Raw genomic sequence first — 57,671 nt, 5'->3', positions numbered from 1 at the left:
ATTATTCACCTAAAATTCCTGGGCCTATGCAGCAAAAGTTTAATGCAATAAGCGACATTGCATCTAAACATGGGATTGATATTAAAACAGCTGCACTGCAATTCGCAGAGGCGCCTTCAACGGTATCCTCAATTATTCCTGGCGCACGCACGGCAGATCAGATTAAAGCTAATGTAGCCTCGATGAAAGTTACCATACCAAGCGAATTTTGGAGTGAATTGAAATCTAAACAGCTTATTGCTGAAAACGCGCCCATACCTGCATAACAAAATAGGTGTGCCATTTGCTTGGCACACCTCGTTATAGCTAATGAGGTTGATTTTCAAGCAACGCTTAGTAGTAAGTATATTGATTGTTGGGCATTTGTATAAGCGCAGCTTGCTGGCGTTTAAAACGTAGTTTTTAAAATTAGTTTTTAGGTAGTTAGAAGCATTATTACGTGCCTATTACATATTACGCGTATCGGTATCATGCTGCGCTTCATCCTAGTGGTGAGAGCGTGTGGAACATATTGAAAGGGCTAAATATATAAAGCAAAAAGTTACTGTAAACCCCCATTACAGTTAGCCGGTAAATAGTACAAATAGTAAATTAGCACTACTTAGTCAATTGAGCAGTGCTAAAAAAGCCACATTTACCGTTATTTATTGCCATTGCGCTTTTGCCAAAACGATCTCAATACTCCACAACGTTGCTTTTATAAACTTAAAAATATCAAGCACATTGCGATTTATTAACCCATCTTTTGTAAGGTTGGTACTTATCGTACAACACATTAAAAATATACGTGTATATGAGTATAAAAACTAAAAAGCCAGCTTCTAGTGCTGTAGCGGCTAGCCATGTAATATTTAAATACCAAGCAAGTATTGGCAGCGTTATTACTAACATACCCAGCTCAAAGCCACATGCATGCGTAATGCGGGTTACTAAACCTCGCTCGATTCGGTTATGCCCAACTATTTTATCAAACACTATGTTGTAAATGTAATTCCAAAGCATGGCGAAGATTGATAAACCAATACCTACTATTGCCATTTTTCCTGTTGCAAACCCACCAAAATAAACTGATGCAGGTACAATAAAAGATAATGCTATCATCTCAAATATTAGCGCCTGAAAAATACGTTCTGCTGTGTTCATATATAAATAACTTCTTAAGTTGATGACGATGGCTGTATTTTCATTCATTATAAAGATATGTGTTAGTTACTTAGTATCGGGAAAAGCGATATGTTTAGTATTGAACAGCTTCAAGCATTTGTGGCTACCGTTGAAGCTGGATCGTTTTCAGCTGCTGCGCGCGGTTTAAGTAAAGCGCAGTCGGTAATAAGCCAGCATATTATTAATTTAGAAATAGACTGTAATGCGACATTATTTGAGCGCACAGGGCGCTATCCACAATTAACCGAAGCCGGTAAACAGTTACTACCCCAGGCTAAGGCCGTGCTCAATCAACACCAGCGATTAACAAACTCTGCATTAGCACTAAACGAAAAAACACCAACCGAAATCACTATCGCACTTGACGAAGGGATCCCGTTTAAAACTATCGCGAGTATTATTAGCAAGCTGCAAAGTAAGTATCCTTACGTATCGCTTGAGTTTTTAAGTGCATCCAGCCATGACATAATTGACATGCTAAACAGCGAAAAGCCTATAACGGGTATTATTTTTAGTGAATTAAATATACCGAGTTACTTAGACTATGAATGTATTGGATCGGTAAAATTTGATTTATATGTTGCTAAGTCGCACCCTTTAGCGGGGATCAGATGTGAAAATATGGATGGCCTTCGGCTATATCGACAACTTCTTCTTCGTTCGCGCAATACACAAACAAGCAGCTTTCAGCTAAAAATTAGCCCAGAGATTTGGTATGCCGATAATTACTTTGTATTACTCGAGCTAGCAATACAAGGTAACGGGTGGTGCTTATTACCAAACCATGTAGCTCTAGATGCAGTACAAAGTGGTGAGCTGGTTAAACTTCCTCTTGAGTTTGAAGAAATGGGTTGGTTGGCTAATGTTGATGTATTACAGCATCAGCAACACAGTAATCAAGAGGTGTTTAAAGTACTAAGAAATTTACTACGGAATTTTTTAAAAATTTAGCTTTTTATATAATGCCTGTTAGGCGGTTTACTTTTTATTACGCTAAATCCCAGTAAGGTGTATCGCCATAAAAGTCACTTGCAAAATCAACAAAAGCACGTACTTTACTCGGTAAAAACTGCCTATTAGCGTACACCATATACAGTCCCATTGGGTCGGGTTCGTAGTCTTGTAAAATGCGCACTACTTTACTTTGAGCCAGTGCTTCGCCTGCAATAAATGTGGGCTGCATAGCAATACCACCTCCCGCAATGGCTGTATTTAGTAGCAAATCACCATTGTTAGCCACAAAGTTACTTTCAAGCTTTAGCTCGCTTTTTAACTCATTAACTCCAAATAATCGTTTTGTGGGCTCGCTGTGGGAATAGCGTAAATAATTATGTGATTGTAAATCTAGCAGTGTTTGTGGCGTGCCATGGCGTTCTAAATAGTCGGGTGACGCAAACACCGCTAAACGTATAGGGGCAATTTTTTTAGCTATCAACGTTGAGTTTTTTAATACGCCAATGCGCAGAGCAATATCAATACCCTGCTCTACTATATCTACATATTGGTCGGTGAGCCGTAAATCTAACTTTAAATTTGGATACTGCTTTTGAAAATCAACCAACAAGCCTGCTAAATGCTTTGTACCAAACGACATAGGTGCACTAATACTAAGCACACCCGATACACTTTCGCTTAAGTTGTTTAGTGAGTTTTCCATGTCTTCAATATCAATAATCACCTGCTGACAACGCTGATAATACTGATTTCCAGCCTCTGTAACACTTACTTTTCGCGTTGTACGGTGTAATAAACGCGTGCGTAGATTATCTTCCAGCGCAGAAATATATTTGCTGACTAACTGCGGCGAAATATCGAGTTTATCGGCCGCTTTTGAAAACGATCCTTCTTGCACAACGGCTAAAAAGGTCTTCATGGTGGTGAGCTTATCCATTTTTTAACAATGCTTTGTTGATAATGTATAAATAAGTATCATATTTATCGTCAAAATAGAAACTTATATAGTGTTTATAACGCATCTACTTGTTTAAGGTTTTAGTATGACTCAGCCTGCTTTATTTATATCTCACGGCTCGCCAATGATGGCTGTTCAGCAATCGGCTACGTCAGATTTTCTTGCATCATTAGGTCAAACGCTTAGTAAGCCTCGTGCTATTGTGGTGTTTTCTGCCCACTTTGATGAAGCGCACGATATAGTTATTACATCCGGAGATGCGCCGCATACTATTCACGACTTTTATAACTTTCCCAAGCCCCTGTATGAAATTCAATACCCAGCACCAGGGGACCCTAAGCTTGCTAATACTATTAGTGAGTACTTTTACAAAGCGGGTATTAAAACGGTGAAAAGTGCAGATCAAGGGTGGGATCATGGTGTGTGGATCCCGCTGCGCTTAATGTACCCAGCAGCTAATACTCCCATTGTTCAGGTGTCTATTAACACGCGTTTAGGCGCTCAGGCGATGTATAAATACGGACAGTTACTTGCACCACTGCGCAGCGATAACGTATTAATTATTGGCTCAGGCGGTATTAGTCACAATCTACGTGAAATATTTAAAAGCCCTGCTACACCTAATCGTGTTCAAATGGTTAATGAGTTTACTTATTGGGTTGAGCAAAAATTAATAGCGCAAAACACCCAGGCGTTACTTAGCTATTTAAATGAAGCACCCCATGCTTTATTTAATCACCCTACCCAGGAGCACTTTTTACCTCTTTTTGCAGCGCTTGGAAGTAGTGACGGTAAAGCCGAAAAAATACATGAAGATATAGAAATGGATATTTTAGCACTCGATGCTTATAAATTTTATTAATTTGAGCGTTCGTTCAAATTAAGTTAAGCTGTAAGCAAGTACTCTAAGACCAACTTAATTTATTTTATTGCGGAGCAAACATGGCAACTACACTTGCATTTGACGTATACGGTACGCTAATAAACACTCACGGCGTACTGTCTTTACTCGACGACATGATTGGCGATAACGCCCAAGCATTTTCAAATACATGGCGCGAAAAGCAATTAGAGTATTCATTTAGACGTGGATTAATGCAAAATTATATTCCTTTCTCGCTATGTACAAAACACGCACTCGATTACGCCTGCTTAGCGCACAAAACCGAGCTAAGTGAAGATCAAAAGGGGCAACTGCTAGAGCTTTATAAAACGCTTCCTGCGTTCGATGATGTAAAAGCAGGCCTTGAGCAATTAAAAGCGAAGGATTACCGTTTGTTTGCATTTTCAAACGGAGCTGCCGACGCAGTTCATACCTTATTAGAAACCGCTGGCATTAGTGAGCTTTTTGAAGGGGTAGTAAGTGCCGACGACGTTAAAACCTTTAAACCAAACCCAGGGGTTTATAGCCACTTTTTACGCGAAACCAATTCAACAGGCGCAAACACGTGGCTTGTATCAAGTAACCCGTTTGATGTAACCGGTGCCATATCGCATGGTATGCGCGCAGCGTGGATTCAACGATCTAAAGATTCAATTTTCGATCCGTGGGAAATACAGCCAAATACTATTGCAACCGATTTACTCGATTTAAAAGCAAAATTAGAAAGCGTTAACTAATTTTCTATTCCCCCTTTTGCTTATGGTATTAAGTGCCGTGGGTGTAAAGGGGGTTTACGTTTTAACTATTTACTCCCGCCTTTATTAGCTCAATTACTGTATTCATACGTTTTGCCAACGGCCTATTTCGATGATGGCACACATAAATAGATTCACTAACCGGACATTCTAAATGATGCGTTTTAATAAGCGCGGGCTTATTGAATGCGCCAACAGCATGAGCAGGTAATACCGTAAAACCCAGTCCTAAGCTTACAGGTTCTAGTATTAAACTAATTTGGTTAGAAAATCCCGTACGTCTTATTTGGTCAATATGCTCAAACTCACTGTAGTTTTCGCTTAGTAGTAGCTGCGCATGATGGCTTGCATCGGGATGAGCAATAAACCCTAGCTCACACAGGGTTTGCCAATTAGGCATGTTTATACCTGCAGGCGTTACAAGTAGTAGTGGCTCTTGGCTTATTTTATGGCTGGTTAGTTCGCTAAATGTTGGAGCTTGAGTTAAAAACCCGATGTCGGCACTGTGGTTTGCTACAGCTTGTTCAACACTTACATTGGGCGCAAAGCGGTAATCAATAATCAGCTCTTTATGCTCAGATTGCAGTGCTAATAATTGATTATAAAACTTTAAACCACAACTGCCCGGAGATTGAATCTTTACCGCTCCGCTGTACGGCGAATCATCTTTTAATTGTTGTTCTAAAAACTGCCAATCTTTAAGAAGTAGGCTGCCCTGCTGATACAAGTTTTGGCCCTGAGGAGTAAGAGAAAACTGCTTACCATGGCGCTCAAGTAAAGCGCAGTTAACTTGTTGCTCTAGCTTTTTAATGTGCTGGCTTACACCAGATTGGGTCATATAAAGGCGCTCAGCTGTTTGGGTAAAATGATTTACCTCAACCAAAGTACAAAACGTATTTAACCATGTTGGATTTATCATTACAAAACGTACTCAAAATGATGATTAATGATAATTTTACTTAATGTTGGTCGATTCGTAAACTAACTCCATCAACTAGTCACAAGTTAAAGAGGAAGCATTATGAGTCATACATATCCACGTAGTTTTTCGCACATTGGTATTTCGGTTCCCGACGTTGAAAAAGCAGTCGAGTTTTACACTAAGGTTATGGGTTGGTACACCATAATGGAACCCACTTTAATTACCGAAGACAAAAGCCCAATTGGCGAAATGTGTACAGAAGTATTTGGCGAAAAGTGGGAAAAATTCAAAATAGCGCACCTATCTACAGGGGATCGTATTGGTGTCGAAATTTTCGAATTTAAAAACCAAGAAAACCCAAAAGACAATTTTGAATATTGGAAAACAGGCATCTTCCATTTTTGTGTTCAAGACCCTGATGTAGAAGGTTTAGCTGAGCGTATTGTAGAAGCTGGCGGTAAAAAACGTATGCAAGCCCCTCGTTATTACTACCCGGGTGAAAAGCCGTACCGCATGATCTACATGGAAGACCCGTTTGGTAACATCCTTGAGATTTACAGCCACAGCTACGAGCTTATTTACAGCGCAGGCGCTTACTAGGTAGCACTTAGCTAAAAACAAAGACCGCAGTATTTATTACTGCGGCCTTTTTGTTTCAGTTATAGAGTTTTTAAATACACTTCACCGTCTTCTTATTCTCTATAACTTGTTTTTGCTTAGCTTGTGCAGCATGTTTTGCCCTGAGTTGAAAATATTATCAACCTCCAGAAAAGCACTACCAATCGAACTGTGTCCTAGTGAATTTATGAACGACATAATGTATTTGTCAGGAACTTTTGCTCTTATCCATAAACAGGCTACATGTCAGTACCGCTGAGATTAAAAAACAAAACATTACGCTTAATGTAAATAATATAAAGTTTTCATTTTTTGATATAGCTACTCTTCTGAAGAGTATTTCGCCGCTATTAAGTGCATCTACTCCTACATAGATCATTAACGGAATTGCAAAAAATGCATTGCTGAGCTTAATAAGTAAGTTCTTTGATGAAAGACTTACTAATTGAGAAGCATCATGCTCTTCCTCGTCTCTATTTAATAGTTCGGCTTTTAATAGCTCAAAGCGTTCAGGGTACAAAGCCCTATCAATAGACGTGATAGCTTCTTGCAATTCAGTAATAGAATATTCTGAATAATTTGGTTCCATCTATTAAACCTTCTCCAGTGCCTAGCGCCTGTGTAAGCGTTAGTCTTTGATACTTATTAGAAAAATGATTTTAAAGTGTAGCCACATTGAACTAACTCTTTTGCTACTTGGTTTTTCCATGCACCAGGATCATCAATAGTGACATATAAAACACCACTTATATCATTTGGAGTTTCAAGAGCCCCTTTAACTAAAGGGCAGACATTTTCTCGACCAAGCTTCGCAATAAGGTAACCATGTTCAAACACTACATTTTGTCGTGCTCTATTTTTTGGAGGGTTTGGCTCTGTTATAGCTCTCCCTAAATCACATGGAGTATATAAAACAAGAGCAAAATCAGCATCATTTGAATAATGTTCAATTTTTTCGATAATTGTCATTCCTGCGTTAGCTTGCTCATGCAGGATAATAGCTTCTAAACCAAGTTGCTCGACAAAGCGACTTACTTCTTGTTTTACTTCGTTGTTATGTCCATGAACAATAAACACTTTCCGTTTGTTACGAGGAACTTCTTTAGCTGGAGGCACTGGTGTATTTGTAGTAGTTGGCATTACTCCCTGAGTTGGTTCCCCGAACTCCAATTGATCTAATATTTGTGTGAACTCACCAGATAAATACGTACGTCTTTCGACGTAACTACTAAATTTTGGCTGAATAAACCCCCAAAATGAATCTAAATTACGGTGCTGTCGTAACCACTGAGGAAGCATTGGTGCAAGATTAGAATTACTCAGCAATTCAGAGCGTAATGCTTCAAATTCACCTGAGTCAGATGCAAGTCCAGTTGCTCTTGCAGTGAGCAAATTCAAAAGGTAGCTAACCTTATCGAAATCCGTTTCTAAAAATTCAATACTCAATTAGATCTCCTATAATTCAATCTAGAACTTAAAAGCACAACAATTTTGCGTATATTCCTGCGGTTGTCACGCTCATTTTCTACTTTACACAGTTTTAACAAATTACCTAAGATATTGCTATCAAAAGCTATTTAATATCTACAAGCAAAGTTAAGGCATACAAATGCGCATTTCGCTCATTTCCTTGATTATGTAAGTAAGCAGCAGTTTGGCTGGCTTAATAGGTATTACAAGTATATGATATTGATAATTATTTGCATTAAAGGATTTTGAAGGTGTGTATGAAAAAGTCTATGTTAACTCTGGCGTTAGTTACGGGTTTGAGTGGTTGTAGCACAACAACTGTGCCGCCTGATAAAAGCTCATCGCTTTATTACACTGCGCTTTATAATGCACAAGCAAAGCCTGTTAGCTCTGTATTATTAGAGCCCAAGCTATTAAATGCCGATGTGGTTTTAGTAGGTGAATGGCATACGCACCCGGGTGTGCATTTATTTCAGGCTGAGTTATTTGAGCAATTAAGCAAAAGTAATAAACGCACTGCCCTTTCGCTTGAACAATTTAGCCGCGCGGTTCAGCCTATTTTAAACCAGTATGTTAAAGGTGAAATTGGTGAGCAATACTTAATTGATAACACCCAAGCGTGGCCAAATTACAAAAGTGATTACCGTGCGCTGGTAGAGCTGGCAAAAACGAACAATAGCGATGTAATAGCTGCAAATGCCCCTAAAAATATAGTCACCTGTATTGGCAGGCAAGGCATAAGTTATGTAAATAAACTTGATGAAACACATCAGAGCTATATTGCAGCCGCTATTGATACGTCCCCCAGTGATTATAAACAACGTTTTGTGCAATCAATGCACCATGGCACACCAACTCAAAACGAAAACTATTATGCTGCGCAAGTTACCTGGGATGAAACCATGGGGGAGTCTATCGTTAACTATTTAAATAATCATAAAGATGCGCAGGTAATGCATATAGCGGGCGATTTTCATGTGAAAAATGGCGAAGGTATAGCGCGCGTTATTAAGCGTTTAGCGCCAGAGCTAAATGTTGTGTGGATATCGCCGGTTACAAGTGTGCAAGCTAACCAAACAGGATATCAGTTGCAAGTTAACCCTTTGCCACCCCGTTATGTACAAAAAGAACATCAGCAAGCCGCTTTTAAAGCGTTAGCCAAACGAGGCGAGCAAACAGCTTGCTTATAAAATAACGACATAGTTAGTGAATCTCTTAACCAGGGCTCAGGTTAACTATGTCGTCATGTATTTAGTTTAGTTATTTCGGGCTTGGTTGGTTAGCTCAACCAGCGCTTTACGAACCTCTAACGGGCTGTTGCACTGGGTTTTAAAGTTAATAAAGTAATTACGCTTTTGGCTTTGTATATAAAAACCAGTGGGTAATAAGCCGCTCATTATTGGGGTGTTATCAGCTACGCTGTAGTGCTGCATTAATATGAGCGACATAGCATCTTTATGGTCGTCGTTCATATGACTTATCATGCTTTGCTGTTGGCTTTCGTCCCAGTTTTTTGCCTCATCCTGCCATTCGTTTTGCTCAAGCCAAAATATTTTGCCAAAGCCACCAATGTAACGCACACGAATTACGTCTAATTGCCATAATTGAAAGTCGTGCGCATTGCGATAGCTAGCGGCTTCGGGGTATAGGGCAATATAGTTATTAAGTAAAGTGTGTGCTTGCTCACTTGGCACAACAGAGCCATCGCCTACAAGCGTTACTCGCCCGTGCTCGTTTTGATCGCCGTAGTCGGCGGCGTCAAATACGGTAAGGCTCATACGTGAGTCGTGCTTTAGATTTTTAGTGTGCTGGGCTATATCGCTAATAAAAAAGTGAACACGGCCTTGTTCGTCGCACATATAGGGGGTTACTGAGCCAAACGGGTAGCCGCGTAAATTATTAGAAATAGTCGACATGACACCGGCATTGGTTTTGTAAACCAAGGTGCGTGCATCGTTTAATGCTTGCTCTCTCATAAAAACTCCTGACGTTGAGAAAAAACCATGGGTGCATCGTTATAAGGATGAGGATTTACGTGCAGTTTCATGGCGTACATTTGTTGTAAGTTTGGTTCTGTTAATACGGTGTTTATAGGCCCACTTTGCAACACTTTTTTGTTGTGCAGTAAAATAGCGTCGGTTGCATAAAGGCTGGCTAAATTTAGATCGTGTATTGCAATAATGGCGCTGTTGCCCTGCTCTACAAAGGTTTTAACGCAGCTGAGCAAAGCATGTTGGTGGCGCATATCAAGTGCTGATGTAGGCTCGTCGAGCAGCATTAGTTTTGGCTCAGCCGATTGTGTAAAGGCATCGAGCTGGGCTAAAGTACGCGCCATATGAACACGTTGTTGCTCTCCGCCCGAAAGGGCACTTACGCGGCGAGTTAAATACTGGTTTAAATCCATAATAGCGGCATATTTATGTACTTTTTCGCTTTGCATTTTTAATGACTCTACATACGGATAGCGACCCATTGCAATAAGCTCAAATACATTAAAATCAAACCCTACGTGGTTAGCTTGCATCATGACTGCGCGCTGTGTTGCAAGGCGTTTTTTAGCGTGAGAGGCCAGCGGCTTAGCATTAAAAAGTACACTGCCTGTAAAGGAGTGCATACCTGCTAAGGTATGCAGCAAGGTAGATTTACCTGCGCCATTTTCACCAAGTAGTGCTACAAGTTGCCCTTGTTTAACGCTGCCATTAATAGCGTTTAAAACGCTGTGATTATCAAAGCCAACGCTTAGGTTGTTAAACGTGATCATGACCAACCTCGCTTATTTTTCACTATTAAATAAATAAACAATGGCGCACCCAATAGCGCGGTAATAATGCCAATGGGTAGCTCTGATGGCATGATCACAATGCGTGCTAGCCAGTCAGAAAGTAGCAATACCACTACGCCAATTAGCATACAAAGCGGCAGCATATTACGTAAATGCGGCCCCACCATTAAGCGGGCAATATGCGGGACTACCAAGCCAACAAACCCTATTAAACCGGTAAGCGCTACAACCGCACCTACCCCTAATGCAACGAGTATAATGACATATAATTTAAGCTTATTGGTGTCTACTCCTAGGTACTGAGCTTGTGACTCGCCAATAAGGAGTAAGTTCATGGGATTTTTTAACCGCCACAGGCCAATTAGGCTGATAAACAGTAACGGCGCAGCTTGAATAATCGTGCTCCAGCTTGCTCCGCCTAATGAGCCCATGGTCCAATAATTTATTAATCGTAGCGCGCTATCGTCGGCAAAAAAACTCAGTAGCCCAATAACAGCGAATGCTAACGCGTTAATAGCGACTCCTACCAATATAAGTGTGGTGATATTAATTTGCCCCTGCTGCTTGGCAATAAAATATACCAGCGAGGTAACGCCAAGCGCCCCTAAAAACGACGCATAAGGTAAATACAACTGAGCGTTAAAATTAAACTGCGCGCTAAGTGCAATAAACGCCACTGCAACCATTGCCGCACCTGCACTAATGCCAATAATAGATGGGTCTGCCAGCGGGTTACGGCAAAGCGCTTGGGTTGCCGCCCCTGTTTGGGCAAGTACCAACCCTACTAATACAGCAAGCACAAAACGCGGCAAACGTATTTGCATTACTACATTAATTTGCAGCGCATCAAACTGATTAAAGTACTTGGGTGCAAGCCAGGCAATAGCTAAACGCCAATCCCATCCTGCAGGGCCATACCCAATGCTTAGTAGCGCCAAAGCAAAAATACAAACAGAGGCTAATAGCATCCATTTATGAGTTTGGCTAAGTGTTATAGGCACAAAGCGGCTCAATGTTAGGGTGTTCATAAGCGGGTTTTATACTCGTTAAGCTCATTAATTGCTGTGGCAATACGTGGCGACATGCCAAGCGAAAGCAGGCTATCCATTACAAGTAAGTTACAGCTTTGCGCAGCTTTTAATAAGCGTAGGTTCGGTTGCTTACAAAAAGCCTGCTTGCCGCCAATGCTTTGTACAACATGCTTTGGCGCAACTAAAAAGTCAGGCTGATTTACAGCAAGTACTTCGGTATTAATTACTTTAAAGCCTGAATGTGTAGCGCCTATATTAGTAATGCCCGCATAGCTAAATAATAAATTAGGGACGGTTTCTTGCCCTGCGGCAACAAGCCCGCGCTCATTAGCTGAGAGTAAAAATAGTGCACTGTGCGTTTGTTGTTTTGCTTTTTCAGGTAATGAGTCTGTAATGTGCGTAATAAGCGATTGCGCTTTTTGCTTGGCGTTTAAATCGGTACCAAGGCGTTTAATTAGCTCAAGTAGCTCATTAACTGAGGTGGGTTTTTTATAATGAATTAGTTTAATCCCAGTTGCCTCAATTTGTTTAAGTGCTTGGCTTCGCCCTGCGCCTTCAAGCGCTAACAAGGTGGTTGGGCGCATTGAAAGTACGCCTTCTGCCGCTAAATCGCGGTAATAACCCACTTGTGGTAATTGCGTAGCTTGCTGCGGGTACATACTAGATTGATCAACCGCTACAAGGGTACTTTGTTTGCCCAGCGCATAAATTATTTCTGTAAGGGTACCGCCAGCACTAATAACGCGCTCCTGTGCAAGTACAGGTTGAGTGACTAAAGCAAACAATATAAATAGGTATTTCATTACAAACTCCGGCTTTTATTTTTCGGCTATTATAACCAGTTAAATCTAAATGAAAATGATTATCATAATTAATTGATCTTAATTTGACTTAGTTGTAACATCCTCGCCATAAATAATAACTATTATCATTTGGAGTTAAAGTGAACCCCTCTACATTTAAATTTACTGCTATAGCAACCTTATTACTCGGATCGGACACTGCATTTGCCGAAAACATAATTGACGATCATATTGTTGTGAGTGGCTCGCGCTTTGAACAAAAGCTTAAAGATGTAACAGGCTCAGTAACGGTTATTACCGAGCAAGATATAGAGCGCCAGCTAGCTGTAGATTTACAAACCATGTTTAAATACGATTCAAGCATTGCAACCACAGGCAGTGGTGCAGGCGCGCAAACACTTACTGTACGTGGTGTTGGTGGTAACCGTGTTGTATTTATAAAAGATGGCCGACGCACCAACGATGGTTATGCAGGCGGAGGGGGCTATTTAGTTGGCCGCAATTACTTTGATGTAGCAGGCGTAAAACAAGTAGAAGTAGCCAAAGGTGCTGCATCGTCTTTATATGGCTCTGACGCACTCGGTGGCATTGTGGTTATAACCACGAAAGATCCAAGCGATTATCTAAAAGATAACAGCAGCTATGTAAAAATGGCACTGGGGTATCAAGGTCAAAGTAACCAAATTGCTGCTGATATTACCGGTGCAAAAGACTTAGGCGACTTTGCAGTAAGCGCAGTTTATAGCCATCGCGACAGCGAAGAAGTACAAAACTACGACGAAAACTTACCCGGTTATGATGCAAAGTCGGACGCTTTATTAGTTAAATTTGAACAACAGCTTGATGAAAAACGCACACTTAAATACACCCTTGATTATTTTAATCAAACGACTGAGCAAGTAATAACCCCCGCGGTTCAAGAAACCGAGGAAGACGACACTAGTTGGTCACTGGCGCTAGATTACCATTCAGAGGTAGCTACAGCTGCGTTTGATAAATGGTACGGGCAAGTGTCTTATAGTAGTTACGAGCAACAAAGTGATGCAATAAGTGCAGCAAGCACCTACACCGATTATAACGACTATCGCTTTGAGCAAAATATTTTAGGTTTAAAAGCGGTATTTAATAAAGGATTTAACGCAGAGAGTGCCGATCACGAAGTGGTATACGGGATTGATATCGATTTATACGACACCACTCGGCCACGTTTAAAAACGCGTGCTTTAGCTGATGGCACCGTTGATTTTACAGACCAAAAACAAAAAGCGTTTCCGGGTGCTGATACCTCTTTAATTGGCGCTTATGTGCAAGACAGTATTTCGTTTAAAAACAGCGCATGGTCGGTTATTGCAGGCGTGCGATATGATTACTACACCCTAGAAGCTAAAAGTGATGAGCTATATGCCGATGCGCAGCTTGATGATATTACCGAATCTGCTTTTTCGCCTAAGCTAGGTGTTATATATCAAGTGGATGATAACTTATCGTGGTATGGGCAATACGTACGAGGCTTTAAAATACCACCACACGACCAAGCCTATCAAAGCCACGGCGTTGAACCGTTTTATCAAATACTACCAAATGCCGATTTAGACCCAGAAAGCAGCGACTCATTTGAGCTTGGGCTTAGGTACGCAAGCAGCGATATTAGCGTAAATTTAAGTGCTTTTTATGCAGCATTCGATGACTTTATTGAAACCGCCGTAGTAGGTGTTGAGCCAACGTACATTCCTAATGTAAACAAAACTCTGTATCAGTATCAAAATATTAGCGAAACACAAATAAGCGGTGTAGAAGCAGGGATTGCCGTGTATGTTGCTGAAAATATTCTGCTTGAGGCAAATGTGGCCTACGTTGATGGTGAAAATAAAGAAACCGATCAGCCACTTACCAGCATTAGCCCGTTAAATGGCTCAATATTGTTAAGTACAGAGCTGGGTAATATTAACTGGACCGCTGCGTTGCGTTTAGCTAAATCGCAATCGGATGTAGTACTTGATGCAAACGATGATAAAACTACGCAAGGGTATGGCTACGGCGTTGTTGATTTATACGCAAACTACGAATGGCAAGCGTGGCAGCTAAATGTAGGTGTACTTAACTTGCTCGATAAAGAATATGTACCTTTTGAGTTGATTGCAGGTCAATCGCAAAGTGCTGATTTTAGCCAATACACCCAACCTGGGCGTAACTTTTCAGCAAGGGTAAGCTATCAGTTTTAATTAGGGCTAAACAAATGGCAATAAACGCTGCATGGGTATGCAGCGTTTGCCTGCCACATATTTACCCAAGTCAAATTACTTAATGGTGAGTATATTCAGGTACACCTCTACATACTTAATGCCCATTAACACTTAATATAAACAGCACTTTTAAAGCCAAAATCGCCGTTATTTATAAATTAATTAATCGCAAAGTCTTGGGTTTCTAAATAGCTGGGGGCGTTTTTAAAATATGCCGTTAGCTTACTTGCAAGCGTTGTATTTATTGCGCTGTCGCACTCTAATTACCCGTTATACTTCCCCCTAGTAAGCGGCACTAAGCTTAACGATTACTTTGTATTTTATGAATTACCAAGCCTTGTTGCTGCGTTAGTTTTACTAATGAAAATGCATTTTTTGTGTTTTATTTGTCGTTTGCTTTTCAACATATAACGGATTTTAAAAGGTTAGTTTGGTAGTAAAACTGCTTTGGGATTAGCGTATTTACCAAATTTTGTTATTGACGATTTAGGGCTTACAAAATAACTGTAAAGGGGGTTAACAGTCACTATAGCAAAGGCATAGCAATGATTTACAAGCCATCAAAAGCAGATGGCTGGCTTAATAAACTCATGCACTCTGTGTAAAGTATTTATCAATTTAAGGTAATACAGAGTATTACTTAACAAAGCTGTGGTTAGCTAATATCGGCCACTACGCATCGGTTACGACCATCCTCTTTAGCATGGTATAGCGCCTTATCGGCACATTTATATACTTGTGCAATATCAGTACTATGCTCAGGCCAGGTTGCAATACCTATAGAAATAGTGATTGTTCCAATGGTGTTTATTTCTGTCGATTCTACTGTTTTACGTAAACGCTCTGCTATTTTATAGGCACTTTGGCTGTTTTCATTTGGTAGCACAAGAACAAATTCTTCACCGCCGATTCTTGATACTATGTCGTCTCTTCTTGATAGTTTTTTAATTATATTTGTTAGCGAAACTAAAGTTTCGTCGCCTTTACCATGTCCAAAAGTATCGTTAACACGTTTAAAAAAGTCGATATCAATTTCTAATATAGCGAATGGGGTTTGCTTTAGCATAAGCTGGTTAAGTAGGCCGTTTAAGCTTCTTCTGTTATGCGTATCTGTTAAGGGATCTGTTTGTGAGTCATGGCGTAGCACACCTATTTGTGCTTGTAATAAAGTAACCTCTCTTAACATCGCTAACTTCAGTTTTTGACTTTCAAAATACCACGACTTCACGCTTTTAAGTTTTTCTAAGCTTTTTGGATCATCGAGTGTATTTGCGTTATCGGCTAATCGCTTTAGCGGCCTTGCTATAAAGTGTGCGAATAAACCAATAAAAATAAATGTGACTAATGCCATAGGTATTGTTTGTTCAATGACTTCAATAGTTAATGTATCTAGCGAAGAGAGCGTTGATTCTAATGGTCTTTGCGCCACTATTCCCCATTTAGATAAAGTAATGGGTGCGTAGCCTGCGAGCATCGGCTTATTTAAGCTATTAATAACCGTTGAAGTGCCTATTTCGCCACCTATAACAGCGTCAATCACAGCATTGTTAGCAATAACGTTGCCGATTCTGGCAGGTTCTGGGTGATATAAAATGCGCTTATTTGAGCTAACAACATAAAGGTACGAACCACCTTTGTAGTAATGTTGTTCTAAAAGCTCATTTAAAATATTTTTCTCTTTTAAATAAAGAGAGCCCCCAATATAACCTAAATACTTATCTTCAGAATCAAATAGCGGGTGCGATATAAAAACAATTAAATTATCAGCTGCCGATAAATAAGGCTCACTAATTAATGGGCGTTTTTCTTTTAGTGCTTCTATTGCTCCTGGAGACTGTATTTTTTGGCCTATTAAACTTTCAAAGTGAGGCGACGTCGCTGCAACTACGCCATGTAAATTAATCACAACAGAGTTAAAGCTATCCGTTTGATGATTTAAACGAATGGCTTCATCGTTTAATAATTTGGAGTTATTTGGTGATTGCTCAATAATTTTAGCTGAGTATTCAAGCTGCTGAAGCGCAGACTTTAAAAAGTTATCAGTTGCGGAGGCTAATTTTTGTGCATAGGCTAAATTACTTTTTAGCGTATATGATGTTAACTGCTCTTTTTGAACCTGATAGGTAGAATAAAAACTCCCTACCAATGTGCTCAGTGCTGCAGAGAATGCGAGTAGCAATATAAGAAATCTTAAATTTAAAGCGGGTAGTAATTTATATAGCAAAGCTGCATTCCAAAGCACTCAAATTCAGCGCGTATTATACGAAGTTAGGTATTATACCCGTTTAAGTGTTTTTAATTAAGTTGGTTTGTTCAATTTAGCGACTATGCGTTAGGGTATGGCGTGATAAATAATATATTCCAGCATTGCCATTTTTTATCCTTTAATCAGTAAAACTCTAGCCAACTAAGTGAACGCACCGAGGTTGTTTATTAAGCTTTAAGATATAAGTTGTTGATGTCGTATAAAAAGGCAATATGACTAATAGATAAGTCAAAGTGTATGGCCATGAAAAAGTTAATATGAGGTCAGGACTAAAAACATCACACTAAGTTTATAAAAAAGGCCAGAAGCAAAAGCTACTGGCCTTTCATTAAAGCCGTCATGTGTTTAGAGACGACGGGATGTTATTTAAACTTATTTACTAACGTTTTTACGACGTCTATTAAACCATACTAATGGAGTAAGTAATAAAGCTATAAAGCCAAAACTACCACCACCGCTAGATTTTGCTTCTGTTACAGGCACTGTTGCTACCGCTTCATTTTTTACCATTACAGTACTTTGTTGAGTCACAGTTGTTACACCATCACTTACGGCAACTTCAAAAACAAGCTCTTCATCTGCAGTAATAGCTGCAGGTGTGAAGCTCAAAGTTGCTGTATCAGTACCAGTGAGCGTAGCATCACTACCGCTAACCTGAGTCCAAGCATAAGTTAGTGTTTGACCATTGCGATCTGACGCTGTTGCTGTAATTGTTCCTGTAGCAGATTCAGTGATTTCCGCTGAAGCGCTTTCGACTAAAACAAGTGGAGCTGCGTTATCACATGCTAGTGAATCACCCGCTACAAGTTCTGAAAATACAGGAGATAAAACGTTAGACATAGTTAGGTTATCAATCCACCAACCTAAATCACTTACTGCGCCATCTGATGAAATTCTAAAGCGTACCTTTACTAAGTTGCCGTTTAGAGCATCACCAAAGTTGATAGTTTCATAATTACCATACGCGCCACTATCTTGTACGTTATTACCTGTGTATGTTTCACGTTCTTGAAGCTCTTGAGAATCGTTTTCGATTAGAACAGCGTCATAGCCAACATCAAATGTGCCGCCAATTTCAGTAGCATCAACCCAGTCACCACCATTAACACTAACTTCTACAACACCACCATCCCAGTTTTCCTCGATACTATAGAAATGCCAGAATGAAATTTCAAAGTCGCCAGAGTAACCGACTTCGAATGACTTACTCTCTACTGCTACATCCGATTGGAAGCCATTATTTACAAGGCGCATTGCTTGTGTGCCTAGCCCAAAGCCACCTTGTTCAAAGAATGCAATATTACTACTATTATCCATTACTTGAGTGCCAGCAGCTAAATCACCACCAAACATTACGTTTTCTTTTAAATCTAATAGTGATGAACTTGCTACTTCCATATCATCTGAAACTACAGCTCCAACAGGCGTTTCTGATTTAAAGCCCATATTTACTTCAAACGTAAGTGTTTGATCAAGCGCTTCAACGATATCATCATCCGTTTCAATTTCAGGGAATGTGACTTCAATTTCTAGTGTTTCAGCTGTACCCGCTTCGTTCAAAGTAACTTTAATATCGTTACTAGTTATTGCTTCGTACGGTTGAACTTCACCAAAAGTAAGTAGGCCATCATTTTCAAATGTTACATCATGATCGCTTATAACTGTCAGCTGTGCTGTTGTACCACTAAGTACTTCACTACCACGGTTAGTAATTGTTACGCTAACCGTACTCGTTTCGCCTTTATCTAAAATATTGTCGTTAGTACAAAAACCAAGCTCTGTACCATTGTACATATTGTTTAAGTCAGCACTTGCAAATGCATAGCTAGAAAGCTGTGTTTTATCTGATTCAACTACACCAGTAAGGTCTTCACTGAAACGATCTGGCGATACTGCGCCAAGACCCATACCACGTTTAGCAAATGCGCCTACCATTAATTTGTAATCAGCAGGGTCTACTGCATAGGCAGCAGCTAAAATAGCATCACGTGCTTCAGTGTAGGTTGGTGCTATAGGTGTTAATTTGTAACCTGCAACTAAGTAATCTGCCATTCGAGTTTGTGCTTCATTAAAGCCATGCTCGTTAATAAGCGTTACGTAGTTTTCCCATAATACAGTTGCCCAAATTTCGCCGGCAGCATGAGGAGAAGCCACGCTTGTTGGTGAAATACCAATATCAGCACCAGCATTTTCAGTAATATGTCGGAACGATAATGCATTTACATCTGTATCAGTTGAATAAGGAAGACGACGAATACCGAAGTAGAAGTCTTCTACAAATGTGCCGCTACCATATGCTTTTTGGAACTTATCGTTACCTGTGATATTTATATCGCTTTCTTTAGCGATAAACATTAATGAGTGGAAATCGCCCCAGCCTTCGCCCATTGCGCGGCCTTGGAAGTTAATAAGGCCTGATGAATTACCGACTAAGCGGTTACTAATGTAGTGACCCCATTCATGAGCAATAATACCATTATCAAACGTACCATCTTTTAATGTTGCTTTGGTAAACATGTTTACAGTAACAACTTCACGAGCATCAATTAGGTCATACATTGCATGACCATCAGCGTAATTTAAACCCATATTTGGAATAGTTACAGTATCGTCTTCACCGCCCATTGGTGCCGGTTCTGCTGTATCTGGGTCATTATTAACAACGATAGTTGCTATTGCACCTGCATCTTGTGCATTTTTTACTTTAATTGTAAATGAGCATGAGCCACGGTCTACAATTGCAATTTTACCCGCTAGTTCAGCTGCATTTATAGCAGGCTCACAACCATCATTCACGCTTGTTGAATCTACTGTATTTCCATCATCTAAACGAACAACTTCTGCAGCCACATCACTGAATTGGTATTTACCAAAGCCAGATTCTTTTGTTGAAGCTAAAAGGCCTAAAGAGTCATGTGAAGTTACTGTAATACCAAAATCTACACCAACAACGGCATCTTTACTGTTGTACAAGTACATTTGCATACGTGGACTAGCACCATCAGCTGGCGTAGACATATTTGCGTTATTACGACCTGAGTTATCTTGAGCTTGTGCTTCAATCGGGTCACCTTCTACGCCGCCACGACCAAAGTTAGATACTTGAGCTACATTTGACGTCTCATCAAAACCATGATCATAGAAAAAATCATGTAAAAAGTTATTCATATAAAACAAGTTAACAATAGCCGCTTTACGGTTTGCGTAGCTATTTGCAACTTCATCTACTTGATAAGGGTAGTCAAATGTGAAGTCTGCTGTTGTTTCAGCGGTAAAGTCACCTTCACTAAAATCTTGAGGTGCAACCACATCTGCGTAAGCAAATACGTTATTACCTGATGTTGTCGTTGCATCATCAGCTAACCATGGGTCCATTGTGCTTAGTTTACTGTAGTAAGATAGAGATACCATTGGCGCGTCTAAAATCTCAGTCTCGTCTACTTGCCCTGGGCCATCTGCAGGAATTACGTCACCGTGCGGGCTTTCCATTGGGTAGCCATCTTGGTTAGCGTAAACACGGTAATTAAAGTCAGCTGCATGAGATTTCAAATCTTTCGCAAAATATACTTTGCTGTTATTCGAATCTACTACATAACTAAAGTAGTCACTTTCTAAAGAGCCAACTTCTGCTACTTCTACTTCAATGTAGTAAGCAGATTTAAGCTCGCCTGCAACTTCAAAAAACACTTCTTTTGCACGTGGTGTACCTAAAACAATCTTAGAGTCATCTAATGATTTAGCCTCATATTTTGCATATCCACCTTCATTACCAATTTTACGAAGTGAGACATCAATATTTGCTAATTCACTAAATGCTTTTTTTATACTTTGCTCAGAGCTTACAAAACCCGTTAATGCAGCAAGTTTATTTTTAGATGACGACGTATCAGCAAAATAACCCGAGCTTGCTACTAGGTTGTACTCTTTATCCATTAACAAGTTGTATTCGCGGTTAAAAACTTCAACACCGTTTACTTGTTGCTTGTATTTTGCACTAATAGAACCGCGTTTTTGCTCTGATAAATCAACCATAACAGCAGAAGATGCTGTTGTTTTACGATTACTAATACCTGTTAAAGTTTCAATATAAAAGTCAGCAGCATATTGATTACGGTTATCAGCTGCGATTAAAGCCATGTCAGGCTTACGCTGACCTATTGCTTGCCATAAAAATGTTGCTTTACCCATTTGTGCATCGTAGATAGATTTTTGACCCGATACAGTGGCGCGTTCGGCTAAGGTTCTCTGCTGAACAGCAGCTAAAGAAGTACCCTGAGTAACTGCATTTGTAGCACTTACATCATAAAATCGGGTTTGTTCAGCGGCCGTTAGCTCACCTGCTGCTAATGTTGATGCTACAACTATGGCAATAGTTGTTAATTTAAATTGAGACATGTATCCACCTGTTTGTATTTATTATATTAAAGCACTTAATGTTTTTTAATTGATTATTTTATGTAAACGCATAGTTAAGTTGTTAATATACATACTTGAATGAAGCTGAATAGCTTTAAATTTAGAGAAAAGTAAACAAAGGTAAACGAATGCAAAAAATAATTTTTACAAGTTCAGTGCCAATAATTGCAGCTTTATTACTATCTGCATGTAATAACAGTGAAAAAACAGAGGTTAACAACTCTCAGGCGCTACCTAAAACAGCAGAAATCATTATAAAAGAACCATCTAAGAACCAGAAAACTGACACTATTTTCCCTAAAAAAGAAAGCAGTCAAGGTATTATGAAAAAAGCATCTAAAAGCATAAATTCATCGGGTGATAAGCTTATTTTTAACTCTGAGCAGTTATTTAAAGGCGACGTTATTTATAATCAGAACTTAAAGCAAAAAGGTGTAGTAACAGGTACTCTTACCATTACATTAAATACCGATACTTTGCCTGATGAGTTAAAAAATAATTATGAGTTAGTTAAGTCGACAGCTCACAATTACACATTACTTGTTGAAAAGGATGTTGATATTGCAGGATTATCTAAAGATCTAAACAATTATAGCTCAGTGAGCAATGTAGAAGTTGCAATTGATTACTCACCTATCGAAACACACTTTTAATCAGCAACAATGCACTTACAACTACCATATTATTAACATGGTAAAGTACTTTGTCAGCACATTTGTAAACTTGGTCTATTTCGTTACTATGCTCAGACCAAGTTGCAATGCCAATAGGAATTATTATAAATCCAATAGTTTACGTATTTATAGACTCAACGGCTTGACGTAATCGCTCTGCTATTTTGCGCACTTTGCTGTTCTTAGGTAAAAAAATACAAATTCTTCTCTACCTAAACGCGCCACAATATTGTCTTTTCAAGATGATTTTTAGTTGAATAGGCAGGTTATTGCATTGCTGATTCTAAAGAGTATAAGTTGTTGATGCTAGTTTATTAGCGTAGGCATAGTTATTTTTAGTGTACGTTTTTAACTGCTCCTTTTGTGCTTGGTAGGTAGAATAAAAGCGACTTACTAAATTACTAATAAAGGCTGTAATCGTTAAATGAAAAATAAGAAATCGAAGATTAAGGCTATTAATAATTCTTTCGAAAATGAATGCCATCCTAAGTATGAGGCATTCAATACTTGCACCTATAATTGAGCATAAAGCCTGCAATTACACCCTATTAAAAATTTATTACCTAATATCAATAAAGCCAGAAAAAATATAACTTTTCACTAAGTTCAAAACTATAATTTTTCTTCAATTTTTACAATACGTTAATGGTTTTTGTAAAGAAAACCTTCTTTTGCAGTTACTTTAAAAAGTAGTTAAGCTGCATACATTTATCTACTTTTTAGCCTTGGAGTGTGTTTTGCTAAATAAGTGTATTGTACCGTCTATCGTTTTTTTATCTGGGTGTTTAATGCCATTACAATCCTCGCTTGCTAAACCCGTGCTTTCTCTTGAACAACAACTTGGGCAAAAGTTAATACTCGACTTTCGCTACTTTTGCCAGCAAGGAGCAAGTAATAAATGCCGAACTCCAATGACCGAGTTACCTAATGAGCTTGCTACCGCTATTGCTAAATACGATATTGGTGGAATTATTTTATTTTCTGAAAATACCCAATCAATAGAACAAACCATTACGCTTAATAGCCAATTGCAAACAGCTGCAAGTAAATCCAGTAGTAAGCTGCCTCTATTTATATCAATAGATCAAGAAGGCGGACGTGTAGCGCGTTTACCACGCGATGTTGCCACCTCATTTACCGGTAATATGTCGATTGGCGCAACCTACAAAAAACACGGTATAAGCTTTGCGACAAAAACAGCAACTGTTATAGCTAAAGAACTAAGCTCGCTGGGTATCAATGTAAACTACGCGCCCACGGTTGATGTAAACATGAACCCCGATAACCCTGTTATTAACGTACGCTCGTTTGGTGAAAACCCTGCATTAGTGAGTAAATTAGGCGCCGCACAGGTTGCAGGATTTGAGAATAACGGCGTTATTACCTCGTTAAAGCACTTCCCGGGCCACGGCGATACAAACGTAGATAGCCATACAGGTTTGCCTAAAGTAAACCATGCAAAAGAAGTTATTTACGAGCAAGACCTAGCACCCTTTAAACACATTATCGCCAAGCAAAACCCAGGCATGATAATGACGGCGCATATTCAATACCCAGCGCTCGATAGCACAACGTTTATAAGTGTTAATGGCAAAACGATGATAAAACCGGCAACAATGTCGCGCGCAATCATTACTGATATTTTACGTGGTGAGCTTAATTACCAAGGTGTTGTAGTAACAGATGCGCTTGATATGGCTGGTATTAGTAACTTTTTTACACCAACTCAAGCGGTAATAAATACGTTTGCGGCTGGGGCTGACATTGCCCTAATGCCCGTTGAAATTAGAACGCCGGATGATTTAAACAAGCTCGATGATCTTATTAAAGAGCTTGTTGCAGCGGTTAAATCAAACCAACTTGATGAGCAAGAAATAGCACAATCAGCGATGCGTATAATTACGCTTAAAAATAAATTTAGGTTAAGCACTAATTTTGACCCTATTACCGCGCTCATAAATGCAAAGCAAACAATCGGCAGTGCAGCACATCGTGAAATAGAAGCGCAGCTTGCTGTAGAGGCAATAACGCAGGTTAAAAATAATAACAGTACTTTGCCACTTAATTTAAAAGCAGGAAGTAATGTTCATATTATTATGCCAGACACGCGTAAATGTATGGCAATGCAGCAAGCGATTGAAGCTATCAGCCAGAAAAAACTTAACTATAGCTGTAGCAGCCTACAAGGGTTTAACCCTGCACAAGCTAAAACACAAATACACGCTGCTGATGTAGTTATAGCCGGCAATGCAACGCCTAATCAAAGTGCGGTAGAAATTGGCGGTATGGATGATTTAAAAGACGATCCTAATTTTGCACTTAATAATGCAGAGCAACCAAAAGCACTTGAGTCATTATTAAAAGTGGCAAAAAAAGAAAACAAAAGCACTGTTTTTATAAGCCTAAGAGCACCTTACGACATTGCTAAATTTGGCGATTATGCAAATGCTGTACTTGCATCGTATGCATATAATATTGATGTAGATAAAAATGATATTGTATCTGGTCCTGCTTTTACCGCACTTGCAAAAGTGTTACTAGGAGAAGCAACGGCTAACGGCGTATTACCTGTCACAATAAAACCGCAAAAGGCGCACTAATATGAAACTCAATTGTGATTTAGGCGAAAGCTTTGGCGCATGGAAAATGGGGCTAGACGATGACGTAATGCCACATATTGATATGGCGAATATTGCGTGTGGGTTTCATGCAGGTGACGCCGACGTAATGGCAAACACTCTTGTACTTGCCAAGCGGCATAACGTACAAATTGGCGCTCATCCAAGTTACCCAGATAAGCAAGGCTTTGGTAGGCGCTCAATGGTACTTAGCGAAAAAGAGCTTACAAATTGCCTGCATTATCAAATAGCCGCTATTGAGGGCATGGCAAAAGTACAAGGTTTAACACTTAGCTATGTTAAACCGCATGGCGCACTTTATAACGACATGATGGCTGATGATAAAATATTACAAACCGTTATAAATGCAATTGCCAGGTACCCAATAGATTTGAAACTAATGGTTTTAGCGACTAAAAATGCCAATAAGCACATTCAAGTAGCTAAAAGCTCAGGAGTTGATCTAATACTCGAGGCATTTGCCGACAGGCAGTACACCGACGACGGGCATTTAGTGTCACGAACACTTGAGGGTAGTGTTCACAACAAAGCTGCATTACTAAAACAAGTAACTCAGCTTTTATCCGATGGCAGCGTGACAACACGAACTGGAAAAAAACTAACGCTCAACGCCGATAGCTTATGCGTACATGGCGACAACGCTGATGGCATAGCGCTTATAAAAGATATAAAAGCCCTGTGTAACTCAGCTAACTAAACTTTTATACAACCTCAAATAGAAGCTGTAAACCCCCTTTACAGCTTTAACTCATAGAGTTAAATAAGAGCTTCATCGCATCCTACTGTTAATTTAATAATCCCTAACATATAACTACTTAGAAAATTAAAAAAAGTAACAACAGGGATAAAAATGAAAAAGCTTTTAACACTTAGCCTCGTTTTAGGTTGTAGCAATTTAGCCTACGCTGAAACAAATACACTACAACTGCAAGATGTGTTTAATTTAGAATATGCCAATCAAATAGATATAACCGAAGACGGTAAAACTGTTTATTTTGTGCGTAACCGCATGGATATAAAAACCGACCGCAAAGTTGGTAATATTTGGTCTGTTGATTACAAAACTAAACAAATGCAGCCATTAACCTCTGGCGTGCATATGGACTATTCGCCAGTACTCTCTCCTGATGGTCAGCGCCTTGCGTTTATATCAACTCGCGATGGTAGCAGCCAAATATATATAAAATGGCTTAAAACAGGTGCTATGGCAAAAATTAGTAACTTAACGAGTAGTCCACGTTCGATTACATGGAACCCTGATTCTAACCAGCTAATATTTAGCATGTTTGTTCCAAGCGCTAATTCAGCGCCAGTGAGCTTACCAGGCAAACCAAAAGATGCAACGTGGGCAGAGCCCGCTAAATTCATCGATAATGTTTATTATCGTTCAGATGGTGGCGGTTACACACAAAAAGGTTTTAGCCAATTATTTTCCATAGACGCTAACGGTGGTAATGCCAAACAACTCACTCATGATGAATTTGATAGCGCAGGCGATGTAAGTTTTAGTAACGATGGTAAGTCGCTTTATTTTTCTGCGAACAGGCACACAAACAACCAGCTAAAACCCACGAACAGTGAAATCTATAAACTCGATTTAGCTTCGCAAAATATAACTAAAATTACTGACCGAAATGGTCCTGACGAGCAGCCTAAAGTATCGCCCGATGGTCGTTACTTAGCGTACACAGGTTACGATGATAAACGCACTAACTACGAAAACGCTCAGCTTTATATTCGTGATTTAAAAACAGGTAACACAACTAGCTTAACGCCAGATTTTGATCGTAGCGTAGGTCAAATAAAATGGAGTGCAAACTCCAAAGGCATATACTTTAGCTATGCAGATAAAGGTCAAACTGCCCTCGCCTATCAACCACGCAGCGGCAAGCGTAAAATTATAACAACCCAAATTGGCAGTGTTGCCTTTGGTCGCCCTTATTCTGGTGGCGACTTTGATGTAAGCGAAGATGGCGAAGTAGCCTTTACCCTTGCCGATACTCAGCGCCCTGCTGATATAGCAACAATTAAACGCGGTAAAGCGCAGCGTTTAACTACCCTTAATGCAGATGCATTGGGCGACAAAGCTTTGGCTAAAGTGGAAGAAATTTGGATTAAATCAAGTCACGATGAGCTGCCTATTCAAGGATGGATTGCTTACCCACCAGAATTTGACAGCAGCAAAAAATATCCGCTAATACTAGAAATACATGGCGGTCCAGTAGCTAATTACGGTCCACACTTTAGCGCTGAAATTCAGCTGTTTGCAGCCAAAGGAAATGTCGTTTTATACATGAACCCACGTGGTAGTGATTCATACGGTAAAGAGTTTGCACAAACTATTCATCATAATTATCCAAGTAACGATTTTGATGACTTAATGACTGGCGTTGATGCGCTAATAGCGAAAGGCTTTATTGACGAGTCTAAATTGTTTGTAACCGGTGGCTCTGGCGGTGGCGTACTAACAGCTTGGATTGTAGGTCATACCGATCGCTTTGCTGCGGCTGTAGTTGCTAAGCCTGTTATTAATTGGATCAGCTTTGTACTAACTGCCGATTTTTACCCGTTTTTTGCTGATTACTGGTTTCCGGGTAAACCGTGGGATCACATCGAGCATTACATGAAGCGCTCGCCTATTAGTTATGTTGGAAACGTTAAAACTCCTACTATGTTGCTCACTGGCGAATCTGACTACCGTACACCAATATCAGAAACTGAGCAGTTTTATCAGGCATTAAAACTACAAGGCGTTGATACTGCAATGGTGCGCATTCCTAATGCATCGCATGGTATTACAGCTCGCCCATCAAACTTAATGACTAAAGTAGCTTATATTCAATGGTGGTTTGATAAACACACTAAATAAACTCTGGGTAATAAATTTATAGCTCAAATAAAAGCCACTTCAAATAAGTGGCTTTTGTATTTACCGCCTTAGTATTCAAACTGTAAACCCCCTTTACACTTCTGTGACAGTTAAATATCGGACTTAGCTAAAACTTCAGTTAGTAAAATTTCGGTTTATAGCATTTTTTGTAACTTGAGTTGGTAAAAAATCGGTTTGAGTCACTGTTTATAGCCTATCAGTTAGTAAAATTTTGTTTTATAGCACAGAGAAGTTAGTAAAAAATCGGTTTATAAATTCGCTAAGTTTGCCTATTAAAGCAAAAATCAGTCACTTACCTGCCTTTTAAAGTTGTTGTAAACGCTTTTTACAGCAAAATCACCCCAAATATGCCGTTTTATGAAAGGTTAGTTAAACTCTGATCTGTAAATTCACTCAGGTAGTTAAATAGTGATCCAAAATTATTTGGCAAGGGCGTGTTGAACTTTGGTGGGTTAATTTGCAGCAGTATGTTTGGTTTTTAGGCAAGGCGGAGCTTATGTAGTGTGGTTATTCCCCATGAATAGGCGATAACGTAGCATAAATACCAAACATGCGCTGCCCTTTGGGTTCTTTCTAGGGGCGATAAACTCTTTGTTGCTCGGTTTTTACTTAGCCCACTAGGTTACAAACCTCGCGCCGCGATTTAATCGCCCCTAGATTGAACAAATTTCAATCCACAAAGATCAACACGCCCTAGTTAAAGTCTGATCTGTAATTATGCTTCAATGTTCTAACTTTACTTAAAGCAATAAAAAAGGGCCTATTGGCCCTTGAGTAACACTATCTAGTTAGGAATTAAAACTGGTTCATGGTGTTATCTTCACCACCGGCTTTTAGCGCGTTATCACCAGAGAAGTATTCTTTGTGTGTATCGCCCATGTTAGACCCTGCTAGGTCTTGGTGCTTAACAGAAGCTTGCTCGCGGCGAATTTCTTGGCGTTGTACATCACGTACATAAGCCAGCATACCCATATCGCCAAAATAACCTTCTGATAAAATATCAGTGCTCAGCGCAGCTGTATGGTACGTAGGCAGAGTAATTAAGTGATGGAAAATACCTGCTTCACGTGCGCCATCGCGCTGGAAGTTTTGCACTAGTAAATCGGCTGCTTGCGCAAGTTCTGTTGCATCCATTTCTGGTGCCATAAGGCCTTTATTGTCGCCAAAGCTTGGGTAAGCACTAAGGTCACGGCCTGCTTCTTCCCACTCTTGATATACTTGCTCACGAAACTTAAGCGTCCAGTTAAACGAAGGCGAGTTGTTGTATACCAGTTTTGCATTTGGCACGTGTTCTTTAACACGATTTACCAGTTCTGCAATTTGCTTAACATGAGGTTTTTCTGTTTCAATCCACAGTAAATCAGCGCCCGACTGCAAGCTCGTAATACAATCTAGTACTACGCGGTCTTTTTCAGTGCCTTCGCGGAATTGAAATAAACCGTTATCTAGGCGAGTTGGTTTACATAACTGGCCATTAATTTTCATTGCTGTGTCGCCTTCATTTAAGTCATCAACACCGTTAATTGGCGTCGTTTCTAAAAATGCATTGTATTGGCTTGCTAAGTCACCTGGTGTTTGCGACACAGGTACTTTTTGAGTAAGGCTTGCACCTAATGAATCTGTACGTGCCACAATAATACCGTTATCAATACCAAGTTCTAAAAAGGCGTAACGTACTGCGTTAATCTTTGCTAAAAAGTCTTCGTGTGGAACGGTAACTTTACCCGCTTGGTGACCACATTGTTTGGCGTCAGATACTTGGTTTTCTATTTGAATGGCACACGCACCGGCTTCAATCATTTTTTTAGCCAGTAAGTAAGTTGCTTCTTCGTTACCAAAACCTGCGTCAATATCAGCAATAATTGGCACAACATGAGTTTCAAAGTTGTCTATTTTATCAATAACAGCTTGAACATCGCCGCCATTCGCTTTTGCTGCATCTAGGTCGTTAAACAAGTGGTCTAGTTCACGTGCATCAGCTTGCTTTAAAAATGTGTAAATTTCTTCAATTAATGCAGGTACTGATGTTTTTTCGTGCATGCTTTGATCTGGCAGCGGACCAAATGCAGAGCGAAGTGCTGCAACCATCCAGCCACTTAAGTATACATAGCTGCGTTTAGTTGTTTTTTGATGGCGCTTAATAGCCATCATCATTTGTTGGGCAGTAAAGCCATGCCAACACCCTAAAGATTGGGTGTACAGGCTTGTGTCGGCGTCATATGCAGCCATATCTTCACGCATAACGTCTGCTGTGTATTGCGCAATTTCAATCCCTGTACGAAAACGGTTTTGTAAACGCATACGGCTTGCGTATTCAGGGTTAATAGCTTTCCATGCGCTGCCTTGTGATTGGCAAAGAGTAGAGAGTGTGTCTGTTTCGCGTTGATATGTTGTCATAATAAAATCCTTCGAACGAGTGTGTAATACCAACCGCATAAATCTTTGATCAATTTAACGAATTAAATTGCACTATAACGTCGTTAAAAATTTTTTATTTAGAATAACTAGATACAAAAATTTTTGCCTAGCTCTAGCGTAATTTTCTTAACGTTAAATAGACCCCATACATAAGCAGATTGGTATAAATTATTTTAATGTTGTGAGAGTGGCTAGGAGTGTGTGCTCCGTTTCGCTTGATTCAACATTAGGCTCCTTTTCTAGATTTAGTAAATTTATAGTTGTTATTGTGGCTATACATTTTGTGAATGGCTAAAAAGCACTCAACATTGCCTTTTTGAGTTATTGTTGCCTTAACGCACAAGCACACAACAACATCGCGACCGTTTAAGGAAGGCAATTATGTCCCACACTCTCACACATTCAGGACTCAGCGTAGACACACAACTCGCTGATTTTGTTAAAAATCAATTACTACCAGGCACTCACTTAAGTGAGCATCAATTTTGGCAAAGCTTTGCACATATCGTTCAAACACTTACCCCTACAAATAAGGCACTGCTTGAAAAGCGAGAATTGCTTCAACAGCAAATAGATGACTACCATCTTACTAATAAAACGTGGGATAGCGTTAAGTACCATGCCTTTTTGCAAGATATTGGCTATTTAGTTAAAGAGCCTGCCAACTTTGAAATTGAAACCCAAAATGTAGAACCCGAAGTAGCCCTTACAGCAGGCCCTCAGTTGGTTGTGCCTGTAAGTAACGCACGCTTTGCACTTAATGCCGCTAACGCACGTTGGGGTTCGTTATACGACGCTTTATACGGTACTGATGTGTTAAGCGAAGACGATGGAGCCGAAAAAGGCAATACCTACAATCCTGTTCGTGGTTTTAAGGTAATGGCCTACGCTCGCCAGTTCTTAGATAAAGCATTGCCGCTGACCAATGGCTCGCATATAGAAAGCACTAATTATTCAGTAGTAGATGGCGCACTTTTAATTACGTTGCGTGATAGCTCTCAAACCACATTAGCTAACCCATCTCAGCTTATTGGCTATCAAGGAGAAGCGCAAAACCCAACTGTAGTGTTATTAAAAAACAATGATTTACACATAGAGCTACATATCGATCACCACCACATTATTGGCCAAGCAGATAAAGCAGGCTTAAAAGATGTAGTGTTAGAGGCCGCTCTTACAACCATTATGGATTGTGAAGATTCTGTAGCTGCGGTAGATGCAGAAGATAAAGTACAAGTTTATAAAAATTGGCTTGGTTTGATGCAAGGTAACTTAGTTGAATCGTTTAAAAAAGGCGATAAAACTGTAGAGCGCACTCTGCAAAGTGATAAAACATACACCGCACTCGATGGCGGCACCGTTACTTTAAAAGGCCGTAGCATGATGTTTGTTAGAAACGTTGGCCATTTAATGACGAATCCTGCGATTACCGATGTGTACAATCAACCGGTATTTGAAGGCATTATGGATGCGATGTTTACTGCCACCGCTGCCCTGCACGACCTAAATAAAAAAACAGGTATTAAAAATACCAGCGCGCAAAGTATTAATATAGTAAAACCAAAAATGCATGGCCCTGAAGAGGTAGCGTTTACTAACACTTTATTTAGCTTAGTAGAGGAAGCGCTAAGCTTACCTAAAAACACGCTTAAAATGGGTATTATGGATGAAGAACGCCGTACTTCTGTAAACCTAAAAGCCTGTATTTATGCAGCTAAAGAGCGCGTTGTATTTATAAATACTGGATTTTTAGACAGAACAGGCGATGAAATTCATACCTCTATGCAAGCGGGCGTTGTGCTTCCAAAAGCACAGATTAAGCAGCAATCATGGATACAAGCTTATGAGGATCGCAACGTCGATATTGGCCTTGCTTGTGGCTTAAGTCATAAAGCACAAATAGGTAAAGGCATGTGGCCAATGCCAGATAAAATGGCATTAATGATGGAGCAAAAACAAGCTCACCCTAAATCAGGCGCTAATACAGCATGGGTGCCCTCCCCTACAGCCGCTACCCTGCATGCAATGCATTATCACGATATAAACGTATTTACTGAGCAGCAAAGTATAGCTAAACGTACTATTGCTAGCCTTAATGACCTGCTTACACCGCCGCTAATGACAGACCCTAAAACGCTTTCAAAAGAAGATATTCAAAGCGAGCTTGAAAACAACGCACAAGGCATTTTAGGCTACGTTGTACGTTGGATTGATCAAGGCGTTGGCTGCTCAAAAGTACCCGACATTAACCATATAGGGCTAATGGAAGACAGAGCAACACTGCGTATTTCAAGCCAGCATATGGCTAATTGGTTGCTAAATGGCGTGTGTTCACAGGCGCAAATAAAATCAACAATGGCTAAAATGGCCAAAGTAGTTGATGGTCAAAACGAGCACGACACTGCGTATACACCCATGGCAATAAACGAAGAAACCCTTAATAACAGCATTGCGTTTCAAGCTGCACTTGCACTGGTTTTGGAGGGTGTAACACAACCTAGTGGTTACACTGAACCACTACTACATAGCTACCGTATAAAATATAAAGCACAAAAAACGAATACGCTTTAACTGCTTAAGCAAAGTTCAGATTAAGTGCTAAACCAGCTTTTAAGCTGGTTTTTTATCGCCTAAAATTAGAATAACAGCACTTTTAAGGCATTTTAAAAATATATATTCAAATAAGCATAATACACATGAATATCTAACATTTATTCAAACGTAAAAAAGCGTGTTTTGCATACACAAAACACGCTTTTTAAATCTTTTAGCTAATTAAATCTAATTTTTTACAATAGCATTGTGATAAATATTTTGTACATCGTCACAATCTTCAAGCATATTTATAAACTTATCAAAGTTAGCAATAACTTCTTCGTCTTCAATTTCAATATTAACTTGAGGAATAAACGTAATTTCGTCTACTTCAAAGTTAATGCCTTCAAATGCGTCTTCAAGGGCTGTTTTAGCTTTAAAGTATTCTGTTGGCGGTGCAAATACCGATATTTTACCGTCCTCGGCTTCAACATCGCTAACATCAACATCAGCCATCATTAATGCTTCTAATACTATTTCGTCGTCATCACCTGCAAAGCCAAGTACCGCATAATGATCAAACATATGTGCTACGCAGCCAGGAGTACCAATTTTTGAGTCTGTTTTAGTAAACGGTAAGCGTACATCTTTGATAGTACGGTTCGGATTGTCAGTTAAACAGTCAACTATAACCATGCAATTACCAGGACCATAGCCTTCGTAACGGGCAACAGAGTAATCTTCCCCTGCGCCACCGGCTGCTTTTTCAATTGCTTTATCGATAACGTGTGCGGGTACTTGGTCTTTTTTAGCTTTTTCGATTAGCCGGCGTAGTGTTTGATTTACTTCGGGATCGGGATCGCCACTTTTTGCTGCAACGTAAATCTCTTTACCATACTTTGAGTTTACTTTTGTTTTTGCATTGGCTGTTTTGATCATAGAACTTTGACGAACTACAAATGCTCTGCCCATTTTGTGCCCCTAATGAATACGTTACGTTTTGCGGTATTTTACCAATTCAAAACGTATTGGGCTAGCTCCGCAATGGGCAAACTTGATTAATAAAAATTTTATAACTACATACTCATTTCAGAATAAATGAAATAGCACGCTATTTAACATAACTCTATTTTTTCAGAATAACTCTCAACTAATGTCACTAATTCAACAAAGTCATGTAAAACGTAATCTGCCTGATCGGCATAAGCAGGCGTTGACTCTGGAGCGTATAAACACGCGCGCATATTTGCATTGTGCGCAGCTTGAATGTCGTAAAGGTAATCGCCTACATAAAGTAAATTTCTGGCGTTAATGTTCCAAAGTGTAGCAATGGCATTTAAAGCGCTGGGATCTGGCTTTGCTGGGGCATCGCTTCGCGTTAAAACTGTGCTGATAGGGAGTGGATTATTTTGTAATTTAATTGCCGCTGCTTTATCAAAATTGCGAGTAACAATCGCCATCGGAATATTTTTAGACTTTAAAGCATGAATAGCTTCACTCACACCAGGTAATATACTGGCATGTTGTGCATCTATTAATTCGTGTTGGTGAACTATATTCATTGCCTCTTCACGCATATACGGTGAGGGCAACTGAGCAATGTAATCAAGTAAGTCTTGCTCGCAAGGGCAACCTATTTGGGCCTTTATTAATGCAAAATCTAATTCTGATGAAACCAATGTTCCATCTAAATCAAAAATCACTCCAAAAATAGCCTCAACCTGAGTAGTCATATCATTCCCTGAATTTAGTTATTACTAAATGAAATTTAAACATAAAATTCTCTACTGCTTATGCCCTAGGCCGGTAAATACAAAGGGATAAATGAAACTAACTATATTTAAATATTAATACGCACCATTATCAATCTATTGATAACAAAGTAATTTAAGTGCTTGATATATCATGCGCAAAAAAAGGTAAATATACAAATTCAACTCACAAATTTTACGTAAATTTACAAATAACAGATCAAACATGAACGCAGTTTAAACGTATGAAGAAAACGCGCACATAAACAACTGCTGTGCGCGTCGGTTGGGGAAGTTTTAAATATTAATTTTGCTCAAAGCGGGCTTCGAGCCAAGTATCATCTTGAGCAAAGTTTAAAGTTTTAATTTTACCTTTGCCCTCAACGTTTACCATATTTACCTGAGATGGCCATAAATCACGAAGTGCGCCATTACTCATTTTAATTCCTTCAATGTTTTCAGGAATTGGTGCTTCTTGGTAAACCCAAAAAAACTTACCATCAACTTGTGCTCCTACAAAGTTAAGTGGTAAAGGTTTACCACTTAGCGTTTGTAGAGCAACATGCGATTCAACATACTTAGCAAAACGTTGTTGGTCGGCTTTATTACTAATAATATCAATTTTGCCTTTAAACAATGTTCCTACGGCGTGTTCGGTATCATGTAAATAAAAGCGATGCATTAATTCAACATTATGCGTTCGTTTATTAAAAAGCACGGTTGTAACTGACGACTTTAGTTGATGCGCCATACTTGGCGCAGCAACTAAAAGGCAAACAATAATAAGCAAAAAGCGCATTATTGCTGCTCCTCACCGTCATCCTTTTCGTCTTTCTTCTCATCAGTTTTAAGCTCAGTTTTAATATCTTGCATGATATCGCGACTTACTTTAGCTTTACTCTTTTCCTTTTTAAACACTTCAATACGTGAAGGAATAATACGACGAGGGTAGTTATTGTTTTCAACATCTACGTCAGCTGTTTCCCAGCCTGGATCGACAGTAACTGATACAAGCGGTTTGTTTTTATCGGTAACAATCAGCTTTTGAACGTTTTTATAATTACGACGCCAAATTTCAGCAGGAATATAGCGCTCTTCTTTAGTGCCATCTTCATATGTTAGCTCTAATAAAATAGGCATTACCAAACCACCAAGGTTTGAAAATTCCATAACGTAATAGTTTTTATCTTCTTCTAAAGCACGCTTAAGCGTTTTACGCTCCCACGGCTCTAAGCCTTTTAAAAACTTATTGTACGAGTTACGTTCTTTATTGGTTACAGTAAAACGGTCGTTTTCGTCATAAAAATCGGTAACATCAGAGTTTTTCTCAACCCATGTTTTTTTACCTTGTGCGCGGTTACGCTCAACAAATAATGAAGTAGGTTTGTCTGCTTCAATATCACGTAAACGGCTGTAATCAATATCAGGGTTTTTAGTGTCTAAACGTAGTTGATATACTTTATCTAAAGAGATATCTACATGGTCTGTGGTGTAAAACCAGCCACGCCAAAACCAATCTAAATCAACACCAGAGGCTTCTTCCATTGTACGGAAAAAATCAGCTGGAGTAGGGCGCTTGTATTTCCAGCGCTGAGCATACTCTTTAAATGCGAAGTCGAATAAGTCACGGCCTAAAATTACTTCACGTAAAATATTAAGGGCTGCTGCAGGTTTAGTATAAGCATTAGGACCTAAGCGTAATACACTGTCTGACTGAGTCATAACAGGTACTTGGTTTTCAGACTTCATGTAGCTCACTATATCGCGAGGCTCAACACCCCAAGGAATAGTAGGATCCCATTCACGACCAGCAACGCCATCTAAAAAGCTATTTAAGCCTTCATCCATCCACGTCCATTGGCGCTCATCTGAGTTAACAATCATTGGAAAGTAAATATGACCCACTTCATGAATAACTACGCCAAGTAAAAAGCGCTTTTCAGCTTGAGAATAAGTACGTGTACCATCATCTTGTAACTTAGTACGTGGGCCGTTAAAGGTAATCATTGGGTATTCCATACCGCCAACAGGGCCATTTACCGATTGCGCAGTTGGGTATGGGTAGTCAAAAGAATACTTAGAGTACACTTCCATTGTGTGTACTACCGCTTCAGTTGAGTACTTCTCCCATAAGTCACCACCTTCTTTAGGGAAGAACGACATTGCCATAACTAAAGGCTGAACGTCACCACCTTGCTGATAACCCTTTGCATCCCACATAAACTTACGAGACGACGCCCAAGCAAAGTCACGTACGTTTTGCGCTTTAAAGTGCCACGTTTTAGTTTTGTCGGTGCCCTCTTTTTCGTTTTCTAGCGCTTCTTCTGCGTTAACAATAAACACAGGACGCTTAGATGTTTCGGCTTGCTTTAAACGTTTGCGCTGAGTACTTGTAAGTACTTTGCTCGCGTTATCAAGTTTACCTGTTGCCGATACAATGTGATCTGCCGGAACAGTAATCTCAACATCGTAATCACCAAACTCAAGCGTAAACTCACCAGAGCCTAAGAACGGCTTGTTTGTCCATGCTTCGTAATCGGTATAAGCCGCTAAACGAGGAAACCACTGAGCAATTAAGAATATGTCGTTGCCGTCTTCTTCAAAGTGCTCGTAACCAGAACGTGCACCCACTGCATCTTCTTCAACAATGTTGAAGGCAAAGTTCATGCTAAATTCTACTTCTTTACCTGGCTTTAATGGCTCGTTTAAATCGATGCGCATTAAGGTATCAACTACAGTTACGCGTAGCTCTTTACCATCGTCATCTTTTACGCCACTGATTGTATAACCCAGTTCGTTGTCGCTCATAAATTGCTGACGGCGTAAGTCGCCTAAACTTAATTTAGCGGGCTTTTGAGCTGGTAGGCTTTCTAAAGTGCTTTTAAACGTTTTAGTTGTTTCGGCAATAGAGTCACTTTTAAAAATATTTTGATCTAACTGTAACCATAAATATTTAAGCGTATGTGGTGAGTTATTTTTATATTCAATGCTTTGGCTACCGGTAATGCGGTGCTTTTTTTCATCTAGCTTCACATCAATATCGTAATTTACACGTTGCTGCCAGTATTTTTCACCGGGTTCGCCAGCGGCACTACGATAAACATTGGGTGTAGGAAGTGCTTCGTCTAATTGACGAAATTTATCAACAAAAGAACCTTTTGTTTGCTCAACCGAAGACGCCATAGCTGCACTCGATATTGCGAACGGCAATACAAAAGCACTTAGCGTAAGACCTATTTTTTTCATTGTTAGTCCTAATATAATTTTGTGAGCGTACTTTGACAAATATACCAGTTAGCTTCAATAAATTAGCGACCAAGTACCGTATTTTTAGGGTGATGTTCACTTAGTTTTTTAGATTGAAAAATACAATTATTTTGTAACAAAATACGAATAGATAAAAACTGTAAAGGGGGTTTACAAAATTGGGTTTTAATAATGGTTTTGATCGGTTAAATACAAAGTCCCAGAACTTAAAAAAATATCATTCATTTTATATATATTGCTAAAAAAGTATTGCTTTGGCATTACCAGGTAAACCATTAATCCTACGTATAAGTATTACTAATTCGCAACAAGTAAAATGGCCTAAAAGCCCTTTCTACTGAACAAAAACACAGTGAAACGAGTAAATAATTGGCTCAAATATTGCCGAACTTCATTAATATTCGCTATTTGTACGATAAATGACAAATAGTGTAATTTTAGGTTGATCTTTAGTGCTGTTTATATTTAAAATCGCCAACCTTTTTATTTGAGGCAAATAAATTCGTCACATTTATCCTCAAATTAATATCGATTACTAGCAAGAAATGCGGTGGGCTTATGGATTTTTACATCCTAAAAAAACAACAAGAACTAATTGCGATTCCAGCAAGTGAGAATAACTGTAAGCAGTATCTCGATTCGGGTTATTTTTATATCGATAAAGTAGCAGCGTGCAACGAAACTAACGCACTAAAGGCGCTACACGCAAAACAAACTAAAACGTTAAAAATTCCATTATTAATGGCACTTTTAGCATTACCGGTTGTTTTTTCAGCTTGGTACAGTTTAACCTAACGTAATGCATGCCTTAGGCTTGCATCTTTAACAGCCTTGGGTATATTGGCGCTCTTATGGTTTTATTAAGAGCGCGACATGAAAGTCCTCCACACCTCAGATTGGCACCTTGGCCAACAATTTTACGAACACGATCGCCGTGTTGAACATCAAGCTTTTTTTACATGGTTATTAGCCACTCTTGTTGAACAACAAATAGACTTACTTTTAGTTGCTGGCGACATTTATCATACAGCGACTCCAAGTGCTAGCGCTGAAAATCAGCTTTATCAATTTATTAAAGACGCCAAAAAAGCATGCCCACTATTACACGTAGTGATTATTGCGGGTAACCACGACTCTGCAAATCGTATTTTGGCAGCTCAGCCATTACTTGCACAGTTTGATACTCACGTAGTAGGGCGCTTTGATGTCGCAACACCCGATGAAACTGTTATTACCATAAATACCAATGGTAAACGCGCTGTAATCGTCGCTATGCCATTTTTACGCGCAAGTGATGTAAGTTTACTTAGCCAAACCGAAAACGGTCCTAGTTATGCTCAAGGCGTTTCAAAAGCTTACGAACTTGCACTAGAGCAAGCTACTAATATAAACGAGCAAAACTCACCATTAATAGTTATGGGGCATTTACACGCAAAGGGCGGGGACATCTCAAGTGATTCTGAGCGTAACTTAGTAATAGGTGGTGAAGAGTCTATTTCAGCCAATGTATTTGGTAAACAAGCCAACTACGTTGCCCTTGGGCACTTACACAAAGCGCAACAAGTCGCTAAAAGTGATGTTATTCGCTACAGCGGCACACCTATCCCTATGTCGTTTTCAGAACGTAACTACACGCACCAAGTAAATGTTGTTGAGTTTATTATTGATGAAAAACAACATATTAGTACAACTGTAAACCCCCTTTACATTCCGCGCTCTGCCGATGTAATTATTTTACCAAAAGGGGAGTGTGTACCATTAAGCGAACTATGCGAGCAAATTAAAGCGCTCGACACTGCACAAAATACAATAGCGCCTTATTTACGTGTAAAGCTTAAATCAAGCGATACCGACACAACATTCAGAGAACAAATAGAACAAGCACTTGAAGGTAAGCATATTAAATTTTGTGGTATTGAACGTGTACGTGAGCAATCAGCGCAAAATGACGACAACACCGTATTTGAAGATTTAAGCGAAGTTGAAATGCTCAATCCACTAAACCTATTAGAACAAGCGTTCGCAAACGATAAAGACATGGCAGGGCAAAGCGTACCCGATGAGCTAAAAGCACTTTTAAGTGACGTGATAAACGAGCTTACGGAGCAAGAACAACTATGAAAATAACCGCAGTTCGTATTCATAATTTAGCCTCAATAGTTGACGCTGAAATAGACTTTACTAAAGCCCCATTAAAAGATGCAGGATTGTTTGCGATAACAGGCGATACTGGCGCTGGTAAAAGTACCTTTTTAGATGCCATTTGTTTAGCCCTTTATACAAAAACATCGAGGCTGCGCGGTGATAAAGGTAACTTAATTGAGTTTAACGGCGACAGCATTAAGCTTAATGATGCGCGAAACTTGCTACGCAGAGGTACATGGGAAGGCTACGCCGAGGTCGACTTTTTAGGACAAGATAAACAGCTTTATCGTGCGCGCTATACAATTGCACGAACCCATAAAAAAGTAACAGGCAAACTTAAAGTAGCAGAGCACACTTTAGTAACCCTGCCAGACGAAACCCTTATAGCTGACAAAAGCCACACAATAAAAGAAGTCGAGAGCAAAATAGGGCTTAACTTTGAGCAGTTCTCCCGTGCCGTACTTTTAGCGCAACATGAGTTTGCTGCATTTTTAAAAGCCACTGGCGATGAGCGAGCGCAACTTTTAGAGTGCTTAACAGGCACCGATAAATTTAGCCGTATTGGCGTGCGTATTTTTGAACGCCATAAAGAGCAAGTAGCAAAGCTTGAAGCGCTTAAAGCTGGTCTTGAAAGCTATACTTTGTTAACCCCAGAAGAACTTGAGCTACAACAAACCAAGTTAACCGATTTAAAAGCGCAAACCGAACACACTAAAAAAGAGCTATCCAAAACCGAAAAAGCACTTAACTGGTATCAGCAAGCTACAGTACTTGAGCAAAACTTACTGCAAGCACAGCAAACCCAGCAACAAGCAAGCTCAGCGCTTGAAAGTATCGTTGAGCAAAGCGAGCAGGCAAAACAAGCTAAACAAGCGCTTGAAATAAAAGATAACCGCAGCCGTTTTACTTTGTTAACCGATCAAAATACGGCGCAAACTCAGCAAATAACGTCACTTAAAAACGTTGATCATTTAGCGGTAATTAACGAGCGTAATACCGCGCTTGCTAAGCATACCGAGCTGCTTAATAACGCCAATGAGCAAAAACAAAATGCAGCGCCCGTTATAGCTAAAGCGCGAGAGCTTGACAGCAGCATTGCGTTGCAAACTCAAGCTGTAAAAGGTACTGAGTCGCAAATAACCAAAGAGCAAACTCAGTTTGATGAGCTCACACAGCAGCTTAAACAAAGCAATAACGAGCTAGAAATTGTTAAAACCGACTCAACTAAAAGCCAGCAATGGCTTAATGAACATGCACAGCTGCACGTTTTAGCAAAAGACTGGAGCTACTATCAGCAAAGCTTTAATACTTACTTAAATGCACAGCAGCAATTAACCGCAAACCTTGCACAAAGCCAAACTCTTAATAGCGAGCTTGCAAGTCAGAGCGATCTTTTAAATGCGCAAAATAATAAAGTGCAGCAGTGCGAGGTGGCACTTAGTGGTGAGCAATCAACTTTACAGGCATTAAATACTCAGCTTAATGAATTTAATGCAGAGCACTGTGACGCTCAGCTAAAAAGTATTGATTACTTAAAAGAGCAGCGCGAGCGTTACGGGCAATTTAACGCAGAACTAAAACAAAGCACTCAACGCCAACAAGTGCTTAATCAGCAGTTAAATGAAAGCCAGCAAGCCCATGCTTTACTTAATCAGCATTTAATAACCAGCGAGCAAGCGCTTAAAGGCAACGAGTACGCACTTAACCAAGCGCGCTTAAGAGCCAGCGAAAACGTAGAACATTTACGCACTGAGCTTCGCCCTAATGAACCTTGTTTAGTGTGCGGTGCAACTGAGCACCCGTATGCGGTAAATCAAAATCAGCAATTAAATAACTTAATTACTGATTTTGAAAATGATTTTAATACTGCTAAAAAGCAATTTGACCATGCACAAAGCGAGCTGCATAAGCACCAAACTCAACATGCCGTATTAACCGCTGAGCACGGACAACTTGAGCAAATAATACAAACAGCACTCACCAAGCGGCTTGAAATTGTCAACACTATGCAGGCAGTCCGCACAGAATTTTTTAGTTTGCCTCCTGATCAGCTTGAAGCAACTTATAAGCAATTAACGCAGCAAAAAGCGCAATACTTTGAGCAGCAAAAACGCCAACGTACACTGCAAACTAAAGTAAATGAGCTACTAGCAGCACTTAAAGCAGAGCAGCAAGTACAGCAGCAACTTAGTAATAAACACCTTGAGCTTACACATCAGCAAAACCAAATAACGAGTAAGCATAGCGAACTAAGTGCGCAAATTAACGAGCTCGGTACAACGCTTAATAGCCAATTTGAAAACAGTGATTTTTGGCAGCAACTACAAGCCAATACGCTTGAACTTAGCGAGCTGCACGAGCAGGTTACGCAGTATCAGCAAACTCAAACGCAACTTGAGCAAAGCCAAAAACGTCAAGACACAGCTAATGAGCAAATAAAGCAGCTCACACCGCTTATAAGTAACAACGAGCAATCGTTAAAAGCACTCAAAGAAGAGTTTGTAAAAGCTAAAAATTTACTAAGCACTGTACAAAGTGAGCGCTTAGCTTTATTTAATAACGAGCAAATAAGTGCAGACGACTACCAAGCAAAACTTACAAGTGCGCAAGAGCAACTGCAGTCGCAGGTTCAAGCGAGTCAAAAAGCATATGACGACGCTATAAAACAACGAGATGAGCACGCTATAACGCTTAAAAATGTTGAGCAACGCTTGCTTGAAAACAGCCAAGAACTAGCAACACTTGAAGCACGTTATAACCAGTGGTTTACTGACTTTAAAGCGCAATATAGCGATGTAACGCACGAACAGGTCAAAATTTTACTAACGCTTAGTAGCGAGACTATTAAAGCGCATTTAACTCAGCACGAGCAGTTAACTCAAGCCCTAACAGATGCAAACGCCGCATTAAAACAGCAGCAACTTACGCTTGAAAAACACAACAGTAGCGATAAACCAACGCAAAGTGCAGAGGTTTCAAATACTCAACTAAGCAGCTTAAACGAGCAACAAACGCAGCTGCAAAATTCATTACTAGCAACTAGTACCGCTATTGAGCAACACAACCAAAACGCAAAGGCGCTTGAAGGCAAACAAGCCGAGTTAACTAAACTTAAAACCCAGGTTGAACAATGGCACTTGCTTAATAAAGTATTGGGTGATGCAACGGGTAAAACCATGCGTAACTTAGCGCAAACACAAACGTTAAAAATATTACTGCACTATGCAAACAGCCATTTAAAAACACTCAACAAACGCTACGAATTAACCGCCATAGCGCAAACACTCGACATTGCAATTATTGACCGCGACATGGCCGACGAGCAACGCTCTGTTAATACACTCTCAGGCGGGGAGTCATTTTTAGTATCGCTCGCACTTGCACTTGGTTTAGCATCGCTTTCGTCAAACAAAGTACAAATCAATTCTTTGTTTATTGACGAAGGGTTTGGTACGTTAGACAGCGAAACCCTAAGCATTGCAATGGACGCTTTGGATTCTTTGCAAGCACAAGGCAGAAAAGTAGGCGTTATATCGCACGTAACACAAATGAGCGAGCGTGTAGCCACTCAAGTGCATGTAGCCAAAAAGCCAGGTGGATATTCCACAGTTGAAGTTTTATAAGCAACATTACTGAAAACAAGGAGATACAATGCCAACGTTTACAGGCGAGCAAGCAACACAATACGATAGCCGTATAACCCGTTTAGTTCCTGGTTATGAATTATTACATCAGCTCACTAACGCACAGCTAAAAGCAACGCTAAGCGATAATGCGCATATTTTAGTAGTAGGGGCAGGCACAGGCAAAGAAGTACTTGCACTGGCTGCATTAAACCCTACATGGCAATTTACCGCGCAAGATACATCAGCCGATATGCTTGCTATCGCGAAGCAGCAATTTGATGAGCAAGGCATAGCAAGCCGCGTTAATATTCATAACGGACCTGTTAATAAATTATCGGTTAAAGCCGATGCCGTTTTATGTTTATTGGTAATGCATTTTGTACAAGATAACGGCGATAAAAAAGAGTTACTAAAAGCGATTAAAGGAAGCCTTAAAAAAGACGCCAACCTTTATATTGCAGATTTAATGCGCCCTGAAACTTCATTTGAGCGCGAAGCCCAGCTTACAACGTGCGCGCAATTGGGTTTAACCGAAACAGGTAAAACACAAACAGGGCACGACTTAGAAAATGAGTTTTACCCGCTTGATAGAATGCGCTTTAGCGAACTGCTAAATGAGTGCAAATTTGGCATTCCGAAGCTGTATTTTAAAGCGCTAGGTTTTAGCGGATATGTAGTTTAAGTTTTACAAGCTAAACAAGCACCCGCTATTTAGCACCAATAAAAACACCGAGTGAACAAACTCGGTGTTTTTATACGTAGGTCGGTTAAGCGAAGCGCCACCCGACGCTATAATACCCACATCACTCAAATCATTACTGTGCCAGCAAATCCTAACCAATCTCTCCAAGCGCTTTCATCGCGGCTTGTGCTTTGTCTGTTTGTACAAAAATATGGTCGTGATAAAACGCAGCGACCACATTAGCACTTATATTATGCTCAGTGAGCTTTGCAGATACTGCAGCAGTTAGCCCAACGGCCTCTAAGCTTGAATGTACATTAAGGGTAATTAAATTATATTTACCTTCGTAAGTAATACCTGCTTTATCGGCGGTTTCAGCTTTTAAAATAAGGGTTAGCCCTTCCTCTTCAATATAAGTGGCAAGTGGCTCTAAATGAACATAATCAGCCAATTTTCCTGCTAAGCAACAAAAAATATACTCGCCTTGCTTAAGCGCTGGCTGCATTGATTTTAATAATTCGTTTAACTCTAAAATTCCGGCCATGGTAGTTCCTTACAATGTGTTATTTAACCTGAACTCTGGTTAAGATATTTACTAACATATTAAATTATTTTGATATTTAAATTTATTTTCTCTAGCCAGAGATTTTCAGTGAAAGCAAGGCGAATTTACGCGTCAATAGCTGGCCTATTGCAAGTAAATTCAACGCAGTTAGCGCTGAAAATAGCTGCTTGAGATAGATTTATTATCCAGAGTTCAGGTTATTTAGTCATTTTTAGCTGCGCGACTAGCTCGCTTAATCTCGCAATTTTTATATTACTTAGTTGCCTGTAATCAAAATATGGGCACACAATAATGTTGTTACTGGTGTCTATTGCAAACTCGTCGTCGAGCCAATCAAATTGTGCATGTAACTTACCTTGTTGTAATAAGTTTTTAGCGTGCGTACGACCGGCAATTATGTGTAACTGGTTTTTATTGCTAGTAGCTTTATTTGCACACGTAATAGTAATGTTGGGCGCGCTAAATAGCAGGGCGTTTTTACTATTTTTTTGCAGTAAATACTCATCGCGATATTGTTGCCAAGTAGGGGCTTGTTTAGCAAATGAATAATGCTCACTTGGCAGGGCAAATAGCACTTTTGCGTACACGTTAAACACTTTGCGCCAACCATTACCACAGTGCTGGTTTATGGTATTTATTTGCTCATTTATAACCGGTTCTAGGCATTCAAGTGTTTCAAAAAACGGCATTGGCGGCGCTTTTGCTACGTATACCGCCACGCTAAATTGCGTATCACCTAAGCCAACTAATTGGGTATTCAAGTTAGTTAGCCTTGTTTTGCGCTAAAATACGGTCGAGGTTATTTGCAAAGTTTTGGCGATCGGTTTGGCTAAGTGGCGGCGGCCCACCACTCATTTCTACGCCACTTGAGCGCATGGTATCCATAAAGTCTCGCACGTTAAGTATTGAGCGGATATTCTCGGTGGTATAAAGCTCGCCACGCGGGTTGAGTGCTTGCCCGCCGTTATCAATTACTTCACTTGCTAGCGGAATATCGCCCGTAATAACTAAATCGCCTTTTTCAATACGTTTTACTATTTCGTCGTCGGCTACATCAAACCCCGACGATACTTGAACGCGGCTTATGTATTTTGACGGCGGAATACGCATTGCGTGATTAGCCACTAAAATAGTCTCGATTTTCATACGCTCTGCAGCTCTAAAAAGTATTTCTTTTATAACAACAGGACACGCGTCTGCATCTACCCAAATTTTCATGCTATGGTCATTTTTATTGCTTTAGAATTAATATGATCCTATAGCAAAATTTTTTAATCGGCTAGCAAACTTTATATCCATCTATATTTAGATAATACGTACTATTTATGTAATTTAAAAAGGAGCTTACATGAAGGCTATTAAATACGGTTTACTTATTACAGGGCTATTTTTTCTTAGTGCTTGCACCAGCCCTCCTGAGGGAATAACACCCGTTAAAAACTTTGATATACAAAAATATAAAGGCAAATGGTTTGAAATAGCACGGCTCAATCACTCATTCGAAGAAGGTATGGAGCAAGTTACCGCGACTTATTCAATTAACGACGACGGCACAGTAAAGGTCCTTAACAAAGGGTATTTAACGGATGATAAAAAATGGGATGACGCCGAAGGCTTAGCCAAGTTTGTTGAGGGCACTGACACCGGGCATTTTAAAGTCTCGTTTTTTGGTCCATTTTATGGCGCTTACGTGATTTTTGAACTTGACCAACCCGATTATCAATATGCATTTATAACCAGTTACAACAAAGATTACTTGTGGTTTTTATCGCGTACACCAACGGTTAGCAAAGAGCTTAAAGAACACTTTTTAACTAAAGCTAAAGAGTTGGGCTTTGCTACCGATGAAATAATTTGGGTTGAGCAATAAACAATGTAAAGCCCCTTTACAGTAGTAATAAAAGAGTCACCTAACTGTAAAGTAACTTAAATATATTATGGTTATATTGTGTGTACTTGCCGTGAGACAGTAAGTATTGGAAACACTGAATATCCCCTATTGTTGGCAAGCTATATAGCTTGCCATTTTTTTTGCCTAATCTATGGGAAAGTAACGGATCACGTTTTTACTAACTAAGGCTAGTTTAATGCTAAAAACAACCCACTTAGTACAACTAACACGCTATTTAAAACACTAAACCACTTTACGTAGCCTACTAAAAAATTATAAAAAACCATTATAATTAAGACACTTAGGCTCATAAACCCGCAAAATAGTAATGTTCCATATCCACCTTGAGTAACTATACAAAGCACCAAGCTTAGTAAAATACTGATCCAAGCAGCTAATAGCAGCTTTTTACGTTGGGATTCTGTAGGGCGTTTTTTAAATACATCTTTAAAATGATTATACTTAGCCAGCGCAAAACAGTTAAAACTGAGCAGGCATAGGCTAAACCCAAGTAAATCAATCATGGTTTTTGCCTTTTAAGGTTATTAGATTGACTAGGGCTGATTATTTTTGAGTTGTTTTTAGCAGTACGTAATTTTTCGGTTTGTATAAAAAATAATATACTAAATAACAAAAACAGTGCATCAAAAGTAAATAAAGCCCACTGTTTGTGCATCAAATAGCTAACTATATTACCGTTAGTTGTAAGTGCATTAATAACCGGTACGCTTAAACATGCAACAGCATTTATAGCTGCCATAACTCGCCATTGCAGTGTGTCGCGCTTTATAAGTGCTAAAAGAGCAACCGCTAGCCATGTTAAAAAGAACGCGAGTATTTCTTTATCGGCGCGCTCTGCGGTAGTTGGGCTAAGTAGTCTGTTAGCAATAAAAAATGCACACGTTGCCAGTGGAAGTCCCATAATAGTGGCTAGGTTTAACCCTTCAACTAGTTTTAAACCAAACGAAGGTTTAACGTTATTTTTAGTTCGCTCGCGAATTCGCTTAGCCCACATAATACAGCCAGAGCCAATCATTACACAGCCTGCAATACCGCCTAATACGTATAACCAACGCAGTAACCACGTAGCTAAACGCCCTGTATGCATTGAATTAAGTGATTCGTAAAGCGCTTTGCTGCTAGTTAGCTCGTCATCAGTTTTAGCAACCATTTGCCCTGTAGCACCACTAAATATTAAGCGTGGTGCTTGGTCACGCAGTGTTTTACCTGCGCTTACCAATACGGTAATTGTTGAAGCTGCCATATTTGGTTGGTTAACTTGTACGCGAGTAATATCTGCATGAGGCCACTTAGTATAAACCTGATCCAAAATGCTTTGAATCGGCACCATTGATGATTCGCCTTCGGCTTTATCGGTCATGGTGTTGCGAGGGGTTACATCGTTAAAAAAGCCACGCATGCCGTTATCGTAAGACGTTTGCGCAGGGTAGGGAAACAACATAAATATGAGCGTAATCATGCCCGTGTAAGTAATCATTAAATGAAAAGGCAGGGCAAGCACAGAGCTTAAATTGTGGGCATCTAACCATGTACGGCTACCTTTATTACGTCTAAAACTAAACATATCTTTAAAAATACGCTTATGAATAACCACACCCGATATAATGGCAATTAGCATAAAAAAGCTAGCAAAGCACACAATCCAGCGTGCGGTTATTGCATCCATGTAATGTAAATCATAGTGCAGCCGATAAAAAAAGTTACCACCTTTAGTATCTACAAAGGGCTCAAGCTCTTTCATGGTATTAGGGTTTAACTGTGTGTTTTTAAACTGGCTGCGGCGCTGGCCTGGCTCTTTTGGCTTTGCATAACCATAAATTAAATAAGGAATACGCGGCTCAGGCAGAGTAATACGCCAGTTTGGTGAGCTAGCACCATGGCTAGCTAGGTAATCGAACCCTGTAATTATTTGCTGCTTTTGCGCTTCTATACGCTGTGTTTGGGCTTGTACATTATGTATGGCAGGTTGATTCCACAGCGTTATTTCATCTCTAAAAAAGCTAAGTGTTCCCGCAAAAAATATTAAATATAATAACCAACAAACGAGTAACCCTACCCAAGTGTGTAACCAAGTCATCGATCTAAAAAAGCTGTCTTTCATACCCAACCCTTTAGTAATACAAGCAATCCGATAAACGCACCTGTACTTAGTAAAATACTGATCCACACTTTTCTTAATGATTTAACGCTAAAGGCATAAATAAATACTACGGCATAAATTAAAATGCTGATTGAAACACTAAACAGTACAGCGTCTTGCTTAGCTATTGGCAATACAAAACTTAATAACGCAATACTTGCAGAGGTAAAGGCATAGCCACCAATTATGGCAATAAAAAAACGTAAAAATACCAAAACTCGATAACTGCTTACGCTTTTTACTATAAGCGCAATTACGTTAACCTTATCGAATGGCGCACTGTGCAAAGGTGCCTGCATAGTTAATTAATCCCTTTATTTAAAGCTGAGGATAAAACAAAGGCGCTATTATATATGTTACAAATACAAAAGATAGCTATTCTCATTTGTAGTCATTAACTTTTAAGTAAATTATGCTTACTTACTTAATTACTTAGTAAAATACTGATCTGTTATTGTTTAATGATATTGCACAGGCTGTATGTAAAGCTTAAGGTTAATAAACTGAGTAAAAATAAAGAGTGAAATAACGATGAGCGATCACGAAAAACTAAATTACGTAGAGTTTCCTGCATGCGACTTACCCGCAACTAAGGCCTTTTTTAGTCATGTATTTAATTGGCAGTTTACTGACTACGGCCCAGAATACACGGCGTTTAGTGAGCAGGGGTTAGATGGTGGGATTTTTCAGGCTCCATTAAAATCACTAACTCAGCATGGGGCAGCATTACTTATTTTTTATAGCGACGACATACACGCAACCTTTAAAAAAGTAGAGACATTTGGCGGAGTAATATTAAAACCTATTTTTGAGTTTCCTGGCGGTTGTCGGTTTCACTTTACAGAACCAAGTGGTAACGAATTTGCGGTATGGGCGAAAGAACACTAGGTACTATAAGGGCTGTAGGGCATTTAGGCTTAAAGATCAGGATTTTACTAACTAATCGCCATTTTAGATAAAATAAACCGATTTTTTACCAACTCATTTATCCTAAATGGCCATTTAGGATGAAAATTAAGCATTTAAGGCCAAATAAACATGAATAGTCACCAATTAATAGACCAAGTTAGTAAATGCGTGATCTGTGATCCTCATTTACCTTTAGGGGCTCGACCTGTAATACAATTTAACCCAAACGCACGTATTTTAATCGCAGGCCAAGCACCGGGTATAAAAGTTCACGAAACAGGCGTGCCGTTTAACGATGCAAGCGGAAACCGCCTACGAGAATGGCTTGGGCTAACACGTGATGAATTTTACGACGCTAATAATATAGCAATTTTACCTATGGGCTTTTGCTACCCGGGTAGGGGGAAGTCGGGTGATTTACCACCGAGAAAAGAATGTGCCCCAGCATGGCGCGAGCAATTATTGGCTGCACTACCAAATATTGAGCTGACAATAGTATTAGGTAAATACGCGCAGGCGTATCACTTACCGGAGACTAAAAAAATGCCACTTACGGAGTTAGTAAAATCGTGGCGTGAGTATTGGCCAAATTATTTAGTGCTTCCACACCCCAGTCCGCGTAATAATATATGGCTTAAAAAGAATCCATGGTTTGAGCAAGATGTACTTCCAGAACTGGGTAAACGCATTGCTACTATTTTAAATAAGTAATGCTTCTAGCATTAGGATTTATTGTAAAGGGGCGTTATACCAATCCGCAATAATACTTAATCATTTTGCGGGGCTAAACGTGTCGCTACCTGTGTTAAAAAATTCTCATTTAGAACAACTAAATAGCGAATTTTTTGCCTAGCTATCAACACGTTTTTCCATCCTCAAAATAGATCACTTAATTAAGCGAATTGGTATACAGTTAACTTAAAAATTAACACTCCAATTAAAAACAATAACAAACGAGGCTGTTTAATTTGAATGCATCTATATTAACTGAAGTAATACTTCCGCTCGCTCTTGCACTTATTATGTTTGGTATGGGTCTTGGGCTCACAACAAACGATTTTACTCGTCTATTTAAAAGCCCGCTTGCCATTGTTATGGGTTTAATAGGCCAACTTGTAGCAATGCCTTTATTAGCATTAGGGCTGTGTTATTTACTTAACCTACCAACGCCTATCGCTATTGGTTTAATGATATTAGCTGCCTGCCCAGGCGGTACTATGTCAAATGTAGTAAGCCAGCTTGCTAAAGCTAATTTAGCGCTTTCGGTAAGTTTAACCGCTGCCTCTACCGCAATTAGTATAATAACCACACCGTTTATTATTGGCTTTGCTATGAGTCAGTTTGCCCCAGCAGACGATGCTACTTTTTCTATTTTAACTACTTCATTAGGGCTATTTTTTATTACCTTAGTGCCAGTTGCTATAGGCATTTGGTTACGTCACTTTAAAAGTGATTTTGCCATTAAAGCAGAGCCGTTTTTTAGACGCTTCTCGTTGTTTTTTATGCTTATGATGATTGCCGCACTAGTAATAAAAGAGCGCGATTTATTAGTTAGCTCATTTAACGATGTATTTTGGGCGTGCATAGCACTTAATATTGGTTCAATGGTTGTTGGTTGGTTAATTGCTAAGTGTTCAAAATTAAATTTAACTGATTCGCTGACGCTTTCAATTGAGGTTGGAATTCAAAATGCATCGTTAGCTATTTTAATTGCTATTAGCTTTTTGAATAAACCAGAATACGCGGTTACCGGTGGCGTGTATGGCCTTGCTATGTTTATAGGGCCACTGCTATTAATTGGCGGGTTAAAGCTTAAAAATAAACGTACCGCTAGGGCTGTTAACTAGGACTTTTAATTAGGGCATGTTGACCAAGTTACTTTAATTTATGGCTGCGGATAACGTAGCCGTAAACTCCAGTCTAAAAATACCACCTGTTAAATGTATGCTCAGCACCCATCGCGTCAACAAATTGTAGGCTCACAAAAGACTCTCAAGCTTGAATATTGCACTAGGGGCTGAGCTTGTTTGCGCGAGGAGTGAAGCTTCTAATTACTAAGGCGCATTTTAGGATGGGATAAGAGTGTAAGTAATACGGTGAAAAACAGTTAATTATTTGGTTACTAAAACAGCGCCTCAAATATGATGCGCTACTTTAAAACTTACTATTTGGTTTGCATGTTTTTAGCGCGTTCTTCTGCATCTATTAATGCTTGTGATTTAGGGGCGCGTTTTTTCTCTTCTATTTTGGGCTTTTCAGCCGAGTCAGGATCCCAGCTTGAGTCCAACGATAAGTTAGCAAATGGATTGTTACTGTCCGCTTTTTTAGGCTCAATTACTGGCTCATTAACTAGCGGTGTTGTTTGTGCTTGCTCAGGTATCGCGTCTTCTTTTTTAGGCATCGGCTTTTCACCAGGTAACGGGGCATCTGGGTTAAATGTACGCACCTCTGGTTCTTTAAAGTCTTGCTCGGTTGTATACGTAGTCGATTGAGCGTCAGATATTTGCTCTGGAGCGTGTAAATCTATAACCGGCTCACTCGCTGTTACTGACTCAGGAGTAGTAATAACCGGCTCTACAGTGTTATGTTCGGCTTCTATTGGCGAAGATTCCGTTACTTGCGCTGTATAGTGCTTACGTTGTTTTTTTACTGGCTTTGCATCTGGGTCAAAGTCGCGTACCTCTGGCTCATTAAAGCTGCTGGCATTTTTAATGCGCTCTAAGGTTGTTTTAGCGGCGGCTTCAAACTCGGCGGTATTAGGCTCTGGTTTTTGTTTTACTTCGTTAAACGTAGCGGTACTTGTTTGCTCTAAAGTATCTGCTGGCTCCATTTGTGCAGACTCAATTTCACTTGTTTGCGATGGAGTAACTACGTTGTTTTGCTCATCTGAGATCTGCGTTGTTGTATGTTCAATATCAGTATTTTGCGCTGTGTTAGTAGGTTCCACTGACTCTTCATTTGTCGCTACGCTGCTCTCAACTGCTTTATTATTTTGAGTTGCTTCGTTAATGACGACAGGCTCAATCTTTGGCTCTTTTGTTGTTTGTACTGGCTTTGTTGCTTTAATTTCAGGTTTAGCTGGCGTAGCAATTTTTTCTGATTTAACTTCAGGTGGAGCCGCTATAGTCGGTTCTGCCATCGTTTTACTTTGTTTTGCACGGCGCAGGCGCACGACTACCATAGCGCCAATAAGTACCACTATAACAAGTATTAAAGTGGGTAAAAGTAACGAGCTTGGGCTTTGTGCTACAGGTTGCGGCGCAATTACAGGCGCTGGTTTAGTTAACACCGGTGCTGGTTTTACAAGTACAGGCTTTTCAGACGCAGGTTGAACGCTTTGCTCTGGCGTCGCCGGTTTTACTTGCTCTATCACAGCTTCGTTTTTTTGCTCTGTAACTACTTGCTCGGGTGCTGCTTTTGTTGGCTCTGCATCAATTACTATTTCGTTACTGTTGGTATTTAGCTGATCGTTTATTTGTTGTTTTTGATCATTAGTTAAATTAAGGGTTTGCTCGTTGATGCTTTCTTTAACAGCTTCTTCAGTAGGTTTAATTACAGGGGCAGGTTCAACAATTTTAGGTTGTGGCTGAGTAATAATAGTCGGCTCAGGCTCTATTATTTGAGGCTTAGGTTGTGCTTGAATTTCTTTTGGCTTATTACAGTTGTTTTTGTAATCACGCGCAGCTTTACGATATTTTTGACTCGCTTTATTATTACTATTTTGCTGCATTTCTTGTTTAATTAAAATGCACATAGCTTCGTTGTATGCAGCACTTTGCGCACTATAAAATAAGGCAAAGCAAAGGGTAAATCTAATTAGTTTTGATATCATGAAGTTATGCGCTTAAATATTAATAGTTTGATTTTAAGCGCAAAATTAAAAATTATCCAGAGTAATACAACTAATCAATAACCATAAGGCTGCGATATTCATCGTAAGCAAATTGGTGGTCATACCGCTTATATAATCTTGGATTAATCTACAACGATAATAAAACTCGTATGCCGCAAAGTGATCGGGCTCTTCTTGCATCGCATCTATTGCGTGTTGGTAACTATTTAAGTGCTTTTTAGAGAGCTTTTTAATAAGTCGCGACTCTATTAATAAACGTGAATCGCCATTTAGTGCACGCTTAAAGTCATCCTTGTTTAGTAGCAGTAATGGTTTATAGCAATCGAGCAAACCATTAATTATGCGATACCCTTGTAGCTCTAATTTTTCGACTTCTTTGTTTGAAAATACATGCTCAAGCGCTACCTGCTTTAGTGTTTTAGTTACTGCATGTAGATGGCTTCTATCTTCTAAAAGCGCTTGGTTAAAATCGCCATGGTAAATAGGTTCTATATTTTCGATAAAGCGTTTTGCGGCGTGATTTACTAGCGGATGTAGCAATGCAACCCGCAGGTATATAAAAAATTCACTATTAAAATTATAGGGTTGTGCTTGTGCACGCTCTAGTGCGTAGTCTACGGCTTTGTCTACAAAATTTTGATGTTGAGCGTCGTCGATTAATAGATTTATTAATACTTTTTTGTAACTACTTTTAAGTTTTTCGCACAGCAACTCAGTGCTTATTATGTCTTTTTCTACGGCGTCTTCTATGTCGGCTAGGCAATACGAAATGTCGTCGGCGGCTTCCATTATGTAACTTGCAGGATGGCGGCAGTAAGGCTCAATAGTGAGCTCTTTTTGTAGCGCTTCAACAAAGTTTTTTTCGCTGTAGTAGTAACCTACTTTTTTCATTAAATAGTTTTTATTTTGCGGAGTGTCTTTTACATCAAGCCCAGCAGGGCGAGTGTATTTTAAAATACCAGCACTCTGGCTGTAGGTTAAATTAAGCGTTTGCAAAGAATGAATTATACGTATGCCTTGAGCGTTGCCCTCAAAGTTACAAATATCGAGCGCAAGGTGTTTAAAAACAACACCTATACCGGTGTTTGGTTCTTTACAGCGTTCGGGTGTTACGCTTGCTAGGTTGTTATTAAACCAGTGGTTAATAGCCGCTTCGCCAAAATGTCCAAACGGTGGGTTGCCTATGTCGTGCATTAGGCAGGCCATTTCTACTAAGCTTTCTAGTGGGCGCTCTAGGTCGGTTAAGCCGTAATCTTTTTGTTGCTCATAGCTTAAATTAGCAAAAATACGTTGCACTATAAAACGACCAACCTGTTGTACTTCAAGCGAATGGGTAAGGCGAGAGCGCACAGCTGCGTTGCGCTCAAGCGGAAACACTTGTGTTTTTTGCTGCAGCCTGCGAATAGCGGCACTGTTAATAATACGTCCACGGTCGCTTTCTAGCGCCATCTGTAAGTTAGAGGTTGTGCGGTACATTCGTGCTGGCGTTATTTTTTTACTAAAATCTATGGTCATCTTTATACTTGTCCTTTTTTACAATTGATGACTGGCATAGTTTTTAGCACATAGTCATTTGTCTTTAATATACAGGGTTTAATCTATCAGTTTGTATCATAAAGTAACAACTTGCTTTAAAATAATTTTTTGAGTAATTGTTGTGCATTTATAGGTGTTTATAATGAAACAGTGGATTTTAAAGGCAGTATCAATTTGCCTAATGTTAGGAATGAACAGCGCATTTGCTGCAAAAGAGCAAACTGTGGTGCTTGTATCAATTGATGGCCTGCGTTGGGATTATATTGAAAAACACGGCGCGCCAAATTTAAAAGCAATGGCCGAGCGCGGTGTTCGCGCACAAAAGCTAATACCTGTTTATCCAACTAAAACGTTTCCTAATCATATTTCTATTATTACGGGCTTACTGCCGGTAAACCATGGCATTGTTGATAATAGCTTTTGTGATAAAGCGCGTAAGAACGACTGTTACAGCATGGGCAAAGCATTAGGCGATAGCACATGGGTAAAGGGTATTCCGCTTTGGAATTTAGCAAAAATGCAGGGGCTTAAATCGGCTACTTATTTTTGGCCTGAGTCAGATGCATTATTTAACGGCATGACACCAGATTACTTTTATCACTATTCTAAATACAGCGATTACCAAAGCCGTGTTGATCAAATTATTCAGTGGTTAAGTTTACCAAAAGCACAGCGCCCACGTTTTATTGCGAGTTACTTTTCGCTAGTTGATAGCATGGGCCATGAATTTGGGCCAGACGCACCACAAACGCGTGATGCAGTTAAACAGCTTGATGAATTAATGGGGCAATTACAAACTCGCTTAAGTAAATTAGAGCAAGAGGTAAACTTAGTTATTGTGTCGGATCATGGTATGACGAGTATAGATCCAGATAAAAGCATTGATGTAACCACACTGCCTCAAGATGAAAACTTTTTAGTTAAAAATACTGGTCCACGTTTACTTATTTATACTCAGCCTGATGCTAAAAACGCTGATATTGAAGGTTACAAAGCACGTTTACGAGATGCGTCAAACGGTCGTTATACAGTATTAACTGACGAGCAATTAGCAGCGTATCATTACAATAAAGGCACTCGCGTAGGCGATATTGTGGTGCAAACTACAGCGCCAGCGGTATTTACCAATGGTAAAAAACCAACCTATTTAGGGACTCACGGTTATGCATATACCGAGGATATGGCAGCATCATTTATTGCTGTAGGCCCTGCATTTAAACAAGGTGTAAGCCTTAAAGAAGTAAATAATCTTGATATTTACCCAGTACTGGCAAAAGTGATGGGACTTAAATTGTTAAACAAAGTAGATGGCAATGGTAAAACATTAATGCCAGCAATTAAGCAAAAAATCGTTGTGCATTAGCTTAATCTAAAAGAGCGCGTAAGCGCTCTGCAGGGAAGAACATGTTAAAACTTTAAAGTGGGCTATTTAGCCTAATGCCGATCAGTTAAGAAATATTTAACGATCCATTGACCGATCTTCTGGTTAGTTTATAAAGGCTTCTGAATTTATTCAGGAGCCTTTTATTTTGCAACTCACTACCGCACTTTCTCTAGCCAATAGCTACGCACCCAATTCAGAAGGCTTAGGTCAACTGAGTGATTTTTTATGCCCTGAGTTTATCAAACAATGCGCAGAAACCGCAGGTGTCGCGACGATAAGGAAAAGAAGGCTTCCTGTTGAGATGGCCGTTTGGACAGTCATTTGTATGTCGTTTTATCGTGAAGACCCACTGTGGAGTATTGTCAGTAAATTAGGGCTCGCTTTACCAGGTAAAAAAGAACTCGTTGCGCCCAGCGCGGTTGTACAGGCTAGGCAGCGGCTTGGGGCTGATGCCGTTAAACAGGTTTTTGAGCAAAGTCAGCAAATGTGGAATGCTGATGCGAACCATCCCACATGGTGCGGGCTATCACTACTGGGTGTTGATGGTGTCATTTGGCGCACACCGGATACTGCTGAAAATCAACATGCATTCTCCATGTGGAAAAATCAGTATGGTGACACGGCCTTCCCTCAGGTTCGCATGGTGTGTTTGATGGAGTTAACTAGTCATTTATTAATGGGGAGCGCCTTTGATAGTTGTCGTACTAGTGAAATGGTGTTGGCTGAAGACTTAATCGAGGCAACACCCGATAACTCACTGACGTTATTTGATAGAGGCTTCTATTCTCTAGGCTTACTCAATCGTTGGCATCATGCTGGGGTAAATAGGCATTGGCTTCAACCGATGAGAAAAGGCACGCAATATGAAATTGTTCGCTCTCTAGGTCGTCAAGACAAACTCATCAAGCTAAAAGCAACAGCACAAGCGAGAAAAAAGTTCGACGATTTACCAGAGAGCATTGAAGTTAGGCTAGTCACAAAAACGGTTAAGGGGAAAGAGGTGAATATACTCACTTCATTAACAGACCCAATGCGTTTCCCTAAGGCTGAAATTGTTGACCTCTATAGTGATCGGTGGGAAATTGAACTTGGTTATCGAGAAATGAAACAAACCTTACTGAATAGTCACTTTACGCTACGCAGCAAGAAACCTGAGATGATAGCGCAAGAATTATGGGGCGTAATGTTGAGCTATAACTTGCTCCGATACCAGATGGTGAAAATGGCGCAGAAAAAATCTGGGATATATGCAAAACACCTGAGTTTTACGACGTGTGCTATTAGTATTATTAACCTTATTCATACAATGTTTATAGAAAATGCAGGACGGATACCTAAATCAATAGAGCAATTACAAGCTCAAGTTGAATATCACATATTGCCGATAAAACGGGAGCGGGCGTATCCGAGGTGTGTGAAACCAAAACCCAGTAAATACCCCAATAAAAAAAGCCAGTCAGCTGTTAACTGACTGGCATTA

The 57,671-nt window shown here is 39.7% G+C and carries 45 protein-coding genes and 1 pseudogene (1 of these 46 running past the window's edge); 22 read left to right on the top strand and 24 right to left on the bottom strand.

The features are described 5' to 3' along the window. Positions 1-266 carry the 3' portion of an aldo/keto reductase gene (locus L659_RS0119195; protein WP_024591585.1) on the top strand. The gene continues 901 nt to the left of window position 1, outside the view, so 266 of the gene's 1,167 nt are visible here — the last part of the coding sequence; its start codon lies beyond the left edge, outside the window; the stop codon is at positions 264-266. 448 nt (positions 267-714) lie between these two features. Here the strand turns inward: L659_RS0119195 and L659_RS0119190 are convergent, their stop codons facing one another. Then, on the bottom strand, positions 715-1,143 hold the full coding sequence (locus L659_RS0119190; protein WP_024591584.1) for a PACE efflux transporter: 429 nt from the start codon (positions 1,141-1,143) through the stop codon (positions 715-717). A 90-nt stretch (positions 1,144-1,233) separates the two neighbouring features. On the opposite strand from L659_RS0119190, the gene L659_RS0119185 reads away from it, so the two are divergent. Beyond that, the gene (locus tag L659_RS0119185; RefSeq protein WP_024591583.1) at positions 1,234-2,115 is read left to right on the top strand and encodes a LysR family transcriptional regulator; all 882 of its coding nucleotides are present in this window, start codon (positions 1,234-1,236) and stop codon (positions 2,113-2,115) included. 37 nt (positions 2,116-2,152) lie between these two features. Here L659_RS0119185 and L659_RS0119180 read toward each other — a convergent pair whose 3' ends face one another. Next, positions 2,153-3,055, bottom strand: coding sequence for a LysR family transcriptional regulator (locus L659_RS0119180; RefSeq protein WP_024591582.1), 903 nt, complete (start codon positions 3,053-3,055; stop codon positions 2,153-2,155). Positions 3,056-3,161: 106 nt separating this feature from the next. On the opposite strand from L659_RS0119180, the gene L659_RS0119175 reads away from it, so the two are divergent. Further along, on the top strand, positions 3,162-3,938 hold the full coding sequence (locus L659_RS0119175) for a DODA-type extradiol aromatic ring-opening family dioxygenase (protein WP_024591581.1): 777 nt from the start codon (positions 3,162-3,164) through the stop codon (positions 3,936-3,938). A gap of 80 nt (positions 3,939-4,018) precedes the next feature. Further along, positions 4,019-4,696 carry a haloacid dehalogenase type II gene (locus L659_RS0119170; protein WP_024591580.1) on the top strand — a complete coding sequence of 226 codons (678 nt, stop codon included), beginning with the start codon at positions 4,019-4,021 and terminating at the stop codon, positions 4,694-4,696. A 61-nt stretch (positions 4,697-4,757) separates the two neighbouring features. On the opposite strand, the gene L659_RS0119165 is transcribed toward L659_RS0119170, so the two are convergent. After that, positions 4,758-5,633: a LysR family transcriptional regulator gene (locus L659_RS0119165; protein WP_010552899.1), complete on the bottom strand. Its 876-nt coding sequence runs from the start codon at positions 5,631-5,633 to the stop codon at positions 4,758-4,760. Positions 5,634-5,735: 102 nt separating this feature from the next. Here L659_RS0119165 and L659_RS0119160 point away from each other — a divergent pair, with 102 nt between their 5' ends. Further along, entirely contained in the window at positions 5,736-6,236 is a 501-nt protein-coding gene (locus tag L659_RS0119160) for a lactoylglutathione lyase family protein (RefSeq protein ID WP_007583656.1), read from the top strand. A gap of 226 nt (positions 6,237-6,462) precedes the next feature. On the opposite strand, the gene L659_RS0119155 is transcribed toward L659_RS0119160, so the two are convergent. Together L659_RS0119155 and L659_RS0119150 are read right to left on the bottom strand one after the other, a co-directional pair. Next, on the bottom strand, positions 6,463-6,843 hold the full coding sequence (locus tag L659_RS0119155; RefSeq protein WP_024591579.1) for a hypothetical protein: 381 nt from the start codon (positions 6,841-6,843) through the stop codon (positions 6,463-6,465). A 56-nt stretch (positions 6,844-6,899) separates the two neighbouring features. Then, entirely contained in the window at positions 6,900-7,700 is an 801-nt protein-coding gene (locus L659_RS0119150; RefSeq protein ID WP_024591578.1) for a TIR domain-containing protein, read from the bottom strand. Between the two features lie 281 nt (positions 7,701-7,981). Here L659_RS0119150 and L659_RS0119145 point away from each other — a divergent pair, with 281 nt between their 5' ends. Further along, positions 7,982-8,914 (top strand): ChaN family lipoprotein, encoded by a 933-nt coding sequence (locus tag L659_RS0119145; protein WP_024591577.1) that lies wholly within the window; start codon positions 7,982-7,984, stop codon positions 8,912-8,914. Between the two features lie 66 nt (positions 8,915-8,980). On the opposite strand, the gene L659_RS0119140 is transcribed toward L659_RS0119145, so the two are convergent. From L659_RS0119140 to L659_RS0119125, 4 genes are read right to left on the bottom strand one after another with little or no spacing between them, the layout of a single operon-like run. Next, on the bottom strand, positions 8,981-9,700 hold the full coding sequence (locus L659_RS0119140) for a HugZ family pyridoxamine 5'-phosphate oxidase (RefSeq protein ID WP_024591576.1): 720 nt from the start codon (positions 9,698-9,700) through the stop codon (positions 8,981-8,983). Then, the gene (locus tag L659_RS0119135) at positions 9,697-10,485 is read right to left on the bottom strand and encodes a heme ABC transporter ATP-binding protein (RefSeq protein WP_029769942.1); all 789 of its coding nucleotides are present in this window, start codon (positions 10,483-10,485) and stop codon (positions 9,697-9,699) included. Before L659_RS0119135 ends, L659_RS0119140 begins: the two co-directional genes overlap by 4 nt. Next, on the bottom strand, positions 10,482-11,534 hold the full coding sequence (locus L659_RS0119130) for a FecCD family ABC transporter permease (protein ID WP_024591574.1): 1,053 nt from the start codon (positions 11,532-11,534) through the stop codon (positions 10,482-10,484). The genes L659_RS0119135 and L659_RS0119130 overlap by 4 nt, the downstream gene beginning before the upstream one ends. Further along, a complete protein-coding gene (locus L659_RS0119125; protein WP_024591573.1) occupies positions 11,531-12,340 on the bottom strand; it encodes a heme/hemin ABC transporter substrate-binding protein in 810 nt (269 codons plus the stop codon). Before L659_RS0119125 ends, L659_RS0119130 begins: the two co-directional genes overlap by 4 nt. Positions 12,341-12,480: 140 nt before the next feature. Between L659_RS0119125 and L659_RS0119120 the strand changes: the two genes are divergently transcribed. After that, on the top strand, positions 12,481-14,562 hold the full coding sequence (locus L659_RS0119120; RefSeq protein WP_024591572.1) for a TonB-dependent hemoglobin/transferrin/lactoferrin family receptor: 2,082 nt from the start codon (positions 12,481-12,483) through the stop codon (positions 14,560-14,562). A 676-nt stretch (positions 14,563-15,238) separates the two neighbouring features. On the opposite strand, the gene L659_RS0119115 is transcribed toward L659_RS0119120, so the two are convergent. Both L659_RS0119115 and L659_RS0119110 read right to left on the bottom strand, forming a co-directional pair. After that, positions 15,239-16,762 (bottom strand): sensor domain-containing diguanylate cyclase, encoded by a 1,524-nt coding sequence (locus L659_RS0119115; protein ID WP_024591571.1) that lies wholly within the window; start codon positions 16,760-16,762, stop codon positions 15,239-15,241. Positions 16,763-17,221: 459 nt separating this feature from the next. Further along, complete coding sequence (locus L659_RS0119110; protein ID WP_024591570.1) at positions 17,222-21,244, bottom strand: rhombosortase-dependent M36 family metallopeptidase; 4,023 nt, start codon at positions 21,242-21,244, stop codon at positions 17,222-17,224. Between the two features lie 149 nt (positions 21,245-21,393). Here L659_RS0119110 and L659_RS0119105 point away from each other — a divergent pair, with 149 nt between their 5' ends. The 4 genes from L659_RS0119105 (at position 21,394) to L659_RS0119085 (ending at position 27,447) form a co-directional block, all read left to right on the top strand. Then, positions 21,394-21,918 carry a hypothetical protein gene (locus L659_RS0119105; protein ID WP_024591569.1) on the top strand — a complete coding sequence of 175 codons (525 nt, stop codon included), beginning with the start codon at positions 21,394-21,396 and terminating at the stop codon, positions 21,916-21,918. A gap of 809 nt (positions 21,919-22,727) precedes the next feature. Next, complete coding sequence (locus tag L659_RS0119095; RefSeq protein ID WP_024591567.1) at positions 22,728-24,539, top strand: glycoside hydrolase family 3 protein; 1,812 nt, start codon at positions 22,728-22,730, stop codon at positions 24,537-24,539. Position 24,540: 1 nt separating this feature from the next. Then, a complete protein-coding gene (locus L659_RS0119090; protein ID WP_024591566.1) occupies positions 24,541-25,275 on the top strand; it encodes a 5-oxoprolinase subunit PxpA in 735 nt (244 codons plus the stop codon). Between the two features lie 153 nt (positions 25,276-25,428). Further along, positions 25,429-27,447: a S9 family peptidase gene (locus L659_RS0119085; RefSeq protein WP_024591565.1), complete on the top strand. Its 2,019-nt coding sequence runs from the start codon at positions 25,429-25,431 to the stop codon at positions 27,445-27,447. Between the two features lie 816 nt (positions 27,448-28,263). Here the strand turns inward: L659_RS0119085 and L659_RS0119080 are convergent. Next, positions 28,264-29,865, bottom strand: a complete 1,602-nt coding sequence (locus tag L659_RS0119080; RefSeq protein WP_024591564.1) for an isocitrate lyase — start codon at positions 29,863-29,865, stop codon at positions 28,264-28,266. Positions 29,866-30,267: 402 nt separating this feature from the next. Between L659_RS0119080 and L659_RS0119075 the strand changes: the two genes are divergently transcribed. Beyond that, positions 30,268-32,457, top strand: coding sequence for a malate synthase G (locus L659_RS0119075; RefSeq protein ID WP_024591563.1), 2,190 nt, complete (start codon positions 30,268-30,270; stop codon positions 32,455-32,457). A 210-nt stretch (positions 32,458-32,667) separates the two neighbouring features. Here the strand turns inward: L659_RS0119075 and L659_RS0119070 are convergent, their stop codons facing one another. The 4 genes from L659_RS0119070 to L659_RS0119055 form a co-directional block, all read right to left on the bottom strand. Beyond that, positions 32,668-33,393: a YebC/PmpR family DNA-binding transcriptional regulator gene (locus tag L659_RS0119070; protein WP_024591562.1), complete on the bottom strand. Its 726-nt coding sequence runs from the start codon at positions 33,391-33,393 to the stop codon at positions 32,668-32,670. Between the two features lie 143 nt (positions 33,394-33,536). After that, positions 33,537-34,154: an HAD family hydrolase gene (locus L659_RS0119065; protein ID WP_007583617.1), complete on the bottom strand. Its 618-nt coding sequence runs from the start codon at positions 34,152-34,154 to the stop codon at positions 33,537-33,539. A gap of 322 nt (positions 34,155-34,476) precedes the next feature. Then, positions 34,477-34,971 carry a DUF6702 family protein gene (locus L659_RS0119060; RefSeq protein ID WP_024591561.1) on the bottom strand — a complete coding sequence of 165 codons (495 nt, stop codon included), beginning with the start codon at positions 34,969-34,971 and terminating at the stop codon, positions 34,477-34,479. After that, complete coding sequence (locus L659_RS0119055) at positions 34,971-37,418, bottom strand: M1 family metallopeptidase (protein ID WP_024591560.1); 2,448 nt, start codon at positions 37,416-37,418, stop codon at positions 34,971-34,973. Before L659_RS0119055 ends, L659_RS0119060 begins: the two co-directional genes overlap by 1 nt. A 579-nt stretch (positions 37,419-37,997) precedes the next feature. Here L659_RS0119055 and L659_RS0119050 point away from each other — a divergent pair. The 4 genes from L659_RS0119050 (at position 37,998) to L659_RS0119035 (ending at position 43,892) form a co-directional block, all read left to right on the top strand. After that, the gene (locus L659_RS0119050; RefSeq protein WP_002959190.1) at positions 37,998-38,234 is read left to right on the top strand and encodes a hypothetical protein; all 237 of its coding nucleotides are present in this window, start codon (positions 37,998-38,000) and stop codon (positions 38,232-38,234) included. A gap of 78 nt (positions 38,235-38,312) precedes the next feature. After that, positions 38,313-39,560: an exonuclease SbcCD subunit D C-terminal domain-containing protein gene (locus L659_RS0119045; protein ID WP_024591559.1), complete on the top strand. Its 1,248-nt coding sequence runs from the start codon at positions 38,313-38,315 to the stop codon at positions 39,558-39,560. Then, the gene (locus tag L659_RS0119040; RefSeq protein WP_024591558.1) at positions 39,557-43,207 is read left to right on the top strand and encodes an SbcC/MukB-like Walker B domain-containing protein; all 3,651 of its coding nucleotides are present in this window, start codon (positions 39,557-39,559) and stop codon (positions 43,205-43,207) included. Before L659_RS0119045 ends, L659_RS0119040 begins: the two co-directional genes overlap by 4 nt. Before the next feature lie 28 nt (positions 43,208-43,235). Then, positions 43,236-43,892, top strand: coding sequence for a class I SAM-dependent methyltransferase (locus L659_RS0119035; protein ID WP_010552879.1), 657 nt, complete (start codon positions 43,236-43,238; stop codon positions 43,890-43,892). Positions 43,893-44,043: 151 nt separating this feature from the next. On the opposite strand, the gene L659_RS0119030 is transcribed toward L659_RS0119035, so the two are convergent. The 3 genes from L659_RS0119030 to L659_RS0119020 form a co-directional block, all read right to left on the bottom strand. Further along, positions 44,044-44,436, bottom strand: a complete 393-nt coding sequence (locus tag L659_RS0119030) for an ACT domain-containing protein (protein ID WP_024591557.1) — start codon at positions 44,434-44,436, stop codon at positions 44,044-44,046. Positions 44,437-44,654: 218 nt separating this feature from the next. Beyond that, entirely contained in the window at positions 44,655-45,218 is a 564-nt protein-coding gene (locus tag L659_RS0119025; protein ID WP_024591556.1) for a DUF6942 family protein, read from the bottom strand. A gap of 1 nt (position 45,219) precedes the next feature. Further along, a complete protein-coding gene (locus L659_RS0119020) occupies positions 45,220-45,675 on the bottom strand; it encodes a YaiI/YqxD family protein (protein ID WP_007376692.1) in 456 nt (151 codons plus the stop codon). Between the two features lie 130 nt (positions 45,676-45,805). Here L659_RS0119020 and L659_RS0119015 point away from each other — a divergent pair, with 130 nt between their 5' ends. Then, positions 45,806-46,327, top strand: a complete 522-nt coding sequence (locus tag L659_RS0119015) for a lipocalin family protein (RefSeq protein ID WP_007376693.1) — start codon at positions 45,806-45,808, stop codon at positions 46,325-46,327. 209 nt (positions 46,328-46,536) lie between these two features. Here L659_RS0119015 and L659_RS0119010 read toward each other — a convergent pair whose 3' ends face one another. From L659_RS0119010 to L659_RS0119000, 3 genes are read right to left on the bottom strand one after another with little or no spacing between them, the layout of a single operon-like run. Beyond that, positions 46,537-46,872, bottom strand: coding sequence for a DUF3325 domain-containing protein (locus tag L659_RS0119010; protein ID WP_007583595.1), 336 nt, complete (start codon positions 46,870-46,872; stop codon positions 46,537-46,539). Beyond that, entirely contained in the window at positions 46,869-48,470 is a 1,602-nt protein-coding gene (locus L659_RS0119005) for a PepSY-associated TM helix domain-containing protein (RefSeq protein ID WP_024591555.1), read from the bottom strand. The genes L659_RS0119010 and L659_RS0119005 overlap by 4 nt, the downstream gene beginning before the upstream one ends. Beyond that, positions 48,467-48,808, bottom strand: coding sequence for a hypothetical protein (locus L659_RS0119000; protein ID WP_024591554.1), 342 nt, complete (start codon positions 48,806-48,808; stop codon positions 48,467-48,469). The genes L659_RS0119005 and L659_RS0119000 overlap by 4 nt, the downstream gene beginning before the upstream one ends. A 232-nt stretch (positions 48,809-49,040) precedes the next feature. Here L659_RS0119000 and L659_RS0118995 point away from each other — a divergent pair, with 232 nt between their 5' ends. The 3 genes from L659_RS0118995 (at position 49,041) to L659_RS0118985 (ending at position 51,265) form a co-directional block, all read left to right on the top strand. Further along, positions 49,041-49,397, top strand: a complete 357-nt coding sequence (locus L659_RS0118995; RefSeq protein WP_024591553.1) for a VOC family protein — start codon at positions 49,041-49,043, stop codon at positions 49,395-49,397. Between the two features lie 150 nt (positions 49,398-49,547). After that, the gene (locus L659_RS0118990) at positions 49,548-50,129 is read left to right on the top strand and encodes a uracil-DNA glycosylase family protein (RefSeq protein ID WP_024591552.1); all 582 of its coding nucleotides are present in this window, start codon (positions 49,548-49,550) and stop codon (positions 50,127-50,129) included. 257 nt (positions 50,130-50,386) lie between these two features. Further along, positions 50,387-51,265, top strand: a complete 879-nt coding sequence (locus tag L659_RS0118985; protein WP_024591551.1) for a bile acid:sodium symporter family protein — start codon at positions 50,387-50,389, stop codon at positions 51,263-51,265. A 317-nt stretch (positions 51,266-51,582) separates the two neighbouring features. Here L659_RS0118985 and L659_RS0118980 read toward each other — a convergent pair whose 3' ends face one another. Beyond that, positions 51,583-53,250, bottom strand: coding sequence for a hypothetical protein (locus tag L659_RS0118980; RefSeq protein ID WP_024591550.1), 1,668 nt, complete (start codon positions 53,248-53,250; stop codon positions 51,583-51,585). Between the two features lie 70 nt (positions 53,251-53,320). Then, positions 53,321-54,786, bottom strand: a pseudogene (gene dgt, locus L659_RS01000000123090) (dGTPase). Between the two features lie 163 nt (positions 54,787-54,949). Between dgt and L659_RS0118970 the strand changes: the two are divergent. Both L659_RS0118970 and L659_RS0118965 read left to right on the top strand, forming a co-directional pair. Then, positions 54,950-56,170, top strand: a complete 1,221-nt coding sequence (locus tag L659_RS0118970; RefSeq protein ID WP_024591549.1) for an alkaline phosphatase family protein — start codon at positions 54,950-54,952, stop codon at positions 56,168-56,170. Between the two features lie 166 nt (positions 56,171-56,336). Then, complete coding sequence (locus tag L659_RS0118965) at positions 56,337-57,662, top strand: IS4 family transposase (protein ID WP_024589914.1); 1,326 nt, start codon at positions 56,337-56,339, stop codon at positions 57,660-57,662. The last annotated feature ends 9 nt before the right edge of the window (positions 57,663-57,671 follow it).

Source organism: Pseudoalteromonas sp. S8-8, from assembly GCF_000497875.1.
In the GTDB taxonomy this organism is placed as follows: domain Bacteria; phylum Pseudomonadota; class Gammaproteobacteria; order Enterobacterales; family Alteromonadaceae; genus Pseudoalteromonas; species Pseudoalteromonas arctica.
The sequence above is the reverse complement of the archived record's forward strand: the minus strand, read 5'-3'. Positions and strand labels throughout refer to the sequence as shown.

What these genes read in the sequence shown, in the direction of transcription:
- L659_RS0119190 (WP_024591584.1), bottom strand. Translation starts at nt 1,143, where the DNA reads ATGAACACAGCAGAACGTATTTTTCAGGCGCTAATATTTGAGATGATA.
- L659_RS0119185 (WP_024591583.1), top strand. Translation starts at nt 1,234, where the DNA reads ATGTTTAGTATTGAACAGCTTCAAGCATTTGTGGCTACCGTTGAAGCT.
- L659_RS0119180 (WP_024591582.1), bottom strand. Translation starts at nt 3,055, where the DNA reads ATGGATAAGCTCACCACCATGAAGACCTTTTTAGCCGTTGTGCAAGAA.
- L659_RS0119175 (WP_024591581.1), top strand. Translation starts at nt 3,162, where the DNA reads ATGACTCAGCCTGCTTTATTTATATCTCACGGCTCGCCAATGATGGCT.
- L659_RS0119170 (WP_024591580.1), top strand. Translation starts at nt 4,019, where the DNA reads ATGGCAACTACACTTGCATTTGACGTATACGGTACGCTAATAAACACT.
- L659_RS0119165 (WP_010552899.1), bottom strand. Translation starts at nt 5,633, where the DNA reads ATGATAAATCCAACATGGTTAAATACGTTTTGTACTTTGGTTGAGGTA.
- L659_RS0119160 (WP_007583656.1), top strand. Translation starts at nt 5,736, where the DNA reads ATGAGTCATACATATCCACGTAGTTTTTCGCACATTGGTATTTCGGTT.
- L659_RS0119155 (WP_024591579.1), bottom strand. Translation starts at nt 6,843, where the DNA reads ATGGAACCAAATTATTCAGAATATTCTATTACTGAATTGCAAGAAGCT.
- L659_RS0119145 (WP_024591577.1), top strand. Translation starts at nt 7,982, where the DNA reads ATGAAAAAGTCTATGTTAACTCTGGCGTTAGTTACGGGTTTGAGTGGT.
- L659_RS0119140 (WP_024591576.1), bottom strand. Translation starts at nt 9,700, where the DNA reads ATGAGAGAGCAAGCATTAAACGATGCACGCACCTTGGTTTACAAAACC.
- L659_RS0119135 (WP_029769942.1), bottom strand. Translation starts at nt 10,485, where the DNA reads ATGATCACGTTTAACAACCTAAGCGTTGGCTTTGATAATCACAGCGTT.
- L659_RS0119130 (WP_024591574.1), bottom strand. Translation starts at nt 11,534, where the DNA reads ATGAACACCCTAACATTGAGCCGCTTTGTGCCTATAACACTTAGCCAA.
- L659_RS0119125 (WP_024591573.1), bottom strand. Translation starts at nt 12,340, where the DNA reads ATGAAATACCTATTTATATTGTTTGCTTTAGTCACTCAACCTGTACTT.
- L659_RS0119110 (WP_024591570.1), bottom strand. Translation starts at nt 21,244, where the DNA reads ATGTCTCAATTTAAATTAACAACTATTGCCATAGTTGTAGCATCAACA.
- L659_RS0119105 (WP_024591569.1), top strand. Translation starts at nt 21,394, where the DNA reads ATGCAAAAAATAATTTTTACAAGTTCAGTGCCAATAATTGCAGCTTTA.
- L659_RS0119095 (WP_024591567.1), top strand. Translation starts at nt 22,728, where the DNA reads ATGCCATTACAATCCTCGCTTGCTAAACCCGTGCTTTCTCTTGAACAA.
- L659_RS0119090 (WP_024591566.1), top strand. Translation starts at nt 24,541, where the DNA reads ATGAAACTCAATTGTGATTTAGGCGAAAGCTTTGGCGCATGGAAAATG.
- L659_RS0119085 (WP_024591565.1), top strand. Translation starts at nt 25,429, where the DNA reads ATGAAAAAGCTTTTAACACTTAGCCTCGTTTTAGGTTGTAGCAATTTA.
- L659_RS0119080 (WP_024591564.1), bottom strand. Translation starts at nt 29,865, where the DNA reads ATGACAACATATCAACGCGAAACAGACACACTCTCTACTCTTTGCCAA.
- L659_RS0119075 (WP_024591563.1), top strand. Translation starts at nt 30,268, where the DNA reads ATGTCCCACACTCTCACACATTCAGGACTCAGCGTAGACACACAACTC.
- L659_RS0119070 (WP_024591562.1), bottom strand. Translation starts at nt 33,393, where the DNA reads ATGGGCAGAGCATTTGTAGTTCGTCAAAGTTCTATGATCAAAACAGCC.
- L659_RS0119065 (WP_007583617.1), bottom strand. Translation starts at nt 34,154, where the DNA reads ATGACTACTCAGGTTGAGGCTATTTTTGGAGTGATTTTTGATTTAGAT.
- L659_RS0119060 (WP_024591561.1), bottom strand. Translation starts at nt 34,971, where the DNA reads ATGCGCTTTTTGCTTATTATTGTTTGCCTTTTAGTTGCTGCGCCAAGT.
- L659_RS0119055 (WP_024591560.1), bottom strand. Translation starts at nt 37,418, where the DNA reads ATGAAAAAAATAGGTCTTACGCTAAGTGCTTTTGTATTGCCGTTCGCA.
- L659_RS0119050 (WP_002959190.1), top strand. Translation starts at nt 37,998, where the DNA reads ATGGATTTTTACATCCTAAAAAAACAACAAGAACTAATTGCGATTCCA.
- L659_RS0119045 (WP_024591559.1), top strand. Translation starts at nt 38,313, where the DNA reads ATGAAAGTCCTCCACACCTCAGATTGGCACCTTGGCCAACAATTTTAC.
- L659_RS0119040 (WP_024591558.1), top strand. Translation starts at nt 39,557, where the DNA reads ATGAAAATAACCGCAGTTCGTATTCATAATTTAGCCTCAATAGTTGAC.
- L659_RS0119035 (WP_010552879.1), top strand. Translation starts at nt 43,236, where the DNA reads ATGCCAACGTTTACAGGCGAGCAAGCAACACAATACGATAGCCGTATA.
- L659_RS0119030 (WP_024591557.1), bottom strand. Translation starts at nt 44,436, where the DNA reads ATGGCCGGAATTTTAGAGTTAAACGAATTATTAAAATCAATGCAGCCA.
- L659_RS0119020 (WP_007376692.1), bottom strand. Translation starts at nt 45,675, where the DNA reads ATGAAAATTTGGGTAGATGCAGACGCGTGTCCTGTTGTTATAAAAGAA.
- L659_RS0119015 (WP_007376693.1), top strand. Translation starts at nt 45,806, where the DNA reads ATGAAGGCTATTAAATACGGTTTACTTATTACAGGGCTATTTTTTCTT.
- L659_RS0119010 (WP_007583595.1), bottom strand. Translation starts at nt 46,872, where the DNA reads ATGATTGATTTACTTGGGTTTAGCCTATGCCTGCTCAGTTTTAACTGT.
- L659_RS0119005 (WP_024591555.1), bottom strand. Translation starts at nt 48,470, where the DNA reads ATGAAAGACAGCTTTTTTAGATCGATGACTTGGTTACACACTTGGGTA.
- L659_RS0119000 (WP_024591554.1), bottom strand. Translation starts at nt 48,808, where the DNA reads ATGCAGGCACCTTTGCACAGTGCGCCATTCGATAAGGTTAACGTAATT.
- L659_RS0118995 (WP_024591553.1), top strand. Translation starts at nt 49,041, where the DNA reads ATGAGCGATCACGAAAAACTAAATTACGTAGAGTTTCCTGCATGCGAC.
- L659_RS0118990 (WP_024591552.1), top strand. Translation starts at nt 49,548, where the DNA reads ATGAATAGTCACCAATTAATAGACCAAGTTAGTAAATGCGTGATCTGT.
- L659_RS0118980 (WP_024591550.1), bottom strand. Translation starts at nt 53,250, where the DNA reads ATGATATCAAAACTAATTAGATTTACCCTTTGCTTTGCCTTATTTTAT.
- L659_RS0118970 (WP_024591549.1), top strand. Translation starts at nt 54,950, where the DNA reads ATGAAACAGTGGATTTTAAAGGCAGTATCAATTTGCCTAATGTTAGGA.